Raw genomic sequence first — 57,671 nt, forward strand, 5'->3', positions numbered from 1 at the left:
GGCGCGGGCACTGACATCGGCCAGGGTGGCATTTTGCGCGCGGCGGATCGCGCGCAACCGCTTGCCGATCGCAAGTGCTTCTTCGCCCTGGTTGCCGCGCGCCATGTCAAATCCGTCTATTTGGAAAATTTCTTTCCTAAAAGCGCATGGCACGTCGCGCGGCACGCGGGAAGCCGTATTCTGCAACAGGAGGCAAGAATGCGTGGGGACTTGGACCCCGCGCACATTAGTTGTCGTGGTCTTGCCCGGCCGAAAGATATTGCGCGTCGCTCACGTGCTCCATCCAGGTGACGAAGCTGCCGTCGTGCGCTTCCTGGATGGCGATGTGGGTCATCGCGGTGGTGGCCGTCGCGCCGTGCCAATGGCGATGGCCGGGCGGGCACCAGATCACGTCACCCGCGCGGATTTCGACAATGGGTTCGCCTTCGCACTGGGTCCAGCCGGTGCCGGCGGTGACCAACAGTGTCTGGCCCAGCGGATGGCTGTGCCAGGCGGTGCGGGCGCCGGGTTCGAATGTCACGCTGGCGCAGCCGTGGCGGGACGGCGCGGGCGCGGTGTTGAGCGGATCGATGCGCACGCGGCCGGTAAACCATTCGGCCGGGCCGGGCTGCGAGGGGCGGGTACCATTGCGATAGAGGATCATGCGTTGTTCCTTTCGGGAAGCGGGGAAGCGTGGCGCGCGTCGGCCAGGCCCAGCAGCGCCGAGCCGACCAGAAGCAACGCACCGGCCAGGAATGCGGCGGCAAAGCCAAAGGCATCGAACAGCAATCCGCCACCTGCCGCGCCCAGCGTGATCGCCAGCTGGATTACCGCGACCATGAGGCCGCCGGCGGCTTCGGCGTCATCAGGCAGGGTGCGCGCCATCCACGTCCACCATGCCACGGGCGCGGGCGTGCCGGTCAGGCCCCACAGGGCCAGCAGCACGGCGGCGAGGGGCGCATGGGTGCCCACCGCGATGAGCAGGGCGGCGATCAGCGCGAGCGCAAGCGGCGGCAGGATCAGCGCCTGGGCAAGGCTGTGGGCGACCAGCCGGCCGATCAAGCCATTGCCGAGCACGCCGGCGATGCCCATGCCCAGCAGGATCAGCGAGAGCAGCGAGACCCCGACATGGACGTGCTGTTCCAGGAACGGGCGCAAATAGGTGAACACCGCGAATTGCCCGGCGAATAGCAAGGCGACGGCGGCCATGCCCCGGCGCACCTCGGCGTGGGCAAGCAGGGCCAGGGTAAGGGCCGGCTTGGCCTGGCGATCCGATGGCATCGCCGGTAGCGCCAGCCATTTCCACGCAAAGGTCAGCGCGGCAAGCGGCACGACCATGAAGAAAGTCCAGCGCCAGCCGATGAATTGGCCCAGGAAACTGCCGAGCGGGGCGGCGATCGTGGTGGCCAGGGCATTCCCGCCATTGAGCAGGGCCAGCGCGCGCGGCACGTCTGGCGGCGGGACCAGGCGCATGATCGTGGCCGTGGACATCGACCAGAAGCCGCCGATGACCACGCCGACCAGCGCCCGGCCGGCCATGAACACGCCGAAGTTCGGCGCGAAGGCAACCATGGCGCCCGAAACGAGCATCACGAGCGTCAATCCCAGCAGCAGATGGCGACGGTCGATCCCGGCGCTGGCGCGCGCGATGCCAAGGCTGGTGAGCACCGCGAACAATCCGGAAACCGCGATTGCCTGCCCGGCCGTGCCCTCGCTAAGGCGCAGATCGGCCGCGATCGGCGTCAGCAGGCTGACCGGCATGAATTCCGAGGCGATCAGCGTGGAGACGCAAAGCGTCAATGCCAGGACGGCGCCCCAGTGCGCGGTGGTTTGGTCGGTCGTTGCCATGGGCGCGAGATAGCGCCCCCGCTGATCCGGTTGGAGCTGGCGCAGCCTTGATGCAGCGATGAATGCTGTTCATCGCTGGCACGGCGCTACAGGCCCAAGGGCCGCATTTCGCGCACCAGGTCGATCAACAGGCGCAAGCCGGTGGGCAGCTGGTGCCGGCTGGGATAATAGATGTGGAAGCCTTCGCCATGCGACGACCATTCGCGTAGCACCACCTGCATTTCGCCGCGCGCCACGCTTGCCGCAACGCAGGGTTCGGGCAGGTACATCAGGGCCGCGCCCTCGCGCACCAGGGCCAGCGCGAACGCGGTCTGGTCCACGGTGATCGCACCGGGCACGTCGATGGCGATCACCGCGCCCTCGCGCTCGAATTCCCAGTGATAGATGCTGTCATCGCCCAGCCGGATGCGCAGGCACCGGTGGTTTGCGAGGTCTTGGGGATGTTGCGGCACGCCGAACCGTTCGAGATAGGCCGGCGCGCCCACCACCACCCAGCGCAGATCGGCCGAAAGGCGCCGGGCGATCATGTCTTCCGGCACGGTTCCGCCATAGCGGATGCCGGCGTCGAAGCCTTCGCCCACCACGTCCTGCATGGCATTGGCCACCGCGATATCGATCCGCACGCCGGGATAGCGCTCGGTAAAGGTTGGCAGCACTTTGGCGAGCAGCAGGGTGGCGGCGTGTTCCAGCACGTTGAGCCGGATGTGGCCGGTCGGTTCGTCGCGCAAGCGATTGAGCCGCTCGACGGCTTCGCCGATCATCGAGAACGGTTCCTGCAACGCCGCCTGCAGTTCCTCGCCCGCCGCGGTCAGCGTCACGCTGCGGCTGGTCCGGTTGAGCAGGCGCACGCCAAGGCGCGCTTCCATGCCCTTGAGCGCATGGCTGATGGCCGAGGCACTGACCCCGATCTCGAGCCCGGCGCGCCGGAAATTGCGGTGGCGCGCCAGGACCAGGAACGTGTTGAAGTCGGCAAGGTCGGTGCGATGCAAGGTCATGATCGGTGGGGTGCGCCGGGCTGCCGGTTTTGGCAAGGCTTGCCGTGGGCTACATCCCCACGCCGCCTAGGGTGTGCCGGCGAAGAACACTTCCAGTGCGGCCAGGGCGGCCGGTTCGTCCAGCATCGGGGCATGGCCGATGCCGGGGACCAGCGCGAGCGTTGCCTGCGGCTTGTCCGCAACCATTGCCTCGGCCACCTCTGGCGCGAGGAGATCGGTTGCCGTGCCGCGCACCAACAGTACCGGGCGATCTTGGGCAAAGGCGTTCCATTTGCCCCAGGGATCGGGATCTGCCACGATCCGGGTGAAGCCCTGGGCGATGGCGGGATCGTAATCGGCCACGATCCGGCCCTGTTCTTCGCGGAACAGGCGGTGGGCCATGGCCAGCCATTGCGCCGGGCCATAGTGGGGAAAGACATCGGCATTGAGGCGCGCGCAGGCCTGGGCCGCCGCCTGCCAATCGGGCAGCGGCTCGCCCTTGCCGACATAGCCGGCAATGCGCGCCAGGCCCTGGGGCGCCAGTTGCGGGCCAATGTCGTTGATCACCGCGCCGGCCACCAGCGCGGGGTGGCGCGTGGCCAGCTCCACCGTGATCAGCCCGCCCATCGACGTGCCGACGAACAGCGCCCGCGCGATGCCCAGTGCATCGAGCAGCGCCACCACGTCATCGGCATAAGTGCCAAGGTCATAGCGCGCCTGGGGATCGCGCGCCGATTGGCCGCGCCCGCGCATGTCGAGCGCGAGCACGCGGCGCTGGCGCGCAGCAAGCCAGGGGGCGAGCGCGGCAAAATCGCGCGAATTGCGCGTGAGGCCATGGAGGCACACCACCGGCAGGCGCGCCGGGCCGGGCAGGGCGGGGTAATCGCGCGCGAACAGGGCAAGGCCATCGGCCGTGGTCCAGTGGCGGGCGGCAAAGCCGCTCATGCCGCGCCGTCCCGGTCCATATCGCCCTCGCCAGGTCCGCCATCGTCGCCTGCTGCGGGCGTCAGGCCATGGGCAAGCAGCCGCCCGGTCTCCTGCACCACCGCTTCGGGTGCCTCGTTGCCCCACACGCCAAAGCGCAGGCCCAGGAACACGTTCATGCCCATGATCGCCCAGGCGCGCACTTCGCTGTCGCCCGCGCGAATTTCCCCGCGCTGCGCCGCCGCTTCGAGCCGGGCGGCGATGCGCGCGGCCGAATTGGTGTAGTGTTCGCGATAGGCGGCCGGATCGACGAATTCGGATTCGTCGATGATGCGGTAGATCTCTTTGTGTTGGCGCACGAATTTCAGGTAGGCGAGCTGGCCGGCTTGCTCGGCGGCGAGCTGGTTGGGCGCCGCGGCGATGCTGGGGCCGACAAAGTCCTTCACCTGGCCCGAAAGATCGCGCACCAGCGCCTGGAAGATCGCTTCCTTGCTATCGAAATAGACGTAGAAGCTGCCGGTGGCGACACCGGCGCGCGCGGTGATCTGGCTGATCGCCGCATCGTGGAAGCCCTTTTCGCCGAATTCCTCGGCCGCGGCATTGAGCAGCGCGCGCAAGGTGCGCCGCCCGCGCTCCGTCTTGGGCACTTTGGAGGCCCGTGCCGGGGCAGCCGCCGGCGCAGACGAGGCGGCCGTGGCGGCGGAGGCCGCGGGAGAAATCGTTGTTTCAGCCATGGACAGCTGCTTTCTCAAAGGGCGGGCGCTTTCTAATTTGAAGCATGATTCATTTTTCACTATTAAGCCGGAACCGACCGGCAGTGCAAGCTACAGCCAAGCCCCTGCCAGGCTCAATGGGAGAGAACGATGCCCGCTGCCCCAAGACTGGACGATGCCTTGGCCAACGACACCGCGGGGCGCGCGGCCTTCGTCCGCTCGCCTGCCTTTGTGCTCGCGATGCTGCTGGTGGTCTATACGTTCAATTTCATCGACCGGCAGATCCTGGGCATCCTTGCCGGGCCGATCAAGGCGGACCTGGGGCTGAGCGACACGCAACTGGGCGCGCTGGGCGGCTTTGCCTTTGCCTTGCTCTATTCCACCATGGGCTTGCCGCTGGCCTGGTTGGCCGACCGGCGCGGCCGCACGCGGGTGATCGCCGCATCGCTCGCGGTGTGGAGCGCCTTTACCGCGTTATGTGGCCTGGCGGGTGGCTTTTGGGCGATGTTTGCCTGCCGCCTGGGGGTGGGCGTGGGCGAGGCGGGCGGCGTCGCGCCGTCCTATGCGTTGATTTCCGATACTTTTCCGCCCCATCGCCGGGCACGCGCGCTGGCGATCTATTCGCTGGGCATTCCGCTCGGCTCGGCCGCGGGCATCCTGCTGGGTGGTTATGTCGCGGCAGCGGTGAACTGGCGTGCGGCGTTCCTGGCGGTGGGGCTGGCGGGGCTGGTGTTCACGCCGCTGTTCGCCTGGGGCGTGCGCGACCCACGCCGGCCCACGCCGGGCGCGGCGCCGGCGATGCGCGCGGTGCTGGCGATCCTCGCGGGCAAGCGCAGTTTCTGGCTGCTCTCGTTCGGCGCGGCGTCGTGCTCGATGATGGGCTATGGCCTGGCGTTCTGGCTGCCCTCGTTGATGCGGCGCTCGTTCGGGCTCGATCTGGTGCAAACCTCGCAGTTCTTTGGCCTGCTCCTGCTGGTCGGCGGCACGGCCGGGGTGCTGGCCGGCGGCGTATTGGCCGATTGGCTCGGTACGCGCAGCCGCGCGGCCTATGCCCGCGTGCCGGCCCTTGCGTTCCTCGCCGGGGTACCGCTGTTCGTGGCCGGGTTGCATGCGAGCGGGGCGGGCCTGGCGTTCTGGCTGTTCCTGCTGCCCCAGGCACTGGTCTATATCTGGCTGGGTCCGATCCTGACGGCGGTGCAACACCTGGTGCCGGCGCCGATGCGGGCGACGGCTTCGGCCGCGTTCCTGCTGATCAACAACCTCATCGGGGTGGGGCTGGGCTCCTTGACGATCGGCAAGCTGTCCGACCTGCTCACCCCGCATTTCGGCAACGATGCGCTGCGCCAGGCGATCCAGATCGGGTTGGGGTTCTATCTGCTGGCCGCGGTGCTGATGCTGCTGGGCGCGCGGCATCTGCAGCGCGAGTGGGTGGATTGATTTTGCCCGCCGGCCAGCGCAACAAGGCGCCATGTTGCGCACGCTCTATCCCCCGATCGAACCCTATGAAACCGGCATGCTCGATACCGGTGAGGGCCATCACATCTATTACGAGCGCTGTGGCACGCCCGGCGCTACCCCCGCCGTTTTTCTGCACGGCGGGCCCGGCGGCGGCATTTCGCCCACCCACCGCCGCCTGTTCGACCCGGCCCGCTATGACGTGCTGCTGTTCGACCAGCGTGGCTGCGGCCGATCGACCCCGCATGCGGGGCTGGAGGCCAACACCACCTGGCACCTGGTTGCCGACATTGAGCGGCTGCGCGCGCTGGTAGGCGCGGAGCAATGGCTGGTGTTCGGTGGATCGTGGGGTTCCACGCTCGCGCTGGCCTATGCCCAGGCGCACACCGCGCGCGTGAGTGCGATGGTGCTGCGCGGCATCTATCTCTGCTCCAGGGAAGAACTGGACTGGTTCTACCAGTTCGGGGTGTCGCAGATGTTTCCCGACAAGTATGCCCGCTTTGCCGCCCCGATCCCGCCCGAGGAGCGCGGCGACATGCTGGGTGCCTATCATCGCCGGTTGACCACCGGGTCGATGGAGGACCGCATCGCGGCAGCGCGGGCGTGGAGCCTGTATGAAGGCGAGACGATCACCCTGCTGCCCGATGCCGGCAACAGCGCGCAGCATGATGACGGCCATTTCGCCCTGGCCTTTGCCCGGATCGAAACGCATTTCTTCGTCCACGGCTGCTGGCTGGAGCCGGGGCAACTGCTGCGCGGGGCGCAGGCGTTGCGGCACATTCCCGCCACGATCGTGCACGGGCGATACGACATGCCCTGTCCGGCGCATTATGCCTGGGCGCTGCACGAGGCCTGGCCCGAGGCGGAGTTTCACCTGGTCGAAGGGGCCGGCCATGCTTTTTCCGAGCCGGGAATCCTGGACCAGTTGATCCGCGCGACCGATCGCTACGCCCGATAGGCGAGGGCGGCCGGCACGCGCAGTTCCACCACCGCGCCGCCGGCTGCGCCGTTGCGGATATCGATCCGCGCGTTGAGGCGGTGGGCGCGTTCGCGCATGCCGACCAGCCCGAAATGCCCCGGGGCCGCCTGCGGCGCAGACCCGGTGGCGCCGGCAAAGCCCACGCCATCGTCGGCAATGCGCACGATCAGCGCGCGCGGTCCGAAATGGAGCAGCACGGCAATGCCTTGGGCGCGGGCATGGCGGCGGGCATTGACCAGCGCTTCCTGCACCACGGCAAGGATATCCTCGGCCACGGCCGCGTCGATCGCGCGCGGCCTTCCGGTGATGCGCAGGCTGGCCGCGGGAACCAGGCCATCGGCGCAGATCGGCGCCATTGCCTGCGCCAGGTCCACCGCCGAGGCCGTCTGGCTGCGCAAGTCGATCACCCGTTCGCGCGCGGCGGTAACGACATCGTCGCCGCGTTCCAGCACGGCATCGAGTTCGGCGCGCGTCGCGCGATCGAGTGCGCCGCGTGCGGCCACGGCTTCGAACCGCAGCATCAACCCCTGGACGCCTTGCAGCAGGGTGTCGTGCAATTCGCGCGCGATGCGCTCGCGCTCGGCCATCTGGCCTTCGCGCTTGGCGCGCGCGCGGGCCAGCAAGACACGGGTGCGCTGAACGTAGAGCGCCCGTGCCAGGAGCAGGACCAGGGCGGCGAGCCCGAGGCGAAACCACACGGTCTGCCAGAACGCGGCGCGGATGGTGAAGGCCAGGCTGGCTCCTTGCGCCTGCCATTCGCCTTGCCGGTCGGTGGTCTGCACGTCGAACCGATAGGTGCCGGGCACCAGGTTGGCATAGGAGATTTCCGGCGCCGTGCCATTGGCGGTCCACGCATCGTCCAGTCCTGCGGGTCCGGACAGGCGCACGCGAAAGCGCCGCTGGCTGGCCGTGGCCAGATCGAGCACGCCATAGCGGATCGTGACCTGGCTGGTGCCCTGGGGCAAGGCGATGTCCGGCCCGGCCGGCCAATCCCGGCCGTTGGCGCCCAGTGCACGCACGAACAGGCGGAACGGCGCCTCGGGCAGCGGGCTGGACCAACTGCGGGCTTCGAGTACGCCCGAGCGGGTCAGCACGAAGACGCGGTCGGTGCCGTCGCCCACGATCTGTCGTGCCGCGCTGCGCTGGGGCAGCGCGATGCGGCGATCGTCTTCATCGAACGTCGTGTGGGCAATCGGGCGGGTGGGCGCGGCAAAGGCCCGGTCAAGTGCGGCCGTGGCAACGCGGACGAGCCCGTGATAGCCCAGCAGCCAGGTTTCGCCCGCGGGCGTGCTGATCGCGCCGCGCGTATCGAACAGCCAGGGGTGATCGCGCACGTCCAGGATATGCACGCTGCCTTCCGACAGCCGCAGCAACCCCGTGCCCCCGCCCACCAGCACATCGTCATCGCGCACGGTCAGCGAGGTCGGCCGTTCAAAGCCGATGCGCGCCCCGTCCCACACGGTCAGCGCGCCATGGTCGAGCCGGGCGATGGCCCGCCGGCCGAGGATCATCACCAGGTGGCCCTGCCGGTCGAACGCCAGGTTCTGCGGCACGCCCAGCCGGGTATCGACCGGCACGTTTTCCCAGCGGCCGCCGACATAACGGGAGAGGCCAAGCCCGTTGGCCGTGAACCACAGCACGCCGTCCGGGGCCACGGCGCAATCGAACAGTTCGGTTACATGGCCGGGCAGGCGGCGGGACTGCCCGCGATGGGGCCCGGCAATCGCCACCGCGCTTTCCGACAGCATCGCCCAGACATCGCCGCCGCTTCCCGCGCACAGGCCGGCCACGCCATCGCCAAGGCGCGTGAGCAGGCGTGGGCTTTGGCCTGCGTCTGCCACGAACACGGCCGGCCCATTGGCGAAATAGACCCGGCCATCCTGTGCCGCGGCGGAAATGCCCATGGCCGCGCGCGGGCCCAGCATCGCCAGGCTGCGCAGCGGGGTGGGGGAAAAGCGATCGAGCCCGCGTTCGGTACCGACCCAGATATTGCCGTCGCGGTCAGCCAGGATGGGCGAGGCGCGGTTCGAGGTGAGGCCCTGGCGCTCGTCGATATGTTCAAGCGCGCCGGTACGCGGCCAGATCGCCACCACGCCTGACAGGAACGTGGTGGCCCAGATCCGGCCGAATGGATCGGCCACTGCACGATAGAAATCGGCCGGAGGCAGCGCGGACGCTGCCAACAGCGGGCGCGGCGGCGCCGCCGTGCTGCCCATGTCATAGGGGGGCAGGGCACGCAGGCCGGCGTTATCGATGGCGTAGAGCGCGCCATCGGTGGTCTGCGCCAATGCCCCGCCGCCCGGCCCGGCAAACGGCGTGACATGGGGTTGCACCGGTCCTGGCCCGCCGCGCCAGTAGGACAGCGGCCCGCCCCAGGTGCCGAACCACAGCGTGCCCGTGCGCGAGAGCAGTTGCGGTTCGGTATCGTGCTGGTCGAAGCTTGCGGATTCTACCGCCTGCCAGCCGGCCGGGGTGTGGCGATAGACCGCATGATCGGCGTCTCCCGCCGCGATCCAGGGCTGCCCGTCGGCACCGATCACGATCCGCGTGATTTCGCCGGCGTTGCCCGGCCGCCCGGCATCGTGCAGCCGGCCCTGGCGATAGACGGCAACGCCGCCGCCCCCGGCATAGCCCAGCCAGATCGTGCCATCGGGCGCGGCGGCCAGGGCGCTGACGGCCGTGGCGGCGCGCGGGTGGCCCGGCGGGGGCGGGACCGGCTCGAACGTGGTGCCGTCGAACCGGAACAGCCCCTCGACGCTGCCGATCCACAGGAAACCGTCGCGGTCCTGTGCCAGCGACTGGACAAAGCGCGGGGCGTGATCGCGCGCGGTCCAGGCGTGGTGCATCCAGGCCGGCGGCGGTGTTGGCGCTGCCGGCCCGACGGGCGTGGGCGCGGCCGGCACCGCCACGCCGCACCATGCCGCGAGCGCCAGGGCACCGGCGCGCGCGGGCCATCGAATTGGGGGTTTACCTTGCATCTGCACCGTGCCCTCGCCAACCCCCATCGGCAATCGCGCGCGCTTGTGCAAGTGCCCCTTCGCGCCGGGACGGGCGCAGGCCGTCACCCGGCGCGGGCAGACCGGTCAGACGTGGGTGATGATGGTTTCGAGCGGCAAGCGCGACTTGGGCAGGCGCCCGTTGTAATCGGCGTCCTTGTCGGCATAGCCCAGGGCGACCACGAACAGGCTGTTGAAGCCTTTTTCGCGCAAGGCAAATTCCGCGTCGAGAATGCGCGTGTCCACCCCTTCCATCGGCGTGGCATCGATGCCCAGTGTCGCCGCGCCGAGCAGGAACTGCCCGAGGTTGAGGTAGACCTGCTTGTCCAGCCAGTGCTGCTGGTCGCGCAGTTCATACTTGTGCAGCCCCGAAAAGGTCAGGCGACCGGCATGGACGCGCGCCTTCATCGCTTCGGGATCGGGGGCAAAGCGGCCGTCGGCTTCTTCCTGCGCAGTGATGCGGGCGATGTGCTGCGCGCTGGCATCGATCAGGCTGGCAAAGACGACGACGTGGGAGGCATCGCGGATCGCCTTGGCATTGAAGGCAAAGCGTTCCTGCGCCGCCTTGGCCACGCGCTCCTTGCCTTGAGCGGTTCCGGCAATGATGAAATGCCAGGGTTGCAGATTGGTGCTCGACGGGCTGAAGCGCAGCAGGTTTTCCAACGTGGCGATATCGGCGTCGCTGATGCGGCGTGCCGGGTCATAGGCCTTGGCCGTGTGGCGCGTGCGGGCAGTGGCAAGAATATCGGACAAGCGGCACTCCATGGGCAACGGGTGTTGAACGTTCCCGTCTATGGGTATTGCCCCGGCCGGTATCCAGGGGGCACGATCGCCGAGATCGTCAGACGCTGGCAAAACCGCGCACGGGAATGGCCGTGGTGTGCTTCAATTCCGAAAGGGTGACGGTGGACACGATATCGATCACCCCGGGCAGCTTGAGCACCACCTTGAAGATGAATTTCTGATACCATTCCAGCGATTGCGCGATCACCTTGATCATGATGTCGCGCTCGCCGAAAATGGTGTGGCACTCCAGGATCTCGGGCGTGATTTCGATCTTGCGCAGGAAATCCTCGCGCTGCTTGTCGGAAAGCGCGGCCATCTTGAGCGTGGCAAAGACAATGATCGCATCGCCCAGCTGCTTGCGATCGAGCAGGGCGACCTGGCCCTTGATATAGCCTTCCTCGCGCAGCCGTTGCAGCCGCCGCCAGCACGGCGATTGCGACAGGCCCACTTTTTCGGCCAGTTCGGTGGTGGAAAGGCTGGCATCCTTCTGGATCTGGTCCAGGATCTTGAGATCGATCGGGCTGAGCGGTTCGGCCATGCGGAAATTCCTGTAATTTGCGCAACAGCTATCCGGGCTGCAGCACAACACAAGATAATATCGACGAAATGCATGGTTTACCTGCATGAACGACGCGGACCGTCGCTGCCCGGCATGGTTATGCGCAAACCCGCTGCGAAACGGCATGAATTGGCAGCGGTCGGCGGCTATGCAAGGCAACATGGCATACAAGCAGGGCACAGAGGCGATGGCGGGCGCGGGGCTGACGCGGCGCCAGGCGATTCAGGGGCTGGGCGCGGGCGTGGCCGCCGGCATGGCAGCGGGCCCGCAGGCTGCGCGCGCCGCGGCGGCAACCGCGCCAACCGCGACCGCGCTGCCGGCCCGCGCCGCCTTTGCGCCCACCAGCCTTGCCTACCTCGACAATGGATCGCAGCACCCGCTGAGCCTGGGCGGCCAGGCCGCGATCGAGGCCTATCTGGCCAAGCGGCGGCTGGACCCGGCGGCGCAAGGCTATGACCTGGACGAGGAAGGCCTGCTGGCCAAGTTCGCCCGGCTGATCAACGCCGATCCTGATGAAGTGACGTATGTGCAAAGCACCACGGCGGCCGAGCAGATGGTGCTGCGCGCGCTGGACCTGCCGGGCAACGGCGGCGCCCGCGTGGTGACCGACACGCTGCATTTCTTCGGCTCCATCCCGCTGTATGAAGAAATGGCGCGGCAGGGGGTGGACGTCACCTGGGTGCGGGCGGTGGATGGGCGTATCCGCATGGAAGACATGGCCAAGGCTCTGGCGGCCGGGGCGCGGTTGGTGGCGCTTTCGCACGTGTCCACGATCAACGGGTTCGAGCATGACCTCAAAGCCGTGTGCGACCTGGCCCATGCCCATGGCGCGCTGGTCTATGCCGACATGATTCATGCTGCCGGCTGCGTGCCGGTGGACGTGAAAGCCAGCGGCGTCGATTTCGCCGCCTGCGCTTCGTACAAGTGGCTGATGGGCGATTTCGGGCTGGGGTTCCTCTATGTGCGGCGCGATGTGTGGCCGCAGCTCAAGCGTTGCGCCTATGGCTATTACGGTATCGATACGTTCCAGCCGCATATCTATCCGCTCGATCCGCCGGGGGCGGCGGTCGCCGACTATGCCTTTGCCGACAATGCCACCGGCCGCTTTGCCTTGGGCACCCATAGCCATGCGGTGATCGCGCAATTGCACCATTCGCTCGACTGGATCATGGCCACGGGGGTGGCGCGCATCCAGGCCCATGCGCAAGGGCTGGTGGCGCTGCTCAAGGCCGAACTGCCCGCGCGTGGCTATACGGTGATGACCCCGCGCGAATGCCGCGCCCCGATCGTGACCGCGATCTGCGCCGATGCCCGCGCCAGGATCGGCCCGGCGATGGCTGCGGCGGGGGTGAAGCTGACGCTTTCGGCCAACCGCTTTCGCCTGACGCCTTCGGTGCAGAACGACGATGCCGATATAGACCGGTTCCTGGCGGCGCTGCCGCGCGCATGAAAGAGGCCAAGATGGCGCAAGACCTGGTGTTCATCGATGGCGAGAGCGTGCATCGCCTGCTCGATTATCCTGCCTGCATCGCGGCCATGGAGGCGGCCATGCGCGCGCTTTCGGGCGGCGCCACGCGGCAATTGCCGCGCACCATGATCCACATGGGCGAAGGGCGCACCTTTGCCCAGATGACCGCCAGCCTGGCGGACGATGGCATGTTCGGGGCCAAGCTGATCAGCGTGTTCGCCGATCCCGCCCGGCCGGGCCAGCGCCGCCATCGCGGGGTGATCACCCTGTTCGAGCCGACGGAAGGCCGCCCCGTGGCCGTGGTCGATGCCGAGGCGGTGACCCATATCCGCACTGCCGCCGCCACGGCCGTGGCCACCCGCGCCCTGGCTCGCGCCGATGCGCGCGTGTTGCTGATCATGGGCACCGGCGGGCAGGCCCACACCCACCTGGCCGCGCTGCCGCTGGTCCACCACTTCGAGCGCATCCTGATCTGGGGCCGCGATCCCGCCCGCGCGGCGGCGGTGGTGCAGGAATGGCAGGACCGCCTGCCCGTGGCCGTGGCACCCGACGCGCCAGCTGCGGTGGCGCAGGCCGACGTGATCTGCACCGTGAGCGGCGCAGCCCAGCCGATCCTGCTGGGGCAATGGGTGCAGCCCGGCACCCACGTCAACCTGGTGGGATCGAGCGCGCCGGGCCCGGTGGAAGCCGACACGCCGCTGGTCGCTGCCGCGCGCTATATCGCCGACAGCAAGGCCAACGCCCGCGAGGCCGCCGCCGAATTCCTGGTCGCCCGCGCCGCCGGCGCGGTGGACGATGCGCATATCGTGGCCGAGATCGGCGAAGTGCTGCTGGGCCACGTGCCCGGCCGCCGCAACGCGCAGGATATCACGCTTTACAAGTCGCTCGGCCACGCGGTGCAGGACCTGGCCGCCGCCCAGTTGCTGCTGGAGCGCGTGCGCGCGGGGTAGGCTTTTTCCAGCTTCATGGGAAAATTTCTTCCCCCGCCCCTCCTGCAGGCGGGCGGGCGTGCAAGCTTGGCTGGCCAAACCCCGACATATCCATTAATCTGGATATATGGATAATGATTCGGCCATAGCGGCGCTGGGTGCGCTGGCGCAGGGAACGCGGCTTGACGGGTTTCGGTTGCTGGTGCGGCACGAGCCCGAGGGGTTGCCGGCCGGCGAGATCGCGCGGCTGCTGGATGTTCCGCAGAACACCATGTCGGCGCATCTGGGCATTCTGGCGCGAGCCGGGCTGGTGCGGGCCGATCGGCAGGGGCGCACGATCGTCTATCGGGCAGACCTGGATGGGCTGCGCGCGCTGACGCTGTTTCTGGTCACCGATTGCTGCGCGGGCAATGCCGCGCTCTGCGCGCCGCTGATTGCGGCGCTTTCTCCCTGTTGCTGAAAGGAACCGCCCAATGCACGCAGACACGAGCGTGGATATCGTCATCTATCACAATCCCGAATGCGGCACCTCGCGCAATGCGCTGGCGATGATCCGCAATGCGGGGATCGAACCGCACGTGATCGAATATCTGAAAACCCCGCCATCGCGCGCGTTGCTGACGCAGTTGATCGTGCGCGCCGGGATTTCCCCGCGCGCGTTGCTGCGCGAGAAAGGCACGCCTTATGCCGAACTGGGGCTGGATGATCCCGCGCTGACGGACCATGCGCTGATCGATGCGATGATCGCCCATCCGATCCTGATCAACCGGCCGCTGGTGGTTTCCCCGCTGGGCGTGAAACTGTGCCGTCCGTCCGAAGCGGTGCTGGATCTGCTGCCTGCCGAGCAGCAGGGCGCGTTTGCCAAGGAAGACGGGCAGGCCGTGGTCGATGCCGCCGGGCAGCGGGTGATCTGAGCCATGGGCACGTTCGAACGCTATCTTTCGCTGTGGGTCGCGCTGTGCATCGTGGCCGGCATTGCCCTGGGGCAGATCGTGCCGGGGCTGTTTGCCGCCATCGCCGCGGCGCAACTGGCACAGGTCAACCTGGTGGTGGCCGTCCTGATCTGGCTGATGATCGTGCCGATGCTGCTCAAGATCGATTTTGCCGCATTGGGTACGGTGCGGCAGCATTGGAAAGGGGTGGGCGTCACCCTGTTCATCAACTGGGCGGTCAAGCCGTTTTCCATGGCCGCGCTGGGCACGCTGTTCATTGGCTGGCTGTTCGCGCCGTGGCTGCCGGTGGGGCAGGGGCCATCCTATATCGCGGGCCTGATCCTGCTGGCGGCGGCGCCCTGCACCGCGATGGTCTTCGTCTGGTCCAACTTGTGCGATGGCGAGCCGACTTTCACGCTTTCGCAGGTGGCGCTCAACGATGTGATCATGGTGTTCCTGTTCGCGCCGCTGGTCGGCCTGCTGCTGGGCGTGGCAGCGGTGCAGGTGCCGTGGGCCACGCTGCTCTTGTCGGTCATGCTCTATATCGTGGTGCCGGTGATTGTGGCGCAAGTGTTGCGCCGGGCGGTGCTGGCGCGTGGTGGGCTAAACGGGGGCGGAGAGGCCGCTTTGGCGCGGCTGCTGGCGGCGCTTGGCCCGGTTTCGCTGGTGTCGCTGCTCACCATGCTGGTCTTGCTGTTCGGGTTCCAGGGGCAGGCCATCCTGGCGCAGCCGCTGGTGATCGCGCTGCTGGCGGTGCCGATCCTGATCCAGGTCTATGGCAATGCCGCGCTGGCCTATTGGCTATCGCGGCGCATGGGGGTGGCCTGGTGCGTGGCGGCGCCTGCTGCGCTGATCGGGGCATCCAACTTCTTCGAGCTGGCCGTGGCGGCGGCGATCGGCCTGTTCGGCCTCAAGTCCGGGGCGGCGCTGGCAACAGTCGTGGGCGTGCTGGTGGAAGTGCCGGTGATGCTCTCGATCGTGGGCGCCGTAAAAGCCACGCGTGGCTGGTATGAAACGCGGGCGGCGGCCTGAAACGGCAAATCCGCTGCCTCCGTGGAATGGAGGCAGCGGACCGTTGCGACCCGAATGTTTCGGGGGATTGGCCGGTCAGAAGGAACCGGCGAACTGCACGCCGACCGTGCGGGGCGGGATGTAGCGGCCATAGGGCGCCGTGGTACCGTTGCGGTTGATCGCATAGAGCACGGCGCGTTCGTCGGTCAGGTTGCGGGCAAACACGTTGACGCTCCACCCCGCATCCAGCGCCACGCCGGCGCGCACGTCGAGCTGGCCATAGCTGGGCAGCATCTGGCGCTCGCGGCCCGCGGCGGCCAGGCTGTTGAGGAAATCGCCCGGCCGCTTGCCCGTCCAGGCATAGTTCACGCCCAGCGAGCCGCTGATGCCATCGCCCAGCGGCACCTTCTGGTCGAGCCCGATATTGGCGGTAAAGCGCGCCGAATTGGGCAGGCGATCGCCCTTGGCACCCACCAGCGCGGAACCGCCGTCGGTGGCCGCCGGCAGGGCCTGGGTCAGCACGGCATCGGTGAACGTGGCATTGCCGCTGATCGCGCCGCCCTTCCACGGCCGCACCGTTCCGGCCAGTTCCACGCCGCGGCTGCGCGCCTTGGCGCCGTTGGTGGTGAACGTCAGCTCGTTGGCAGAGGTGTTCTGCAACTGGATGCGGGTCCAGTCGATCTGGAACACCGAGAGGTCGAAATCGAGCTTGCCCTCCAGCACCGAACCCTTGGCGCCCGCTTCATAGTTGACCACGCGGTCAGACCGATAGGTGCCGGGCACGCCATCGGCCAGGGTGTTGGTGCCGCCAGGGCGATAGCCGTTGGCCACGCGCGCATAGACCATCACGTCGGGCGTGATGTGCCAGCTGGGCGAAACCAGCCAGGTGAACGGGCTTTCCGACGTGCGGTGTTCTTCGCTGCTGGAAAAGCCGAAGATATATTGCGCGACGCCGGTGGTGACGACGGTGGAGAGATTGTCCTGCTTGTTGTGGGCATAGCGGCCGCCCACTTGCAGATCGAAGCCGGGGGCGAGGTGCCCGGTCACCGTGCCGAAGGCGGCCAGTTCGCGATAAGTGGAAGGCCCGGCGCCGACATAAGGCGTGTCGATCAGGCCGCCACTGGCGTTCATCAGCAGCATGGTCTGCGAGATGTTGGCGTGTTCGACCGAATAGAACCCGCCGAGCATCCAGTCGAGCGCGGTGCTGCTGCCCGAGAGGCGCAATTCCTGCGAAAAGCGCGCGGCGCGATGCGAATTGGTCAGGAAGACCGAGGACAGCCCGTCGTAATAGCGGCCGAGCAGTCCGCCGAAGATGCTGGTGAGATCCTGGTAGGGCACGGATTCGTTGACATTCCAGCCGGTGACCGAGGTGACCTGGACTTTGCCCAGATCGAGCACGGCGCGCGCGGAATAGACATCGAACTGGCTGCGGCTGGGCTGGCCCAGCACGCGGGTGACCGAATAGGGATCGGCGTTGACGCCGTTGAAATCGGTGTCGGACTTGAAATCTACCAGCCCGCTGTTTTCGGTGCGCAGGCGCTGGCGAATGGCGCTGAGCGTGATCGTCAGGTTATCGACCGGGCGCAGCAGCAGCGCGGCGCGGCCGCCCCATTGGCGCTGGTGGTTGGCATCGGCCAGGAATTGCCCGGTGTTGCTGTCGGTATTGTCCACCCAGGCCGGATCGCGGCGATAGAAGCCGCTGACCGCCAGTGCAACGCGGTCCTTGATCAGCGGCACGTTGAACGAGCCGCGCAGCGAATTGCCCTGGCCGCCGTGGGCCACGGTTGAAACGCCCGCTTCCACCCGCCCGGTGAATTGCGTGGTGCTGGGGTCTTGGGTCACGTACTTGATGATGCCGCCCAGGCTGGCCGCGCCATAGAGCGTGCCCTGCGGGCCGCGCAGCACTTCGATGCGCGAAAGGATCGCCGGGTCGAAATCGGGAATGTCGGTATCGCCGTTGGCCGTGGCCGAACCGAAGGGCACATCGTCAACCAGCACGGCCAGCGTGGGATTGGTGGCCCCGCCGGTGGTAATGCCGCGCAGCGACAGGCTGTGCACGGCCTGGCCGGAATATTGCAGGCCGGGGATGCGGTTGAAGTAATCGCGGATGTTGGTGAGGTTCTGCTGGGTAAGCGTGCTGGCCGACAGCGCGGTGACCGGGCAGGCACGTCGATCAGGCGCTGGCTGGTCTTGAGCGCGGTGACGATGATCGTCTCGCCTGAATCATCGGCGTTGGCCTGCGGCGCATCCGGCGCGGCGGTTTGCGCGTGGGCGCCAAGGGCCAGGCCGCTGGACAGGATCGGCGCCAGGGCCAGGGCCAGGGCGGATCGACGGCGGAAGGCGCCGGTGGTGTTGGTCTGCATGGATGCCCTCATTGTTCTGGTTGGTTCGTTATCGGCAAGAACACCACAGCGAAGCGGGAATTTTTATTTGGATATGGCGCAGGCCTGCCCGCTACGGGTCATTTTTATGCGTGAAAGCGGCCCGGCGGGGTGTGAGCCGTGCCGTGGCGCCCGGCGCGATTCGCCTGTATCGTTGGCGCTTGCCGCATAATCTATGCCGGCCACGGCCATGGCGGCCGCGCGAAAGACACGGACTGCCCAGGCCGGCTGCGCTAGGCTGCGCGGCATCACCATAGCGAGCGCCGCGATGCCCCAGTTTCAATCCGTGCTTTCCGTCCGTGCCTTTCTGCCCCTGGCCGCCGCCCTGGCGATGGGTGCTGCGCCGCGCCAGGCGGACCAGCTTGCCGTCACGTTGCGCCCCGACATGGCCGATGGCGCGGTGGCGGGGGTGGCCGTGGCGATGGACTTGCCCGCGCCCGCCGATGGCACGCTCTTGCTGGCAGCGCCGGTGGTCTATCCCGGCGCGCCGGGGGTGGGCGACCGGCTGAGCGGCCTGGCCGTGAGCGATGCGCTGGGGCCGGTGCCGCTGGCCATGAGCGAGGATGCGCCGGTCAAGGGCGGGTTCCCATGGTATCGGCACTGGCGTGCCACCCGCGCGGTGCAGGGGCAAGTGGCGATCCGCTATCGCGCCGCGGTGATGCAGGCGGGAGGGCCCGGCGGGCCTGCCTTCGGCCTGCGCGCAGTGGGCGGAGGGCTGGCGGCGTCGGGCGGCGGGTTCCTGCTGCTGCCGGAAAACCGCGACGCGCTGCCCGCGCGGTTGCACTGGGATCTTTCGGCCATGGCCAAGGGCGCGAGCGCGGCGATCTCTTATGGCGCGGGCGACGTGGTGGTGCCCGGTGGCGCCCAGGCGCTGGCCGATAGCTGGTTCATAGCCGGGCCGCTGGGGCATTGGCCGGCCACCGGCACGCGCGACGGCTTTGCCGGGACCTGGCTGGGCCAGCCGGTGTTCGACGTGCCCACCGCGCTGGCACGCGCCGGGGCGGCGCACCGCTATCTGCAGGGACATTTTCCCCACATGAAAGCCCAGCGCGCCTATCGCATCTTCGTGCAGTTCCGCGATGCGGCGCCCTATGGCGGCGGTACGGCGCTGGACCAGTCTTTCATGCTTTCACGCGGGCCGCTGGCGCCGGGCGAAAAGGGCGAAATGCCCAGCTCGCTGTTCTTTCACGAGATGATCCACCAATGGACCGGCCAGATCGAAGCGCCCAGCGGCATTTCCAGCTGGTTTTCCGAAGGGCTGACGACGTATTACGAAGACGATCTGCAATGGCGCGGCGGGTTTGAAAGTGCCGATGCCTATCTCGACGCGGTCAACCGGCTGGCGCGCCGCTACTTCACCAGCAAGGCGCGCAACATGGCGGCGGCCGATGTGGTGAAGATCGGCTTTGGCGATGAAGAGGTGCGCCACATCGTCTATTACCGCGCGGCGATGTATTTCCACGATCTGGATGCCCGCATCCGCGCCCATAGCCATGGCCAGCGCAATCTGGAAAGCGTGCTGTTCCCGCTGTTCCTCTCGCGCGAACAGGGCGTGCGCTTTGATACCGAAGCCTGGCTGGCGGCGGTCTCGCGCGAATTGGGCGACGCGGGGGAACGCGACCGGTTCAAGCGCCTGATCCTGGACGGCACGGACACGCTCGATCCCCTGCCCGATAGCTTTGGCCCCTGCTTTGCCCGCGTGGCGGCGCAGTGGGACACGCCCCATGGGCATGTGGATGGCTGGCAGTGGCAACGGGCCGCACCGCCTGCCGGGGCGTGCCGGTGAACCGGGCGGCCCTGGCGCTGGCGCCGCTGCTGCTGGCGGCCGCGCCACCACCCGCTTTACCCGCGCAAGATGGCCCGATTGCCCCGGCGACCAGCCACCACGCCCTGGCCACGCCCGCCGGGCGGCTGGACTATGACGCGGTGTTCGAACAGCAGGTGCTGAGCGGCCCGGATGGGCAGCCGGCGGCGACGATTTCCACGATCGCCTATCTGCGCAGCGGCACGGCCGATGCCGCGCGGCCGGTGATCTTTGCCTTCAACGGCGGGCCAGGTGCTTCGTCCTCTCCCTTGCACGTCGAGGCCATGGGGCCGCGCCGGCGCGAAGGCTCCGGCCTGGTGGACAATGCCGAGACGCCGCTCGATCGCGCCGACCTGGTGTTCGTCGATCCGGTGGGCACGGGGTTCAGCCGCCCGCTTACACCCGGCGGCGGTGCGCCGTTCTGGAGTGTGGCGGGCGATGCGCGGGCCATGGCCCAGGCGATCACCGGCTGGCTGGCCGCGCATGGCCGCGCCCATGCGCCGGTGATCGTGGTGGGGGAAAGCTATGGCGGCACGCGCGCGGCGGCGATGCTGCCCTTGCTCAAGGACGTGAACCTGGCCGGCCTGGTCCTGCTGTCTCCCGCCCTGGCGATCGGGCCACAGGGAGACAGCGAACTGGTCGAGGCACTGCCGGCCATGGCTGTGGCCGCGGCGGCCCATGGCAAGGGCGCGCTTGCGGGCCTGCCCCCGGCGCAAGTGGAAGCGCGCGCAGCCGCCTTTGCCGCCGGCCCTTATGCCCGCGCCTTGCTGGCCGGCAGCGCGCTAGCCCCGGCAGAGCAGGCCCGCGTGGCGGCGCAGATGGCGCGGTTGATCGGCCTGCCACCGGCCACGATCCGCGCCGCCCGCTTGCGGGTGGACGTGGAAACGTTTCGCGCGGCATTGCTGGCCGGCAAGGGCGAGGTCGTCGGCCGGCTTGACAGCCGCGTGGCGGCGCCGCGCCCGGCGCCGGTGGCCGGGCGGCCATCGGCGGCCAGCGATCCCGCGTTGGGGCTGGGCGCGAGCAACGTGATCGTTTCAGCCGCGCTGGGCGATTATCTGCGCCGCGAACTGGGCGTGCAGACCGCGCGCGACTATGTTTCGCTCACGCTGGACGTCAATTTCCAGTGGCGCTGGCCGCGTGTGGAGGGCGCGGGCTATGGTGAGGACGAGGCCGATCGCCTGCCCGATCTGCTGGGCAACCTGGCCCAGGCCATGGCCGTCCATCCCGCCATGCAAGTGACGCTGGTGGGCGGCTATTACGACATGGCCGTGCCGCTGATGGCCACGCGCGATGCGCTGCGCCATGCCTGGCTGCCGGAATCGCGCGCGCGGTTGGTGGCCTTGCCGGCGGGCCATGCGGTCTTTGCCGATGCGCCCGGCCGCCAGGCGATGCGCGCGATGATCGATCAGCTCTTGCGCGCGAACGCGAACCACCAGGCCAGCCCCAAGACCAGCCAGCCACCCACCAGAAGATAGGGGCGCGGATCGGCCTCCACGCCAAAGGCGGCAATGGCCAGCGCCGCTACCACACCGGCCAGGCCGACCAGCGTGACGGTGGCAGGCGCCATGCCCAGTGCCGCGCGGGCGTGGATTTGGGGGTGGTGGCGGGCAACGACCGTGGCCGACCAGGAACAGGCGGCATATTTCAGCATGGTCGGCAGATTGACCGCCAGCAGCAGGAACACCAGGCTTTGCGGCAGGAGCATGCCGGCCATGGCGCAGGCCCAGGCCAGCAGCACGGCCAAGTGCGGCGTGGCAAAGCGCGGATGCACGCGGCCCAATGCGGTGGGCAGGGCGCCGCTGCGGCCCATGGCAAAAAGGCTGCGCGAAAAAGTCAGCGCCAGCGCGTTCATCGACTTGACGATTGAGAGCGTGGCCGCGCCCACGATCAGCACCGTGGCCGCCGGGCTGCCCATGGCCACGCGCGCGGCATCGAGCAGTGGCGCCTTGCTGGCGGCGAGCCCCGCCGGGCCGACCAGGCCCAGCGCCGTGGCCGCCACCGCGCCATAGACCAGGGCAGTGAGCCCAATTGCCAGGGCAATGCCCAAGGGCATGGTGCGCGCGGGGTTGCGCACTTCCTCGCCGATTTCCACCGCGCTTTCGATGCCCAGGAACAGGCTGATCATCAGCGGCACGGCGGCGAGCACCTGGGGCAGCGGCACCGAGAGCGGCCCGCCCATCGTGGCCACGCGCACATGCGGCAGGCCAAGCGCCACCAGCAGCGCCAGCACCACCAGCAGCAGCGCCATGAGCGCCGTCTGCGCCTTGGCCGCAAGCGCGACGCCGCGATAGTTGAGCGCAAAGACCAGCGTGATCAGCGCCGCCATGGCGGGCAGCGGCGGCAGGGGCACGACCATGCCGAGATAGCCGACCAGCACCTGGGAGAGGATCGCCATGGCGCCCACGTTGGCCACTATGCGCATCCAGGCGATGAGAAAGCCGACCGCCGGATGGATGAAGCGGCGCGGCCATTCGTAGGATGCGCCCGAAACCGGCAGGGCCGAACCGAGATAGGCATAGGCCAGGGCAAAGATCAGCATCGGCAGCGCGGCAAGGCCGATCGCGGGCAACAGGCCCGCCCCGGCAACTTGCGCCGTTGGCCCCAGGATCGTGAAGATCGAAACCCCGATTGCGGTGCCCGCGCCGAACGTGACAACCCCGACCAGGCCCACCGATTTGCCGAGCTGAACCGGCGTTTCCGGTGCGCTCATCGCAGCGTGCCGGCGATGAAGGCGCGCAAGTCTGCGGCCAGCGCCTGCCGTGCATCGCGGCCCAGATAGGCCATGTGCCCGGCGGGGTAGGTGCGGAAGGCAACGCGGTCTGCCGGCGCACCGGAATGGGCCATGGTATCGTGCGCCGTGCCCAGCGGCGTGACCAGGTCATAGAACCCGGTGCCCACCAGCACGCGCAGCGCCGGGTTGCGGTTCATCGCCGTGGCGAGATCGGTGGCATAGTTGCTGGGGGACGAACCATAGTCCCACGGCCCGTTCACATCGCGAAAGGCAATCGCCTTGTAGGGCTGGGGCAGGTCGATCTGGAGCGTGTCGCGGGCATAGGCGTCCCACGCGGCGACGAAGCCGGGCACATATTGCGCCATGGCCGGATCGTCGGCCACCGGGTCTGGCCCGGCGGCGGCCAGCGGCAGGGTGAAGCGCGCATCGTAAAGCCCGGTGCGCCGCCCTTCGCCAGCGAGCAGCAGGCGGGCAAAGGCCGCGCCCGACAGGCGCAGGTCATTGGCCAGGATCGTTTCGGCCGGAACGCCGATGAGGCGCGCCATGGCCTGCGCCACGGCGGCGCGGCGCGCGGGATCGAGGCGCGACCCGGCATGGAGCGCGCCCAGATAAGTGTCATCGACAAAGGCCTGCGCGGCATCGACCTGGCCCTGCGGCGTGCAGCCTGGCGCCACCTTGTGGAAATGGCAGGCCGTGGCCGCCAGGCTGGGCAGGATGCCGAGGTAGGCGCGATCGTCGCCCGCTTCGCCATGGGCCATGTCCATCGCCTGGCCCAGCAGGATCACGCCGTTCAGGCTGATGCCGTCCATCTGCCCGGTCTGGGTGGGGCCGCCGGCCAGCAGCCGCGCCACCACCGCCGCCCGCACTGTGCCATAGCTTTCCGAGAGGATATATTTGGGCGCGTTCATCCGGCCGTAGTGGGCCAGCCACTGTTCCATCACCTGCACCGTGGCCACCGCGTCCTGCTCCACCCCATAGAACATCGCCGGGGTGCCATCGGCCAGGATGCGGCTGTAGCCGGTGCCGGGCGGATCGATCAGCACCAGGTCCGCCACGTCGAGCGGGCTGTCGGCATTGGCCACGGTGTGGAACGGGGCGGTGGTCTGCGGATGATCGGGATCGTCGAAATCGATACGCTGCGGGCCAAGCAGGCCCATGTGCAACCAGAGCGAGGCCGAGCCTGGCCCACCGTTGAACACGAACAGGACCGGCCGGGTGGGATCGCGATCTTCGGTCTTCGTGGGCTCTTTGAAATAGCTGGTGGCAAAGACGCTCGCGGCCGCCTTGCCATCGGGGCTGCGCAGGATGAATTCCTCTTCCACCGCCACATAGGGCATGCGCTTGTTGCCAAAGGTGCCCAAGCCTCGCGTGATGAAAGTGCGCGGCGCGGCGTCCTGCGCCTGCGCGGGCAGCGAAGCGGCGAGCGGGGCGAGCGCGAGGGCAGCGGCCAGGATCAGGCGGTCAATCGGCATGGTCGGCAATCTCGTATCCAAAGGCGGAGCGGGCGGTGAGGCCGGCATCCTGGCTGGCCAGGGTTTCCTTGGCGGGATGGAGCGGCGGCGGCGTGGTGAACGGGGCAATGCCCAGCGCGGTGTAGATCTCGCTGGGGAAATAGGCGACCCCGCCGCGCAGGACCAGGCGCGGGCGGCGGATGGCGGCGATGTCTTCCACCGGATTGCCCGGCACCAGCACCAGATCAGCGAGCTTGCCCCGCGCGATCGTGCCCAGTTGCCCCTCGCGCCCCAAAAAGCGCTCGGCATCCAGCGTATCGGCGCGCAGCGCCTGCGCCGGGGTAAGGCCTGCTTTCACATAGAGTTCCAACTCGCGCTGCACGGCAAAGCCGGTCGCTTCATCGGTGCCGGGCAGCAGGACAATCCCGGCGCGGTGCAACATGCCGATGGTTTCCAGCACTTTGGCAAAGCCACTGTGATAGGCCGCATCGGCGGCGGCATCGGGCAGGCTGACGAAGGAACGCTGGCGATAGCGCTGGAAGCCGATCGGCATGTGGCCGAGGAAATCCTCCTGCCCCGGCGGCACATGCCCGGCGCGGCTGAGCATCAGCTGTTCGAGGATCGAGGCCGTGGTATCGAGCGCGACATGGTGCTGCTGCATCAGCCCCACGGTGTGCTGCACGGCGGGCGCGGACAGATCGAGGCTGCCCGCGCGTGCCATGGCCGTCAGGCGCAAGGGCGTGCGGCTGTCTTCGCCCTGCTGCAAGATCCAGCCCAGCATCAACTGGTTGATATGGGCGATGGAATCATAGCCATCGGCAATCACCCGGTCGGGCGTATCGAAGGCGGGGACATGGCCGGTCACTTTCAGGCCGAGGCGATGCGCCTCTGCCGCGATGGGCGCCACCCAATCGGGGTTCATCGAATTGTAGATCTTGATTTCGGCATAGCCGCGCGTGGCGTACCAGCGCACGTCCTTAAGCGCTTCGTCCACGCTGGCGGGAATGAAGCCGAAGCGCGCCGAATAGGGGCTGCGCCCCTCGATGAAGCCATTGGGCACGATGCGCGGCCAGGCCACTTGCCCGGCATCGACGCGGGTGATCAGGTCCTGCAGGAACGCGTTGTCGTTGCCCATGTCGCGCGTGGCGGTGACCCCGGCGGCCAGATAGAGCAGGCCCGAAGGCAGCGTGGCATGCGAATGCATGTCGTGCAGCCCCGGATAGACCGTGCCGCCCTGGCCATCGATCACCGTCTCGTCGGCCGGATCGGGCGCGGCGGGGTCTTCTGCCAAGACCTGGGTGATCGTGTCGCGCATCACCACCACGGCCGAAAGGGCAGAGCGGGTGCCGCTGACCGGATCGAACACGTGCACGTTGCGGATGCGCAGCGGCGTGGCAAAGCGGTGCGCCAGTTGCTGTTGCAGCGCCAGGGCGCGCGCCGTTTCCAGCTCGGTCGCCAGCTTGCCCAGCATGGGCACTTGCGCCTCATGGCCGGCGCGGATCGTGGTGCCATCGGCGCCGGGGCCGAACACGCCCGCTAGCCGCCCCGCGCCATCGAGCAGGACATAGCCGGGGTTGAGCTGCACCCCGGTGATGCGCCAGGCGGTGACCGGCAGGGCCGCCTTGCCGCTGCCCAGCGCGAACCTGCGCACCGCTTGTGCGCAAACCCGGCCCGATGGCAGCACGGCCAGGCAATGGTCCGGCCGTCCCATCGCCGCGCGGGCATAGAGCGCCAGGGCATAGGGGCTGTCATCGTTGGCGATATAGAGCGGCGGGCGGGCAGAAGCCTGGCTGCCGGCGTCAGCCTGGCTTTTCCACCGCGCCACTTGCCCGGCATAGGCATAGCTTTCATCCACCGCGCCACCCATCAGCGAGGTGCCCTGGATCGTCCAACGGGTCGGTACGCCCGAGGGATCGAGGACCAGATCCTCGTGATGCTTGGGGCCACGGCCATTGTCGTCCACGCGGTAATCCACCGCCACGCGGTTGCCCTGGGTGTGGATCTTGAGCGAACCGACGGTCTCGCCGTTGGAGACGATGACGAGGTTATCGTCCGCCACCTGTGCCGCCGCGGGCGTTCCGGCGAGAGCGAGGACGAGCGGGAGCAGGGCGCGGCTCATCGCGGCGCCTGCCCGGTCTGAACAGGAACAGTCTTGGTGATCAGCATGCGAATGTCGTTCCCCAGGGCCTGGGCCGTGGCGGCCACCGAATAGCCGGTGTGGCCCCCGTCGTAATAGCGCAAGGTCACGCGCTGCGGGTCCCAGCCCGATTGCGTGGCGAGCAGTTCGGCCGCGCCCATCGTGGTCTGCGTGTCGTAATAGCCGTTGGCGACCAGGACCTGAAAGCGCGGGTTGGCCGCCATCATCGCGGTGATCCCCTGGTAATAGGGCCAATCGGCAAAGGGGCTGGTGCCCGATCCCCAGCCCCACTGGTCGAAGCCTTCTACGGGTGCGGAAAGGACATAGGGCTGCGTTTCTGCCACCTTGAGTTCGTCGCGGCGATAGCGTTCGAACAGGCGGGCCAGGGTATCGGTGATCGCTTCGGACGCATCGGGCGCGCCGCCCTGCGTGGGCGCGGGCATGGTATAGCGCGCGTCCATACGGCCGAGCACCAGGCCCTTGTCCCTGAGCAGTTCGACGCGATAGCGTTCCTTGGATATGCGCAAGTCGTGCGCCAGGTACCACGCCGCCGGAATGCCGGTGAACGCCGCCAGGCGCGCGGCAACGCGGGCGCGATCGGCGAGCGGCGCTCCGCTGCCCTGATAGAGCACGGTCAGGTAATCGCCCTTGGCAAAGGCGCGCGCGGCGGCCAGGAATGCGGGCAAGTCCATGCCCTGGAAGGCCGGGTCCTGCCGATCCGCCTTGCCATGATACCAGGCGATCGCCGCCAGCGTGGGCAACGAGGCGACATAGCTGGTGACATTGGCGGGGCGCTGGGCATATTCGACGATGTTGGCCGCCTGGCCATAGAGCACCACGCCGGCCAGCGGCAGCGGATCGGGGCCCTGCGCCAATTGCCGCGCGATTTCGCAGGCGCGGTTGGTGCCATAGCTTTCGCCCAGCACATAGACCGGCGCCCCCGTTCGCCCATGGGCGACAAGCCAGGCGCGGATGAACGCGGCGACTTGCGCGGCATCGGCGCGCACCGACCAGAACGCGTGCGGATCGGTGCCCGGCGCGGCGGTGCTGAACCCGGTGGAAGCGGGATCGACGAAGACCAGGTCTGCGGCATCGAGCGGCGAGGCGGGATTGTCTGCCAGGGTGACTTTGGCCGGATCGGCGGCGATATCGTCGGGGAATGCCGCCCGGCGCGGGCCAAGGCCGCCGACGTGGACATAGGCCGAGGCCACGATCGGGCCGCCGTTGAACGCGAACAGCACTGGCCGCGTGGCGGGGTTGTCGCCATCGCGCAGATAGGCAAAGCTGACGAGGCGCGCCGCGCCATCGGCGGTCCTGACCTCGGTCGCCTCGACCCGCGCGGTATAGGCGAGGGCCTGCCCGCCGAACGTGCCCTTGTGGTGGGTAATGACCGGCGTTGCCAATACGGTTGCCGGCTGGGGTGTTGCCGTCTGGGCATGAAGCGGGGCGGCGGCGCAGAGCAGGACGGGAAGCAGCAGGGCGCGCATCGGGACAACCTTTCTCAAAGAGCGCAAGCCGTGCCGGGCGAAACCGGCACGCGCTGCCACTGCCAGGCATCGACGGTTTCGCCGCGTGGCAGGTAAGTGACGGTAAAGACATGGCCATCGCGGCGCAGGCGCAGCGTCAGTTGCTGCGTCTGCTCGCCCTGGATGCCATCCTGCGGCACGGGATCGACGATCTCGTCGCCATCGCGCACACCCGCCAGCGCGGCGGCAGAGCCGGGCACCAGGCCGCGCACGACGCGCTTGGGCTCGGCCAGCACATCGGTGGCAAAGCCCAGGTCATAGCGGCGCAGGCGGGCACTGGTGCGGGCAAAGCACGGGCCAAAGGCGTCGGACGCCGGCAGTGGCACCGCGCCATCCAGGAACGCGTGGAAATCGGCCACGGTCTGCGGCCCCAGGTGCCGGGCCAGCTGGTCTTCCCAATCTGCGTTGGTGAGGGCCGCGCCGGCCTTTTGCCGGGCCAGCAGCGCGAGGACGAGCGTGTCGAGGCTTTCAAGCCCGCCGCTCTTCTTGCGCAGCGCGTGGTCGACCGTGGCGAAATAGAGCATGCCGCGATCATAGGGCAGGGTGCGGATGCGGGTGTCGGCCCAGAACCGCGCCGGCACTTGCGCGTTGGGCACGCTGGCCATGGCGCTGGTGTAATAGCGCGCGGCCGTCCAGTTCAGATCGTGCAGGAACGCATCGGCATCGATCATGCCAAAGCGGAATGGCAGGCGCGCCTGGTAGAACGTGGCCAGCCCTTCGCCGAACCACGAGGATTCGAGGCCCTCGGGCCGGGTGATATAGGGCTGGAACGTGTGGAACATTTCGTGCGCCAGCGTGATGCGGATGCTGGCCAGGTCCGCGCCGCGCCCCGTGCCGAACGTGGTGACGAAAGCATGGTGGAGGCCCACCCCGCCGCCCGCGTTGATCGGGTTGTAGCGCAGGAACACGCCATAGGGCGCGGGCCGGGTCTGCCCGAACATCTGCCGGTAATGGCCATGGAGCGCGCCGGTCCACGCCAGCAGCGCGCCAGCATCGAAGGCCGGGCGGCCCTGCCAGGCGCCGAAGAAGCCTTGTTGTGTGGGCCTTGCGGGCCAGGTGCCGATCGGGCCCGCCATGAAGAAGCTTTGCCGCAGGGCGCTGGCGTCAAGCGGTTCTGCCGCCGTGACGGTGCCGGCGCCCAGCGAGCTGACGCCGCGGCTGCCCTGGGGCGCGCGCGACAGATCAAAGCCGAACGTGGCGCGCCAGTGCGTGGTGCCGGGGGGCAGCAGCAGGAAAACCTGCCCGGCGGCCGAAACCGCGCCGCCATCGGCGCTGAAGGCAAAGGGCGGGGCGGGGCCGCGCGGCGGCAGGCTGGCCTGGGCGGGCACGCGGTAGGAGACGACGAGCGTGCCCCGGATCGCGCGCGGCGCCAGCCATTGCCGCCCTGGTCCGCCGCTGACGCTATCGCCGTCGGCGCTGTCGGCCAGCACGGCGTCGCGCGGGCGCAAGAGCAGCGGCCCGGCCGCATCGCGCGCGTGCAGCGGGCCCAGCAGGCTCGCCACGGTATCCACGTTGCTGGCCAGCAACGGCAATTGCAGCACCGGCGTGCCGGCCTTGGCGGCCAGGCCGGACAGGCGCAGCGTTACCTCCACCGTGCCCACGCGAGCCGGGTCGGCCGCATCGGCGCGCGGGGCAAAGGTAACCGTGAGCGCGGGTGGCGCGGCTTGGGCAGGTGCGGGCAGCAGCGCGGCTGCGGCCACCAGGGCAGGCAGGAAGCGGGGCAAGTGCGGCATTGGCAGAAATCCCCCGTTTCGCGTTCAGATTGCCGTGCGGCCGCTTGCCGCCTGGCGCAGTGCCGCTTCCAGCGCGGCAAGGCCGGCGTCAAGCTCGGCATCGGGCAGGCAGAAGCCGATGCGGATGTGCCCGGCCTGGCCAAAGAATTCGCCTGGCGCCACGATCACCCCGCTTTGCGCGATCAGCGCTTCGGAAAAGGCACGGGTATCGGCAATGCCGGGCAGCGCGGGAAAGCAGATGCAGCCCGCATCGGGCAATTCGCCCGCCATCAGCCCGGCATCCACCATGCGCGCAAACCACGCGGCAAAGCGGGGCCGTGCGCGCGCCACGTGGCCGCGCCAATGATCGGCAAAGGCATCGGCGCGCATCATCACTTCGGCCGCCACGGCGTGCGACAGGGTCGAAACACCGAATTCGGCGCGCGCGGCATAGTCGCGCAAGGTGGCCATCACGCCGGGTGCGCCCACGATCCAGCCACAGCGCAACACGCCCAGGCCGAAAATCTTGGTCAGGCTCGACAGGCTGATCACCGCCGGTGAGAGCGCGCAGGCCGGGCCGGGGCGGTTGGCCTTGTCGGCATAGTCGCCATAGACTTCGTCCACCACCAGCAGCACGCCGCGCGCCTGGGCAAGCTGCGCCAGCTCGGCCAGGGTTTCGCGCGCGATGCCCATGCCCGAAGGGTTGTGCAGGTCAGACACCACGATCAGCCGCGTCTCGGGGCGTAGCGCGGCGTCCACCTGGGCCACGTCGATGCCGAAATGCGGGGCAGGGCGGGTAAAGGTATCGACCGCCACGCCCTGAACCTGCGCCGCCCCGGCAAACAGGTCGAAGCCCGGCACTTCCACCAGCACGCGGTCACCGGGCTGCAATAGGGCGCGATAGAGCAGCGCGAGGCCGCCCGTGGCGCCGGTGGTGCACAGCACCTGGTCGATATCCACGCCATGGCTTTGCGCCAGCATGGCGCGCACGAACGGATTGCCATCGCCAAAGGCGCTGACATAGCGCGGCGAAAAATCGGGTTCGACCGTGGCTAGGACTGCCTGGCGCAGCAAGGCACGCGGTTCGGGCACCGAGCTTTCGAACAGGCTTACGATCGGGCGCGGCGCCTTGCGTGCCAGCGCCACCGCGGCGGCCACCCATTGGGCATAAGCCATCGGCGCGGGGGCGATGGGCGGGGCGGCCAGATCGGGCGTGGCGGCAGGCAGGACAGTGCAGGTCATTGCGCCGATCCTATCGGGCAGGCGTTGCGCTTGTTATGCGATCTGTGCCCGCCGCGCGGGCGCCAGCGCATAATCCTTGTTGCCGGGGCGGCAAAGGCGGTCAATGCACCCCAGGGCAAAGGCCATGCTTTGCCAAGTCGGTAATAGCGTGTAGGCGCGCCCCCCTGGCAGTTGAAAGAAAGAGTGACAAACGATGATCGGCACCCTGATCGGCCCCATTGCCGGTAATGGGCGCAAGCGCGCCTGGATGGGCGCGGCCACCGCGCTGGCCCTTGCCACGACGGGCACGGCCCGCGCGGCCGATAGTGCCAACGCCGATGCCGATGGCCAGGATGGCCCGCGCCAGATCCGCGTGATCGGCCATCCCGATCCCGAAGGTCTGCTGCCTGATCAACAAGTGCCCAAGGCGGTCAGCACGATCGGCGCGGCTTTCATCGAAAAGCAGGCGGCCACGTTCAACGCGTTCCAGCTGGTCAACATCCTGCCCGGCGCCAACGTGGCGGGCACCGATCCATTCGGCCTGTCCACCTCGTCCAGCCTCAGCCTGCGCGGGCTGGGCCAGGATGCCATCGGCGTGACCATGGAAGGCGCGCCGCAAAACGACATCGGCTATTACTATGCCTATCCGGCGCAGTTTGCCGATGCGGAAAACGTGGCGCGCGTGGAATTGAGCCAGGGTTCGGCCGATATTGCCGCGCCGGTGGTCAACGCCGTGGGCGGCCTGCTGGCCTTGAGCCTGGATGCGCCGCACCGCGATTTCGGCGTGCTGGCCGATGCTTCGGTGGGATCGTTCAACGAACGGCGCGGCTTCGTGCGGGTGGACACCGGCACCATTGGCAACACCGGGCTGCGCGCGTTCGTGTCCTATTCCAACAACCAGGCCGATAACTGGCGGGGGCCGGGCGTGGACAAGCGCCAGCACATCGATGCCAAGATCGCCGGGGAATGGGGCAACGGCAATACCGCCAGCCTCTCCGTCTCGTACAACGATGCCAGCAATTCCACCTATCTCAGCCCGACGCTGGCCGATTGGCAGGCGCAAGGGCGCGGCTACAACCTGTCTGCCAGCTATGGCAGTGGAGACCTCAATTACTGGCGGCTCTATCGCCAGCCGTTCCGCAATCTCTATTTCGCCGCGCCGCTGCACCTGGCGCTGGGCACGGGGTTGACGCTCGACACCACCAGCTATCTCCAGTTCGGCTATGGCAACTCGCCCTATGGCGCCTCGATCGGCCCGGATGGCTATTACCCCGGTACCTATCTTGGCACGCAGGCGCTTGATGCACCGCTCAAGCTGGCGGGCACCGAAAACGGCGGCACGGTCAATGTGCTGGGCAACTGGCTGGGCGAGCAGATGCGCGCCGGCCAGATTGCCAGGCTGACGCTCAAGCGCGGCGCCCACACGCTGACGGCCGGGCTGTGGATCGATTATGGCAGTGACCGGGTGGTGGAAAGCTTCACCCCCTTGAACGCCAATGGCGATCCGGTGGATGGCTGGGGCCATGACGAACCCGCCGTGCACACCGCCGACGGGCGGCTCTATTCGCTTGCGGATACCAAGACGATCACCGTGGCCAAGGCATTCTTCCTGGCCGACAGCATCGCGCTGTCGCCAAAGGTCACGCTCGATCTGGGCTTCAAGGGCGTGGACCTGCTCCACGCCGGGCGCAACAATCTGCCCGGCAACCAGGGGCGGATTCATTTCGACAGCTTCGCCGCCCTGCCGCGCGCGGCGATCCATGTGCAGGTGAGCGATCGGCAGCAGATCTTTGCCAACGTGACGACCAATTTCCGCGCGCCCGATGAATACACGCTCTACGATACCTATGACGGCTATGGCGGCATCGCCTCTTACGGCACCACGGCGCTGAAGAACGAATATTCGCTGGCGCAGGAGCTGGGCTGGCGCTGGCAGGGGCGCAATCTTTCGGCTTCGGCCACCGGGTTCCACTATGCGTTCCGCAACCGCCTGGTGGCGACGATGGCCAACGTGAACGGTGCGCTGGTCAACACCACGCTGAATGGCGGGCGGCAGGAATCCTGGGGCGTGGACGCGGAAGTGGACTGGCGCCCGCTGGCCGGGATGAGCCTCTATGCCTCGGGCGAATGGCTGCGCGCGCGGATCAAGGACAACCTGCCGGCCGATGGCGACTACCTGCCCACGGCGGGCAAAGTGGCGGTATCGGGCCCCAACTGGCAATTCGCGCTGGGCGGCACGTATGACGACACCCGCCTGTTCGGCAGCTTTGCGCTGAAATACCTGGGCCCGCAGTTCGCCACGTTCATGAATGACGAGCGCATTGCCGGCTATGCCACGCTGGACCTGTCGGTGGGCGTGCACCTGGCCGGCTGGCTGGATGGCAAGCGCACCGATCTGCGGCTCAATGCCATCAATGTCACCGATCCTCATGTGCTTTCGGGCGTGCAGGCGGTGACGCCCGCCGCGCGCGATACCGTGGGCACGGGCGGCACGCTGATCGCTGGCCAGGCGCCGACGTATTACATCGGCAGCGGGCGTGCCTTCATGGTCACTCTGGCGCGGCAGTTCTAGGCGCGGGCAACCCTGCAGACGGCGCCGCGACGGCGCGCGGTAATCGTTGCAACATGGGATAAGTCACGGAACGGCATGGTGTGCGCATCGTTATCGGCGCACCATGCCATCCCCCCTGCAGGCGCCCGCGCCACAATCACGCCCTGAACCTTTCCCCGAACCCGCGCCAGAGCCCGTCCTATCGCCTGACCGGCTTTTGCGGCCGGCTCGATCGCCTGCGCTTTCGCCCGTTCTCGCGCCGGCGCTTTCGATCGCCATCGTGGGCGCGGGGCCCACGGCGGTCTATGCCCTCGATGCGCTCCAGCGCCAGGGCTTGCCTTACCGCGTCACGCTGCTTGAAGCGGGCGGACAACCGGGACAAGGCATTCCGTTCAATGCGCAGCACAATGGCGCGCACCTTCTGGCCAACATCGCCGGGTTCGAATTGCCGTCTGTGGGCGAAACGCTCAACGCCTGGGCCATGCGGCAAACGCCGCAGCGCCAGGCCACATTGGGCCTGGCCGGCATGGCGCATGATGAACGCGCGTTCTTTCCGCGCATGGCGCTGGGCGCCTATTATGCGGATCAGCTGGCACAGGCGATGGCGCCCGATGCCGGGCCCTGCATCGTGAGCCTGCATTGCCATGCCGAAGTGCACGACATCGTGGCACGTCCCGATGGCGTGCGCGTGCTGTGGACGCAATCCGATGCACCGGGGGCCGAGCGCCATGCTGCCGATTTCGACGCGGTGATCGTTGCCAGCGGCTATGGCAAGCCCGACGTGGGCGAGCGCCTGGCCGGCGCGACCGCGCGCGACAGCAAGGGGCGGCAGGTGGCCGTGCTGGGCAGTTCGCTCAGCGCCATCGATGCTGCGGTGGAACTGGCGGTGCGCCATGGCCAATTCCACGAAGCGGCCGACGGTACGCTGCAATACGCGATGGAGCGGCCCTTTTCCGTCACGTTCCTGTCGCGGCACGGCCTGTTGCCCGAGGCCGATTTCTGGGTGCCCGAACAGGCCCCGCCGCTGCGCCATTGCACGCCCCTGGCGCTGGCCAGCGCGGTGCGTGGCGAGGAAGGCGATCTCGACCGCGCCTTTGCGCTGTTCGCGCGCGAACTGGCGCAGGCCGATCCGGCCTATGCCGCCGCGATGGCGCTCGACACCGCCGATGCCGACAGCTTTGCCGATCGTCACTTCGCGCGCCGCATGGCGGCCGATCCCTTTGCGCATGCGCGGGCCAACCTGGCGCAAGCGCGCGCCAGCCATGCGCAAGCCCGGCCCAGCCCCTGGCGCCATGCGATCCTGCGCATGCACGAAGCATTCGCCACGATCGTGCCTGCCCTGGCGCCGGGGGACCTCGCGCGTTTCGTGCGCGGGCTCAGGCGCGTGTTCGTGGACAACTATGCGGCGGTGCCGCATCTTTCGGTGGAGCGCCTGCTGGCACTGCACGATGCCGGTGTGCTGACCGTCCAGCGCATCGCCAGTGGTCAAAGCGTGACCCGCGCCCCGGACGCGGGTGGCAAAGCCGGCTGCTGGGCGATTGCCGGCGCTGGTTCGACCGGCCACTTCGATGACGTGATCGACGCGCGCGGCCAGGCGCCGCTGGGCCTCGAAGACTTTCCCTTTCCCACGCTGCGCCTGCACTTGTGCGCGCAGGCGCTGGCGCAGGATCGCGATTGGCATGAAGGCCTGGCCCCCGCACAAGGCCACGTGCTTGATCCCGAAGATCCTGCCCTGGCGCGCATCCACGTGCTGTCATTGCCGTTCCTGCTGCACCGCCACCCGTTCATCCAGGGCCTGACCGAAAGCGCCGCCATGGCGCGCGCTTGCGTGGCGGCGCTGGGCCGCCGCGCGCGCGCCGCCAGCCCATCCTCGGGCTCGGCGCGCGAAGACATCCATGCCGCGCTCGATTGGCTCGACCGCACCGAGCCGATCTACCTGGGCCGTGACGTGCTGATGGTGGCGCGCGGCGAGCGCGATGAGCAGGCGCCGCCAACGACCTGATCTGCGGACGGAATTTTTTCGCCAGCGGGGTGACGGAAACGCGCGCGCAGTGCATCGATGCGCTGATGCCTGCAATGTCTTCTTCTCTCATCGGCTGGGTGAGCCGCCACGTGCTGCCGCACGAGCGCGCGCTGCGCACCTGGTTGCGCACCGCCTTTCCGGGGCGCGATGTCGATGACGTGGTCCAGGAATCCTATTGCCGGCTGGCTTCGCTATCCAGCGTCGCGCACATCGACGATCCCCGCCGCTATTTTTTCCGCATTGCGCGCAATATCGTGCTGGAGCAGGTACGCCGTGAGCGGGTGGTGCGGATCGAAGCGGCCAGCGGGCTGGCCGTGCTGGAAGGGGCAGCGCTTGAGCAGCAAGGCCAGGGCGAGGAAAGCAGCCCCGAACGGATTGTCGCCGGGCGCATGGCGCTGGAGCGGGTGGAGGCGTTGATCGACGCGCTGCCCGAGCGCAGCCGCGCGATCGTGCGCATGCGCAAGATCGACGGCCTGCCCCAGCGCGAGATCGCCGCGCGCCTTGGGCTTAGCGAGAACGTGGTGGAAAACGAAGTGGCGCGGGGCCTGCGCCGCGTGCTGGACCAGTTGACGGAAGGCGAGCGCGCGGAAATGCCCACGCGTGCCCGCCGCGCGCCGCCGGTGCGCGCGCCCCGGCAGGGAGAGCGGCCATGACGCCAGGCAATCCGATCGATGGCAATCCTATCGATGCCAATCCCGTCGATGTTCGGGCCTGCCAATGGGCCGCCGCGCTCGATCGCGGGCTCGATGCCCAGGAAGAAGCCGCGCTCGATGCCTGGCTTGGCGAGGACACGCGCCATCGCGGCGCCTTGCTGCGCGCCCAGGCCGGCATGGCGCTGCTCGATCGCTGCCGCGCGCTGGGCAGTGGTGGCGAGGCGGCCGATGACGCCGGCGATGCTGGGCCGGGCGAAGATGGGCCGGGCGAAGATGGGGCCGACGATCTGGCAAAGAGCGCAGGCTGGCGCACCACCCGTCGCCAGGCGCTTGCCCTGGCGGGCGTGGGCGTGGCCGGCGGGTTGATCGGCGCGGGCGCGCTGGCGCTGTGGCCACAAGGGCAGGGCATCCGCACGCGCATCGGCGAGATGCGCCGCGTGCCGCTGGCCGACGGGTCGATGGCGGTGGTCAATAGCGGCAGCGAATTGAACCTGTCGTTCACCCCGCGCCGCCGCGATGTGAACCTGGCGCAGGGCGAGGCGTGGTTTCAGGTGGCCAAGGCGCCCGACCGGCCCTTTACCGTGCGCGCCGGCCGCGTGCGGGTGCAGGCGGTGGGCACCGCATTCAACGTGCGCCGTGCCGGCGTTGGGGTTGACGTGGTGGTGACCGAAGGCACGGTGAAAGTGTGGAGCGAAGGGGGCGAGCCGCTCCTGGTGAAGGCTGGTCAGCGCGCCGTGCTCGACGATGGCGTGGGCCTGGCGGTCAGCGCCATCGCGCCCGATGCGGCACAGCAGGAACTGGCCTGGCGCGAAGGGCAGATCGTGCTGGACGACGTGACGCTGGCCCAGGCTGCGCAACGCTTCAACGCCTATCACGAAGACCGCCTGGAAGTGGACCCGGCGCTGGCCGACAAGCGCGTGGTCGGCTCTTTCCAGACCAACGACATGGATGGTTTTGCCCAGGCCTGTGCGGCCATGGTGGGCGGCCGGGTTGAGCGCGGCAACGGCGTCATCCGTATTTTGCGATAGCGTGCGATGACAAAAAGCGGGAACCGGTTTTTGTCATTAAATCACACGATAACAAAGGTCTGGAGCACAATTCCGCTTTTGTGAAACGGCATTGTGCTCCAGATTTCGCATATTTTTTGAACCGGACTGACGGAAAAGCGTTGGCCGGTCATCTGTGGGTCCGAACGCTGCAAAAGCGCGCCAACCTTCAGGGGAGGATTACCCATGCGATCGATCCATCGCTTCTGCATCTCTTCATCTATTCTGGCCGGTGCGGCCATGGTGGCCAGTGCGCCTGCGCTGGCCGATGAACAGGTGCGCCAGTTCGACGTTCCCGGCCAGGCCGCCAAGGATGGCATCGTGATCTTTGCCCGCCAGGCCGGCATCCAGATCCTGGCGCCCGGCTCTGCCACGCAAGGGCGCCGCACCGCGCCGCTCAAGGGCCGCTTTACGGTGAGCGATGGCCTGCGCCGCCTGGCCGCTTCGGGCCATCTGCGCCTGGTATCGTTCGACGGCCGCACGGCCGTTCTGGCCGACGCGCAATCGCCCGACCGGCCGATCGATCCGCCGCCTGCGCGCCTGCGCGCCGCGCCCCGGCCGCTGGCAACCCCGGTTGCGGCGCAAACGGTTGCCCCGGCGCCTGCCGCATCGCCCAGCCCGGTCGAGGCCCAGGATGCGCCAACCCCCGGCATCGTGGGCACCGAAGCCATCGTGGTGACCGGCAGCACTTCGGGCCGCCGCACGCAGTTCAATTCCTCCAGCAACGTGACGCTGGCCAACGCAGCCGAATTGCAGCGCAAGGCGCCGCGCTCGGTGGCCGAAACGCTCGAACTCGTCCCCGGCATCTTCGTGGAGGCCACCGCCGGCCCGGCTTCCAACAACTATTCGGTGCGCGGCCTGCGCGGCGGTGGGCAGACGTTCATCACGCTGGAGCAGGATGGCCTGCCCATCCTCTATGGCGGTGGCGGCGCCGACTTCTATTTCCAGCAGGACCTGTCGGTCGATCGCATGGAAGCGGTGGAAGGCGGCACCTCGGGCGTGCTGGCCCCCAATGGCGCGGGCGCGACGATCAACTTCATCTCGCGCAAGCTCAATTTCGACAAGCTGGGCGGCGCGGTGCGCGTCAGTGGTACGACCTATTCGGATTTTCGGGCCGATGCCTATCTTTCCGGCCCGGTGTCCGATGGCCTGGCCTATAGCCTGAGCGGCTATTTCTGGAGCCAGCGCGGCCAGCGCAAATCGCCGTTCCGCTACAACAGCTATCAGGTGAAGGGCCAGATCGAGAAGCGGTTCGACGACGATGGCTTTGTGCGCCTGACGCTGCAGCGCCGCGACGAGCGCGATCCCTATTATGCCGACATGCCCTTTGCCGTGGATTCGTCGGGCAAGATCGGCAGCGTGCCGGGCACCGACCTGAAATACGACAACATCCTGGGTGAGGCGTTCCGTTCGATCGCGGTGCCCGATGCCTCGGCCACGGGCAATCGCCTGCGCACCTTCAGCGGCAAGGATGGCATCCACACCACCTCGTGGACCTATCGCATCGACATGGAAAAGCCGCTGGCCGATGGCGTGAAGCTGTTTGCCCGTGCGCGCTATCTTGATGGCAATTACGATTTCAACGGCATCTTCCCGGGCAGCGGCTCGGGCACGGCGGGCCTCGCTTCGGCAGTGGATTACCTGACGCCGGGCACTTCGCCGATCGCCAGCACACTGACGGCGGGCGCGGCGGCCTTTCCCGGCACGGCGCAGTTCGGCATTCGCGATACGCTGACCGGCAAGGTCATCGCCGCGTCGGACACGGCCACGCTCAACGCGCTCAACGGCAATGGCCTGCTGCAGCAGACCGTGCTCAACCACCAGACGCTCTCGACCAAGGATTTCGGCAGCAACTTTGGCGTGACCTGGGACGCGCGCAGCGATGCGATCCAGAACTCGCTGACCGTGGGCGGCATGTATTACGATGTGAAGCACCGCAACGACCAGTCGGCCGTGGCCACGCTGATCAACGACGTGCGCAACAATTCGCACATCTATGACGTGGTGGCGCTGAGCGCGGGTGGCGAAGTGCTGGGCCAGCTCACCAACAATGGCATGCTCAGCTATGGCAACTGGGGCCAGGGGATCTACAACGATCACGTCGAAAGCCTGTCGGGCTATTTCAACGACGAACTGACCATCAATGACAAGCTGCACATCGACTTTGGCGCGCGGTACGAACACCAGCACGTGGCGGTGAACATCGGCAACACCGCCACCGTGAACGAAGCGGTGCCGGCCGGCACGCCGGGCCTGGCGCAGGACGTGGGCAGCACGTTTGACGGCACCTATACCCGCTATGCCGCGAGCTATCACGACTGGGCCTATACCGCCGGGATCAACTACGAACTGACGCCCAACGTCTCGCTCTATCTGCGCGGGGCCAAGGGTTTCCAGACCAACGGCGGTGACACCGGCGGCACGCACGCGCCCACCGATCTCACGCTTTATGAAGGCGGGGTGCGGCTGCGCACTTCGTTCCTCTCGGCCTCGATCGTCGGCTTCCGCACCTTGTTCAAGAACCAGTCGTACCAGTTCATCAATCCGTCGGACCCGGCCAATGCCGTCAACGCTTTGGCCAACAACACCACCAACGGGGTGCAACTTGATGCCGAAGTGCGGCCGACGCGGTACTTCACCATCACGGCCACGGGCGTCTACCAGGTGCCGCGCCTCAACAACCTGCGCTTCGATGGCGCCGCCCAGACGCAGTACGAAGGCAATACGCCGGAGCGCACGCCGAAAAAGCTGCTCACCGTCACGCCCACCTTCACGCTGCCCCATGGGCTTGGCGAGATTTATGGCCGGTGGAAATACGTGGGCAAGATCTTTGCCGACGCAGGCAATGGCGTGGCCCTGCCCAGCTATAGCGTGTTCACCATCGGCACCAATCTCAACCTGAGCGACCAGTTGAACCTGGCGGTGAGCGTGGACAACCTGACCAACGCCAAGGGCTTTACCGAAGGCAACCCGCGCCAGGGCCAGACCCAGACGATCGTCAACGGCTATTTCTATGGCCGCGCGATCGCCGGGCGCAACGCCATGGCGTCGCTCACCTATCGGTTCTGACGTTCCCCCCGCGCCGGGGGCTGCCCTCCCATGGCCCCCGGCGCACCCCCTTCTCTTTCGTGTTGTTGATCTTTTCGTCACCCCGGACTTGATCCGGGGTCCCGCTTCTTGGAGCTTGGCGTAACGCTGCAGGAAAAAGCGGGACCCCGGGTCAAGCCCGGGGCGGCGGATGGAGATTTAGAGGCCAACGTCTTTTCCTTACAGGAGTCCCCATGATCCCCTCTCGCGTGCTGGCCCCGTTGGCCTTGCTGTTTCTGGCCGGGGCCGCACCGGCACCGGTGTTGCAGGAGGGGCTCAATCTCAACACCTTCGTGCAAGAGGGCGATGTGGCAGCGCATGTGCTGCTGCGCTCGGGGACTGATCCGCGCGTGATCGTGGCGTTTCCCGCGGGCAACAGCGGGGTGGGCCTGTGGTTCGGCAGGATTGCCAAGCCGGCGCAATGGGCGATCACCACGGCGCCGGTGCCGATCCATGAAGCCGATGCCCAGGGCCGCCCGTTGCGCGGCGTGCGCCTTTCCGCCCGGATCGCTGCGCCGCGGCTGGATCTCAAGCAGGCCGTGCTGTCCAGCGTGCGCGTGCTGCGCGACTACCAGGCGCTCGGCACGGCGCCCGGGCAAGTGCTGGTGGCGCCGACGATCGCCGGGCAAAGCGTGGTATGGCAGCGCGACCGGCTGGACGGCAAGGCAGGCTATCGCCTGGCCCTGACCGTCACCCACGGGCGCCTGGTCGATGGTGCGATCGTGGCCGGCGCCGATGGGCGCATCGGGGTGGCGATCACCGCCTTGAGCGGCGATCCCGCGCTGACGCCCTACACGTCGCAAACCCTGCTCACGCCCCAGGCGGCGGCCGATCCGGCGGCGCGGCGCGCGTTGCAATTCCTGAGCTATCATGAGAAGTTCCTTGCCGGTTCCTGGCGGTTCAACACCTATTTCGGACGGGACACGCTCATGTCGGTGCGCCTGCTGATGCCGGTGTTGACGCCGCCGGCGGTGGAAACGGGCTTGCGCTCGGTGCTCACCCGCCTGTCGGCAGATGGCAATGTCGCGCACGAGGAAGACATCGGCGAATTTGCCGTGCTCGACCATCTGAAAGCGGGTGAAGGCGCGGTGGACGCGCCGACCTACAACTATGCGATGATCGACAGCGCCTTTCTGCTGGCCCCGGTGGCGCGGGCCTGGCTGGTGGACGATCCGCGTGGGGCAGCCCGCGCGGGCACCTTCCTGGCCGAGCGCGACGGGGACAAGGCGCTGGGCGCCGCGCTGATGGCCAACCTGCGCCATGTGGCGCAGGCGGCAGATGCCTTTGCCCGCGATCCGCGTTGGCAGCACCTCATCGCGCTCAAGCCCGGCATGGATGCGGGCGAATGGCGCGACAGCAACGATGGCCTGGGCGGCGGACGCTATCCTTACGATGTCAACGCCGTGCTGGTGCCCGCCGCGCTCGATGCCGCCGCCGCGATGGCGCGGGCCGGGTTGCTCGATGCCTATGCCACGCCGCAGGACCGGGCGATGCTCGCGCGCCTGCCGCAGATGGCCAAGGTCTGGCACGAAGCGGCGCCGCGCCTGTTCCTGCAAAGCGTGCCTGCGGTCAAGGCGCGGGCGCAAGTGGACGCCTATGCCAAGGCCGAAGGCGTGCCGGCCACGCCCGCGCTGGCCGCGCTGAGCAACCAGCCGCTGCGTTATCACGCCATCGCGCTTGATGGCGCGGGGCAGCCGGTGCCGATACTCCATTCCGACGAAGGCTTTGCCCTGCTGATGGGCAGCCCCGATGCCGATCAGGTCATGCTGGCCGCCGATACCATGGCGCGGCCCTTTCCCGCCGGGTTGATGACCGGGGCGGGCATGGTGGTGGCCGATCCTGCGCTGGCCCCGCCGGCCTTGCAGGCACGCTTTGGCCGCAATGCCTATCACGGCACGGTGGTGTGGTCGTGGCATCAGGCCCTGGCGGCGGCGGGCCTGGCGCGGCAGGCGGCGCGGGCCGATCTGCCCGCACCGGTCTGTGCGCGGGTGCGCACAGCGCAGGCGGCGCTGTGGCGCGGGATCGACGCCAGCCGCGCGGTGCAAAGCTCCGAGCTGTGGTCGTGGAGCTATGCCGGCGGGCGCTACAAGGTGGAAGCGTTCGGCGCGCGTGGCGGCGATGCCGATGAATCCAACGCGGCGCAATTGTGGAGCACGGTCTATCTCGCGCTCAAGCGCCCGGCGCCGGGCGTCAACGGCTGCGGCCAGCGATGAGCGCGGCGCCCATCCGCAGCGTGGCCATCCTGGGCGGAGGCACCGCCGGATGGATGACGGCGGCCGCCTTGTCCAAGGCGCTTTCCGCACAAGGCGTGGCGATTGCGCTGATCGAATCCGACGCGATCGGCACGATCGGCGTGGGCGAGGCGACGATCCCCACGATCCACTGGTTCAACCAGCTGATCGGCCTGGACGAAGCCGCGTTCATGGCCGAGACCGGCGCGACCTGGAAACTGGGCATCGAATTTCGCGGCTGGCAGGGGGAGGGCAGCGCCTATTTCCACCCGTTCGGCACCTATGGCCTGCCCGGTGACGCGCAGATGCTGCCGCACCGGCTGATCCGCGCGTGGAACGGCGGGCATGCCCTGGATATCGAGCAGTTCTCGCTTACCACGCAAATGGCACGCGCCGGGGTCTTTGCACGGAGCAACGGCGATCCGCGCTCGCTGCTCTCGACGCTGGGCCATGCCTATCACTTCGACGCCGGGCTCTATGCCGCGTTCCTGCGCCGCATGGCCGAGGAACGCGGGGTGCGGCGCCACGAAGGGCGGGTGACCCGGATCGAGCAGGACGGGCAGACCGGGTTCATCCAGGCGTTGACGACCGAGCGGGGCGAGCGCGTGGCGGCGGACTTGTTCATCGATTGCTCGGGCCTGGGCGGCCTTTTGATCGAAGGGCAGATGCACGCCGGGTTCGAGGATTGGTCGCACTGGCTGCCCTGCGACAGCGCCTGGGCCGCGCCGACAGCGGCCGATGCCGCGCCGCCGCTTTATACCACGGCCACGGCGGCGCAGGCCGGCTGGCGCTGGCGCATCCCGCTGCAGCATCGCGTGGGCAATGGCTATGTCTTTTCCAGCAAGTTCCAGGATGCAGAGGCGGCGCGAAGCGACCTCCTGGCGGCGATCGGCACGCCCACGGCCGATCCGCGCCTGATCCGCTTCACCCCCGGCCGGCGCCGCCAGGCGTGGATCGGCAACGTGGTGGCGATCGGCCTGTCCAGTGGTTTCCTCGAACCGCTGGAATCGACCAGCATCCATTTGATCCAGACCGGGATCGGAAAGCTGCTTTCGCTGTTTCCCAGACAGGACTGTGCCGCATTGCTGGCAGAGCAATACAACCGCGTGTTCGCGCAGGAGATGGAAGACGTGCGCGATTTCCTGGTGCTGCACTATCATTTCACCAAGGGCCGCAACGAGCCGATGTGGCAGGCCTGCCAGGCGGCCGACCTGCCCGCAACGCTGGCCTACAAGGTGGACCATTTCGTGGGCAGCGGGCGGCTGATGCTGCGCCAGGAAGACCTGTTCCGCGATGCGAGCTGGTTTGCGGTGATGACCGGCCAAGGCCTGCGCGCGCAAGGCCACAACCCGATGCTGGACAGCATGAGCGCGGCGGACAACCTGCGGCACCTCGATGCCGTGCGCGCGGCGATCGCCAAGAGCGCGGCGCAATTGCAGGGCGCACGATGAAAACGCGCGCGCTGGTGCTCGGCCTGGTGGCACTGGCCACCATGGCGCAGACAGCCCCGCCGCCCGCCCCGCCGCCAGCGCCGCCGCAAGTGCTGTTCGGCCCGCTGTTTGAAGCGGTGCAGGCGGCCAAGGTGTTCCCCGACAGCAAGACCTTTGCCGACGCCACCCCGCGCGAGGCGCCAGAGGCGATCCTTGCCGCCTGGCGGGCGGAGCAGCCGCAGGGCGCCGATGCCCTGCGCGCCTTCGTCGACAAGCATTTTGTCGTGCCGGCCGAGCCGGGCGCCAAGCCGTCGTTGCGCGCCCACATCGCCGCACTCTGGCCGCAACTGACGCGCCCTGCATTCACCCCGCCGCCCGGTTCGTCCGCGCTCGCCATGCCGCGGCCCTATGTCGTGCCGGGCGGCCGCTTTCGCGAAATCTATTACTGGGACAGCTATTTCACCATGCTGGGCCTGAAAGCCGATGGGCAGGACCAGCTGATCGCGGGGATGCTCGACGATTTCGATAGCCTGGTGTCCCGCTATGGCTTCGTGCCCAATGGCACGCGCACCTATTACCTCGGCCGCTCGCAGCCGCCGTTCCTGGCGCTGCTGGCCGATCTCGATCCGCGCCAGGATGCCGCCACGGCGGCGCGGCATCTGGCCGCGCTGCGGGCCGAACATGCCTTCTGGATGAAGGGCGCGCCGGCCGCGCGCAAAAGCGGCGCTGCGGCGCGCGTGGTGCGCATGCCCGATGGCAGCCTGCTCAACCGCTATTGGGACGATGCGCCCGGCCCGCGCGATGAATCCTGGCGCGAGGACGTGGCCACGGCGCGCGCCTCGGGCCGGCCGGTGGCCGATGTCTATACAGACCTGCGCGCCGGGGCGGAAAGCGGGTGGGACTATTCCTCTCGCTGGCTGGCCGATCCCGCCCGCCTCAAAACGATCCGCACAACGCAGATCGTGCCGGTCGATCTCAACAGCCTGCTCTGGGCGCAAGAGACCGCCATTGCCCGACGCTGTGCGCAGGCCGGAGACAAGGCCTGTGCCACGGATTTCGCGGCCCAGGCCGCCGCGCGCGGCCGCGCGATCCAGCGCTGGTTGTGGGTGCAACGCGAGGGCCGCTTTGCCGATTGGGATCGTGAAAGCGCCAGGCCCACGCCGCGCGTTTCGGCGGCGACGCTCTATCCCCTGTTCGTGGGGCTGGCGCGGCCCGACCAGGCGCAAGCGGTGGCCAGGCTGGTGCGGGCGCAGCTGCTGGCGCCGGGGGGCCTGCGCACCACGCCCTTGCGCACCGGGCAGCAGTGGGACGATCCCAACGGCTGGGCGCCGCTGCAATGGATCGCCCACGAAGGCCTGGCCCGCTATGGCGAGACCGATCTGGCCGCGACGATCGCGCGTTCGTGGCTGGCAACGGTGCAGGCCGCCTATGACGATACGGGCAAGATGCTGGAAAAATATGACGTGGAGACCCACGCGCCCGGCGGCGGCGGGGAATATCCGCTACAGGATGGGTTTGGCTGGACCAACGGCGTGACGCGGGCATTTCTGGAGCGGTATGGGGGGTAGTGCAGGACGTTCGCAACCCCGCCTTGTAAAAACCCGAAAGCCGCGTATATTGCCCCATTATAGCGGCATTTGGTGAGGCAGGCGTGGCAACGGCGTTTCTGGTTGATGTGGTGGGGCAAGGCGGGGCGGTTTCGCCCGATGTCGTCTCGGGCCGGTTGCGCATCACCAAGACCGAACTGGCGCAGGCGCTGGGCCTCTCGCGCGACAGTGTGTCCAAGGCCAGCCGCGTGGCTTCGCCCGCCACGCAGAAGCGGCTGCGTGACATGGTGGAAATCGTCAACCGCGTGATCCCGTGGGCGGGATCGGAACTGGCGGCTTTTGCCTGGTATCGCTCGCAGCCCTTGCCCTCGTTCGGGGACCAGACCGCCGAGGACCTGGTCCATGCCGGGCGGGGCGAGGCGGTGAAGCGCTATCTCAGCCGTATTGCCGAGGGCGGATTTGCTTGACCCTGCCCAGGAGCAAGCTGGTGGGCGCGGTCTATCGCGCGCACCATCCGCGCTGGGCGTTTGATCCGGTTTCGGGCGAAGGCGCGGCGCACCATGGCGGGCGGTTCAATCCCGTGGGCACGCCCGCGCTCTATACTGCACTGCGGCCCGAGACGGCCTGGGCAGAAGCGCAGCAGGGCTTTGCCTTCAAGGCGCAGCCGCTGACGCTGTGTTCCTATGACGTGGACTGCGCCGATCTGATCGATCTGACCGATGCGGCCAGCCTGGATGCCTTGGGCGTGGCGCCGGTGGACCTGGCCTGTGCCTGGGAAGACCTGGCCGATCGCGGGCAAGTGCCGCCAACCTGGCACCTGGCCACGCGCCTCATCGCGCAAGGGGCAGCAGGGGCCATCGTGCCCAGCTTTGCCCATCGCGCCGGGCCGCAGGACCGCAACCTGGTGTTCTGGCGCTGGGCCGCCGATCCGCCGCACCAGGTGCGCGTGGTGGACGACCACGGCCGCCTGCCGCGCGACGACAGTTCCTGGCGCTAAGCGGCGTGGACAAATCAGCGGTTTGAGAAAGACCGGAAGTGGTGGGAAGCTGACCTTTAATGAGCCTTAGTCAGGCAAATGGCAGTTCTGGCATTTCCGATCAAAAGGCCAGAATGGCATAAACAACGAAAAGTACTGCCTGCTGCATTGGCTGCAACTCCAAAAGCAGGTGACTAACAAAAATCCTGCCTGCCCCACCATAACCAGCATTGCGCTTGCTATGATGAGAGTTGCACCGATCACGGCGTAGGCTGGTGCAAAAGTTAAGAGTATTCCTGTTAGACCTAACCCAACAAGCGGCAATACAGCGCCTGCAAAGGTTAAGAGGAACCGTGCACGTTCATGTGTCATCTTAGCAAAGCACCTTGTATGGCGCGTTCTTTCGCAGCCACTGGGTGATCATGATGCAAACGGCAGATATCCGCAATGCGTCGTGTCCGGAACGGCACGTTTTGTGTGCCGGTGTCGGAAGCCGCCCATCACAACGCTCACCACATGACCGCAACTGGTGGGAAGCGGTCGTCAGCCGCAGAGCGATATCCCGGCCATGAGCAAAGCGGTGGCGCTCGCGATAACCGTTAGAATGCGGAGTATGCCTGCCGACCGCTTCAGATATTGCCTTGTTGCATTGCGGTTGATTGAAATGGTCACCCACAACGAAGGCCGCAGTGTCAGCGCTGCCGACAACAGAGCGCAGCAACCGAAGAACACGGCTCCAACGATATCCGGGTGTCGATCCATCTCGTACTGTTACGTTAAAACGCGAAGGTCGGCTATTGGGGCGAACCCGAACATTAGAATTTGCCACGCCTCCTAAGGCTTCGCGGTCCAAGCGCAAAGGCCCAGGCTTGCGCCCTTGGCCAGCGCCGCCTTGGCCGCGCCATCGGGCAGGGCCGTGCTGTGGCCGCCCTGGCAGACCACGGTCTTGCCGGAAATGCCCGCCAGTTCGATCAGGACCTGGTCCCAGTGGCGATATTGCACGTCGTGTGCTTCGCCGGGATAGACGCGGAAGGCCACAACGTTGGGGAAATGGCTGTGCCAATATTCCGCCTGGTCCAGCGTGACCAGCGGATCGGCTCCGCCCTGGAAGATGTGCACCGGCGCCTTGACCGCCGATACATCGGGCGCCGGCCCGCAATAGCGCTGCATTTCCGCCGCTTCGGGCAAGGGATCGCCCATCTGCCCGCGAATGAAGAAGGTGCGCGCCCCTTCCTCGAACGCGCGATCGGCAAAGCCGGGGATGCGATGGGTGGGGCTAGTGGCGGGAAAGCCCCACCAGGCCTGCGGGTTCTGCACCTGGTTCGTCAGCGATTGCGCGAGGGCGGCCAGCGGCACGCCGCATTGCTTGCCATGTGGGTTGGTGGCGGCCGTGGCCAGCATGTGCAGGCTGATCACCCGATCGGGCAGCGCGCCGGCCACCGCGGCCATGTAGGGCCCACCGCCCGAAATCGCGACGCCGGCAAAGCGGCGCACACCCAGGTGATCGAGCACGGCGCGCACTTCGCCGGCATAGTCGGCATAAGTCCACCCCGGCTGATAGGCGGTGTCGCCAAAGCCGTTGCGCTCCACGGTGATGAACCGCAGTTTCAGCGCCACGCGCAGGCTCTTGAGGAAATCGGTCATCCCGCTGGCGCGCGCGCTGGTGCCGGTGCCGCCGATGAACAGCACGCTGCGCCCGCCCAGATCGCCGGTGTCGCTGAAATGGACCACGCGGCCCGAAGGCAGAGTTAGCGCCTGCACCGCCGGGCCGAAATCATCGAAGCGATCGGGCAGCGCGGGGACGGCCGGCGATGCTGGCGCCTTCGCGGTTGCCGGCTGGGCGACCGTGGCCGCCAGAAGAAAGGCTATCATCAGGCGGCGCATGGCGTTTGTCTCCTCTTAACCCAGGGTGATGCGGCGCCCGGCGCCGTCGGGCACCGGCAGTTCGGCCTGCGCGCTGGCCAGCGCGGCCATGCGCCCGGCCGGCACCCCCGTGGCCGGGCCGGCGCGGCCCGTTGCCTTGGCCACATGCAGAAGCATCTGTTCGGCCGTGGCCACCAGTTGCCCGTCCCGGCTGCGAAACAGGCTGTGGAACACATGCGCGCGCTTGGCATCGGCGCCGAGCACCTGGGTGCTGGCGATCAACCGGTCTCCGGCATGGGTTTCGCCCAAGTGGCGGATGTGGGTTTCCACGGTGAACCAGCTGCCTTCGCTGGCCAGATAGGCCGCGTCCATGCCGATATGGCGCAGCAGCGCGTCGGTCGTGTCGCCGAACACCTGGAGATAGCGGTGCTCGGTCATGTGGCCGTTGTAGTCGATCCAGTCGGGCGGCACGTCGGTGCTGTGCAGCGCCAGCGGGCGATGCTCGTCCGGCGCACTGCCCAGCGGGGCCGGCGCATGTTCCATCAGGCGACGGGCATAGGCGGCCAGCGTCTGCCCGGCGCCGTAATCCTGTCCGCGCAGGCCCGAAAGCACCGCGATCAGGCAATCGTCGCGTTGGCGTTCCAGGTCGCGGATGGACACGCCAGCGGCCTGGTCGTCGGACTGGGCGGCAACCGTGTCGATCAGGTCCTGCGTCAGCTCGGGCGCTTCCAGCTTGGTCCACGGCAGTTTCAGCGCGGGGCCGAACTGGGCGAGGAAGTGGCGCATGCCCGCTTCGCCCCCGGCCATGCGATAGATCAGGAACGTACCCATGAACGACCAGCGCAGCCCCGCGCCAAAGCGCACCGCGTCGTCGATCTCTTCGGTCGTGGCCACGCCGTCGTTGACCAGCCACAGCGCCTCGCGCCACAAGGCTTCCAGCAGTCGGTCGGCGATGAAACCGTCGATTTCCTTGCGCACATGCAACGGGTGCATGCCGATCGCGGTATAGAAGGCGGCGGCGCGTTCCCGGGTTTGGGCTGAGGTCTGGGCGCCGCCGCAGATTTCAACCAACGGCAGGAGGTATACCGGGTTGAAGGGATGACCCACGACCAGCCGTTCAGGATGGGCCATGCCCGATTGCAGGCGAGTGGGCAAAAGGCCCGAGGTGGACGAACCGATGATCACATCGGGCCGGGTGGCCGCATCGATGCGCGCCAGAATCTCGATCTTCAGGTCTTCGCGTTCGGGCAGGCTTTCCTGCACGAAATCGGCATCGGCCACCGCGTCTTCCACGCTTGCCGCCAGGCGCAGGTGGCCTTGCGGCGGCAGGGCGCCGGGCACCAGCTTGTCCCAGGCGCGGCGCGCGGCGGCCAGCACGGTCGTCACCTTGCGCTCGATCTCGGGATCGGGATCGAAGATCGCCACGTCGATGCCGTTGAGCAGCATGCGCGCCGCCCAGCCTGCACCGATTACCCCGCCGCCGACCAGCCCGGCGCGGGCAATATCCTGCACTGCCATTAGCGCACCTTCTTCAGCTTGAGCTTCTCGCGCACCTGCGCCGGACCCATCACCCGCACGTTCATCGCCTCGATGATGGTGCGGGCGCGGGAGACGAGATCGGCGTTCGATGCCTTGACCCCGCGCGAGAGATAGAGGTTGTCTTCCAGGCCCACGCGCACGTTGCCGCCGGCCAGCACCGCCATGGCCACGAACGGCAATTGCCGCGCCCCGATCGAAAAGGCGGAGAACGTGGCGCCGGCAGGCAACTGGTTGACCATGGCCATGGTCGTGCCCGGATCGTCGGGTGCGCCATAGGGAATGCCCAGGCACAGCTGGATCATCACCGGATCATCGAGCAGGCCTTCCTTGATCAGGTCCTTCACGAAGACCAGGTGCCCGAAATCGAACACTTCGAGTTCGGGCCGCACGCCCAGTTCCTGGACCTTGGCGGCCATCGCGCGCAAGTGGCTGGGCGTGTTGGTCATGACATAGTCGCCCAGCGAGAAATTCATCGTCCCGCAATCGAGCGTGCAGATTTCCGGCAGCAGTTCGACCACGTGGGCAAGCCGCTCCATCGGGCCGACCATGTCGGTGCCTTGCGGGTTGAGCGGCAGGGGATGCTCGCCCGAACCGAACACCACGTCGCCGCCCATGCCGGCGGTGAGGTTGATGATCACGTCGGTGTCCGAAGCGCGAATGCGTTCGACCACTTCGCGGTAGAGCGCCACGTCGCGGCTGGCCCGGCCAGTCTGCGGATCGCGCACGTGGATGTGGGCGATTGCCGCGCCGGCCCGGGCCGCCTCGATCGAGGCATTGGCGATCTGTTCGGGCGTGATCGGCAAGCCGGGATGGCGGCTGGCGGTGTCGCCGGAACCGGTGACGGCGCAGGTGATGAACACTTCGCTTTGCATCGAAACCCCCAATGGAGATGCGGCAGTGATGATGCACGCAGTGTGATGCAGCCCGGCGAAATATTTCATGCGAAAAACGACACTGATCGTGCAATTTCCGACGCCACGTGTTTTCCTGGTTGGCGATGACCATGGCGCCTGAACGAATCGATTTTCTGCTGGTGGAGGGCTTCTCTGCGCTGGCTTTCTTTTCCACGGTGGAGCCGCTGCGCGTGGCCAATCGCCTGGCCGCGCAGCCGCTGTTTGCCTGGCGCTTGCATTCCGCCGACGGGCAGCCGGTGGCGGCCTCGAGCGGGATGCGCGTGGTGGTCGATGCGCCGCTTGAGGCGCTCGTTCCGCCCGGCACGCTGATCGTGTGCGCCGGGTTCCACCCCGAACGCGGCCTTGGGCGGGCCGGGCTTGCGGCGCTGCGCCGCTATGGCCGGGGCGGCGGTCGGTTTGGCGCGATCGACACGGGCATCGTGCTCTTGGCCCAGGCGGGCGTGGCCGGGCCCGGCCCGGTGGCGATCCACTGGGAAGCGGAAAGCCATTTCCGCGAGACCTGGCCGCAGATCGCCGTGGCCGACGCGCTCTACACGCTGAGCGAGCGGCTGTTCACCTGCGCCGGGGGCACCGCCGCGCTCGACATGATGCTCGAGCGCATCGCGCGGGCCCACGGCGTGGCCTTTGCCAATGCCGTGGCCGAACAGTTCATCCACGAGCGCATCCGCCCGGCCGGCGAGGGCCAGCGCATGGCGGCCGGCCAGCGCCTGGCCATCCGCGATCCCCACGTGCTGCGCGCCGTGGCGACGATGGAGGCGCATCTCGACGGTCCGCTGCCTTCGGCGCAGCTCGCCCGCCGCGCCGGGGTAGGCGTGCGCCAGTTGGAGCGGCTGTTCGTGGCACACCTGGGTTTGACGCCGCAGCGCCACTACCGCCGGCTGCGGCTGGAGCGGGCGCGCGGCTTACTGGAAACCACCGACATGCGCGTGCTCGATGTGGCGCTGGCCACGGGGTTCGATTCCGCTTCGGCGCTGACGCGCGAACTGCGCCGCGCGTTTGGCCTGACAGCCACGGCGGCGCGGCGCGGCACCCGTTTTGCCACGGCGGCGGCGGTCGATTGACGGGGTCACATTTCCCCCTTGCAGGCCCCCGTCCAGCCCCCCAGCATCGCGTGTACACACGGGCGTGCACAGGCACGACCCGCCAGATGGGGGGAAATGGGCCATGTCCAGCCAACCGGTTTCGCGCTCCAAAATCGAAGCGCACTCGATTGATTTCGTGCCCTTGAGCGAGCGGCACGGCAAAGTCTGGCATCTGTGGCCGGTGTGGTTTGCCGGCGACGCGCACCTGGCCACGCTGGCCACCGGCGCGCTGGGGATTGCCATGGGGCTCAACCTGTTCTGGTCGCTGGCCGCGATCGTTGGGGGCTGTGCGCTCGGCACGTTCTTCATGGCGTTCCACGCGGCGCAGGGGCCGCAACTGGGCCTGCCGCAGATGATCCAGTCGCGCCCGCAATTCGGCTATCGCGGGGCGTTGCTGGTCTGGGTCGTCGCGCTGATCACTTACGTGGGCTACAATGCCTTCAATCAGGTGCTGGCGGCACAGACCGTGCACGAGCTGGCCGGCTTGCCACCGCGCCCGACCATGGCGGTTTTCACCGTTCTGGCGATGGGCGTGGCGCTGATCGGCTATGACCTGATCCACCGCGCGCAACGCACGCTGGCTTTCGCCCTGATCGCCATCCTGGCGGTGTTCACGGCCGGCGCCGCGCTGCTCGTGCCGCTGCCCGCCGGGCAATTCGATCCGCACCGCTTCGTCATGATCCCGTTCCTGCTGCAATTCTTTGCAGCGGCCGCCTATCAGCTCAGCTGGTCGATCTATGTATCGGATTATTCGCGCTATCTTCCCCCGGAAGTGGGCGTGCGCGCGGCATTCTGGTGGACGTTTGGCGGGGCGATGCTCGGCGGCGTGTGGATGATGGCGGTGGGGTCCATTGCCGCAGCCGCCCTGCCGCAGGAAGGGGTGATCGCCGCAGCGCGCCTGGTGGGCGACCAGATCGTGCCCGGCTTCGGCATGGTCCTGCTGGTCGTTGCCTTTGCCGGGTTGATCACCGCCACCTCGCTCAATTTCTACGGTGCGTCGCTCACGCTGCTGTCGATCGCGGATTCGTTCATGACCTTGCGCAGCACGATCCGCGAACGCGTCGTGTCGCTGGTGATCGTCACGGTACTGGCTTCGGCGCTGTCCTTTTCGGCGTCGAAAGACTTCATGCACGATTACGAATTGTTGCTGTCCGTCCTGCTCTACATCTTCACGCCGTGGACGGCGATCAACCTGGTCGATTTCTACGTGGTGCGCAAAGGGCACTATTCGATCGCGGCGATATTCGATCCCGATGGCATCTATGGCCGCTGGAATGCGCGGGGCTTGCTGGCCTATCTGGCCGGGTTCCTGGCGATGGTGCCGTTTTTTAGCACGCACGTGTTCACGGGCCCGGTAGCGCGCGCTTTGGGCGGGGCAGACGTCTCGATGCTGGTCGGGCTGCCGGTCTCGGCAATCGCCTATTTGTGGCTGTGTCGTGACATTGCGGCGGGTCAGGATGATGCAACATCCTACCATAAGCAAAGCGTTTGTTGACCATAAGTTGCGCTTTGCTTAGCTTTTTTGACAGGAGGACCTGGCTGAACTGATCCGGCGAGTCCGCAAAAGCGAAAAACGCCGCGTTTCCCGTGATCATGTTTGGTATAACACATGGGGGAATTCATATGCGGTATAAGCATTTATCCGGCGTCGCCAGCCTTGCTCTGGTATGCGGCGCAACGCCGGTCATGGCCCAAACGGCGCCTGCGGTCGATGCCGCCGAAGGCGTGACGGAAGACAATCCCATTGTGGTTTTCGGCCGGGGCGAAACGCGCCAGGTGCAGACCGTTACCGCGATCGACATCAAGGCCGCGACGCCGGGCACCAGCCCATTGAAGGTTCTGGAAAAACTGCCCAGCGTTTCGGTGCAGTCGGCCAATGCGCTGGGCACCAACGAATGGTCCACGCGCTTTTCGGTACGCAGCTTCAGCCAGAACCAGCTTGGTTTCACGCTGGATGGCGTGCCGCTGGGTGACATGAGCTATGGCAATTTCAACGGGCTGCACATCAGCCGCGCCATCGCTTCGGAAAACATCGGCAGCTCCACGCTGGCGCAAGGCTCGGGTGCGCTCGATACGCCGTCCAGTTCCAACCTGGGCGGCACGGTGCAGTTCTTCAGCCAGACGCCCACTGACGACTTCGGCGTCGATACCCAGGCCAGCTATGGCAGCGAAAACGCCTATCGCCTGTTCGGCCGCGTCAACACCGGTGACCTGGGCGGCGGGGTGAAGGCCTATGTCAGCGGATCGTGGCTCGATGCGCCCAAGTGGAAGGGCGAGGGCAAGCAGCAGGCCTGGTCGGTCAACAGCAAGATCGTGGTGCCGCTGGGCACCAGCGCCAAGCTGACCGCCTTTGCCAACTATTCCGATTTCAAGGACGACGACTACATGGATATGTCGCCGGCCCTGGTGAAGAAATACGGCTGGAACTGGGATTACATTCGCAACGACTACAAGACGGCCCTGGCCATTGCCAAGAACCTGCAATCGGACCTGGTCAACTATTCCAAGTATTGTGAAAACTATGCCGGGTATGACCAGACGATCTGCGCGGACGATACCTATTACAATGGTTATGGCCTGCGTAAGGACTTCCTGGCGGGCGCCAGCCTGACGACGGACCTCGCGCCCGGTCTGTCGCTGCGCGTTTCGCCCTATTACCACCACAACAAGGGCATCGGCACCTGGTGGACGCCCTATACGCCCACGCCGGGCGGCGCGGCCCTGTCGATCCGCGCCACGTCTTACAAGATCGCGCGCGGCGGGCTGACCGGCGCCCTGACCTACAAGATCGCCAAGAACGAGATCGAACTGGGCGGCTGGTACGAATCCAACAAGTATACCACGGCACGCAATTTCTTCGGCCTGGCGGACAGTACCACGTCGAGCATCGACAACCGCGAATGGCCCGAAGGGTCATTCTATCTGCAATACAAGTACAACTTCAAGATCACCACGGGACAGTTCTTCATCCAGGACACGTTCCAGGCCACCGACAATCTCAAGATCAACGCCGGGTTCAAGGGCCTGAGCGTTATTGTCGACAACAAGTACGATCCGGCCAGCCAGTCCACGGCCGCCGCGCGCGATACTTCGGGTCGGCTCAAGGCGCGGGACCTGTTCCTGCCCCAGGCCGGCGTGAACTACACCTTCAATTCGGCGGTCGAAGCGTTCGTCAGCTATGCCGAGAACATGCGCGCCTTCACCACCGAACCGTTCATGACCAACCAGGCCGGTTTCCAGGCGATCAAGAATACCATCAAGCCCGAGACGTCGAAGACCATCGAAGGCGGTTTCCGCTTCCACCTCGATCATTTCGAGGGTTCGATCGCGGGCTATCACGTCAAGTTCGAGAACCGCCTGCTCTCGGTCCAGCCCTGCGCGATCATCGTGGGCTGCGCCACGATCCTGTCCAACGTGGGTTCGGTCACCACCAACGGTGTCGAACTGGCCGGCACTTATCACCTGACCCGCGCTCTCTCGCTCTATGGTTCGTATTCCTACACCGATGCGCGCTATGACGACGATGTGTTGAGCGGCACGCTCTATCACACCAAGGACAAGCAGGTCGCCACGGTTCCGGCGCATCTGGCCAATGCCGAAGTATCTTATGACGATGGCGTGATCAGTGCGCGGGTGGGCGCCAACTATCAGTCCAAGCGCTATTATACCTATACCAACGATGCCAGCGTGGCTGGCCGCGTGCTGGTGGACCTGTCGCTGGGTTACAAGTTCGACGCCGCCGATGGGCCGCTCAAGAACCTGGAAATCCAGGGCAATGTCACCAATCTGTTCGACAAGAAGTATATCGCCACGCTGGGTGAGAACGGCCTTGCGTCCACCGATCCTTCCGGCACGCTGCAATCGATGCTGGTAGGGGCGCCGCGCCAGGCCTCGATCACGCTGCGCAAGCGGTTCTAAGCCATGATGGGTGCCGGCAGGCGCAGCGCCGGCACCCATGCTTTCCCTGGGGAAACCGAATGACGCATCGGCCCGCGCGCCGCACTTTCCTCAAAGCGGTGGCAGCGGCTGCGGCATCGGGCGCCTTGCCGGCATCGATCGCCACGGCGCTGGCGCTGCCGGCCAATCGTCGCACCGGCACCCTGGCGGATGTGGAACACGTGGTCATCCTGATGCAGGAAAACCGCGCGTTCGATCACTATTACGGCACTTTGCGCGGGGTGCGCGGGTTCGGCGATCCGCGCCCGCTGATGCTGCGCAACGGGCGCAGCGTGTTTCACCAGCCCGCCCCCGATGGCCATGGGCCCGATGGCACCGGCGCGGTGCTGCCATTTCATCTCGATGGACAGATCAGCAACGCCCAGGGGTTGAAAAGCCTGGACCACAGCTGGAAAGGCGCTTTTGCCGATTGGGCGGAATACGACGTGTGGATCAAGCACAAGACGGCCCAGGCGATGGGCCATTTCGTGCGCGCCGACATTCCCTATTACCATGCCCTAGCCGACGCGTTCACCATTGCCGACCAGTATTTCTGCTCCCTCCACGGGCCGACCAATCCCAATCGCATGTTCCTGTTCACCGGCACCAGTGGCCTGAGCGTGGGCGATGATCGCGCGCAGGCGGTGGACAATGTCGACGACGGCAACTGGACCGCCGACATGGCGCGCGACAAGGCCGATTTCCCCGCCGTTTCGCGCTGGACGACGTATGCCGAACGGCTGCAGGCGGCGGGCATCAGCTGGCAGGTCTATCAGGAATACGAGAACTACGGCGACAACTCGCTTGCCTATTTCGCGCAGTTTCGCGGGCTGGAGCGTACCTCGCCGCTCTATCGCCGCGGCCGTGCCTTCATTGAGGGCACCAGCCTGCAAACCGCCGCCACGTCGCAGGCGCAATACCTGGTTTCCGCCTTCGCCAAGGATGTGGCCGCCGATAACCTGCCGCAGGTTTCGTGGATCGTCGCGCCCTACAAGTATTGCGAGCATCCCGAGGCGACCCCGGCCTATGGCGAAAGCCTGACGGCGCGACTGGTGGAAGCCTTGGTGGCCAATCCCAAGGTCTGGGCCAAGACCGCGCTGATCATCAACTATGACGAGAACGACGGCTTTTTCGACCATGTGCCCGGCCCGGTGCCGGCAGTATCGCGCCAGCAGGGCCTGACCAGCGTGGAGCCGCGGGGCGAAGTCTACAAGGGCGAGCCGGTGGGCCTGGGGATCCGCGTGCCGCTGCTGGTGGTGTCACCCTGGACGCGCGGCGGCTTCGTGCATTCGGGCGTGGCCGATCATACTTCGGTGATCCGCTTTCTGGAGCGGCGCTTTGGCGTGATGGAGCCCAATATTTCGCCCTGGCGCCGCGCCGTGACCGGGGATCTGACAGATATGTTCGATTTTGCCGATCCCGATGCCGCCGCGCTGCATGCCATGCCCGCCATCGGCGATTATCGCGCCCGCGTGGCGGCCCAGGCCAGCATGCCCCAGCCCCGGCCGCCCCAGGCGCAAGCCCTGCCACAGCAGGAACCGGGGCAACGTCCGGCGCGCGCGCTGCCTTATCGCCTGGCCGTGCGGGAAGCGGGCGAGGGGGCCGATTGGCAGCTGGTCTTTGCCAACACCGGCCGCCAGGGTGCAGTGTTCCAGGTCTATGATCGCGCAGGCAGTGCCGGCCCGTGGACTTACTCGGTGGCCGCTGGCGCCACGCTGCGCGACCGTCCGCCTGGGCTGGGCGAGGGACCGTGCCGGTTGACCGTGCGCGGGCCGAACGGCTTTGTGCGCGAACTGGCCGGGCCATTGCCACCTCCCGCGCGGGTCGGGCTGGAAGAGGCCGGCGATCAGGTGGTGCTCACCCTGGCTAACCCCGGTACGGACCCGCTCGCGCTTACCGTGCGGCGCCTGGCCTATGGCCCGCGCGAACTGGCGCGGCTGACGCTGGCGGCAGGGCAGACCCGCACTTTGCGCGTGCCCGTGGCGGCCAGCCACCACTGGTATGACCTGGTCGTGGATGGCCCCGCTGGCTTTCGCCGCCGCTATGCCGGCCATGTGGAGACGGGCAAGCGGAGCTGGTCGGATCCCGCGATCGGCACGCTGGTGGAGGCATAGGCAACGCCTGGATATTTGTGGTCGCCCGAATTCCTGACAGAAACCGGTCCCACATTTTTTGTGATCTCGTTCTAGAGCGGTTCTTTCAGCCAGGCCACGCCCCGGCGCAGCAACTCGTGGAACACCGGCAAGTCCCAGGCGCAGCGGTCCACGCTGGGCCACC

44 protein-coding genes (2 of these 44 only partly in view) are annotated in these 57,671 nt (G+C 67.5%); 23 read left to right on the forward strand and 21 right to left on the reverse strand.

Annotation, left to right across the window (positions count from 1 at the left end; all coding sequences use genetic code 11):
* From R9J51_RS20835 to R9J51_RS20860, 6 genes are all read right to left on the reverse strand, one after another.
* On the reverse strand, positions 1–105 hold the start of the coding sequence (locus R9J51_RS20835) for a helix-turn-helix domain-containing protein (protein ID WP_168557448.1). 540 nt of this gene lie to the left of the window's left edge; 105 of the gene's 645 nt are visible here — the first part of the coding sequence; its start codon is at positions 103–105; its stop codon lies off the left edge, out of view.
* Between the two features lie 121 nt (positions 106–226).
* Positions 227–643: a (R)-mandelonitrile lyase gene (locus tag R9J51_RS20840; RefSeq protein ID WP_179562649.1), complete on the reverse strand. Its 417-nt coding sequence runs from the start codon at positions 641–643 to the stop codon at positions 227–229.
* On the reverse strand, positions 640–1,827 hold the full coding sequence (locus R9J51_RS20845; RefSeq protein ID WP_179562647.1) for an MFS transporter: 1,188 nt from the start codon (positions 1,825–1,827) through the stop codon (positions 640–642). The genes R9J51_RS20840 and R9J51_RS20845 overlap by 4 nt, the downstream gene beginning before the upstream one ends.
* A gap of 86 nt (positions 1,828–1,913) precedes the next feature.
* Positions 1,914–2,822: a LysR family transcriptional regulator gene (locus tag R9J51_RS20850; protein WP_179562645.1), complete on the reverse strand. Its 909-nt coding sequence runs from the start codon at positions 2,820–2,822 to the stop codon at positions 1,914–1,916.
* 66 nt (positions 2,823–2,888) lie between these two features.
* Complete coding sequence (locus R9J51_RS20855) at positions 2,889–3,746, reverse strand: alpha/beta fold hydrolase (protein ID WP_179562643.1); 858 nt, start codon at positions 3,744–3,746, stop codon at positions 2,889–2,891.
* The gene (locus tag R9J51_RS20860) at positions 3,743–4,459 is read right to left on the reverse strand and encodes a TetR/AcrR family transcriptional regulator (protein WP_179562641.1); all 717 of its coding nucleotides are present in this window, start codon (positions 4,457–4,459) and stop codon (positions 3,743–3,745) included. The genes R9J51_RS20855 and R9J51_RS20860 overlap by 4 nt, the downstream gene beginning before the upstream one ends.
* Positions 4,460–4,678: 219 nt before the next feature.
* Between R9J51_RS20860 and R9J51_RS20865 the strand changes: the two genes are divergently transcribed.
* Together R9J51_RS20865 and pip are read left to right on the forward strand one after the other, a co-directional pair.
* Positions 4,679–5,875: a spinster family MFS transporter gene (locus tag R9J51_RS20865; protein ID WP_432788080.1), complete on the forward strand. Its 1,197-nt coding sequence runs from the start codon at positions 4,679–4,681 to the stop codon at positions 5,873–5,875.
* Between the two features lie 31 nt (positions 5,876–5,906).
* Positions 5,907–6,851 (forward strand): prolyl aminopeptidase, encoded by a 945-nt coding sequence (gene pip, locus R9J51_RS20870; protein WP_179562637.1) that lies wholly within the window; start codon positions 5,907–5,909, stop codon positions 6,849–6,851.
* On the opposite strand, the gene R9J51_RS20875 is transcribed toward pip, so the two are convergent.
* The 3 genes from R9J51_RS20875 to R9J51_RS20885 all read right to left on the reverse strand — a co-directional run bounded on the left by R9J51_RS20875 (position 6,839) and on the right by R9J51_RS20885 (position 11,192).
* Entirely contained in the window at positions 6,839–9,850 is a 3,012-nt protein-coding gene (locus tag R9J51_RS20875) for a sensor histidine kinase (protein WP_179562635.1), read from the reverse strand. The genes pip and R9J51_RS20875 overlap by 13 nt on opposite strands.
* Before the next feature lie 105 nt (positions 9,851–9,955).
* A complete protein-coding gene (nfsB, locus tag R9J51_RS20880; protein ID WP_210425759.1) occupies positions 9,956–10,621 on the reverse strand; it encodes an oxygen-insensitive NAD(P)H nitroreductase in 666 nt (221 codons plus the stop codon).
* A gap of 88 nt (positions 10,622–10,709) precedes the next feature.
* Complete coding sequence (locus R9J51_RS20885; protein WP_168557438.1) at positions 10,710–11,192, reverse strand: Lrp/AsnC family transcriptional regulator; 483 nt, start codon at positions 11,190–11,192, stop codon at positions 10,710–10,712.
* A gap of 181 nt (positions 11,193–11,373) precedes the next feature.
* On the opposite strand from R9J51_RS20885, the gene R9J51_RS20890 reads away from it, so the two are divergent.
* From R9J51_RS20890 to arsB, 5 genes are all read left to right on the forward strand, one after another.
* Positions 11,374–12,663, forward strand: coding sequence for an aminotransferase class V-fold PLP-dependent enzyme (locus R9J51_RS20890; RefSeq protein ID WP_432788066.1), 1,290 nt, complete (start codon positions 11,374–11,376; stop codon positions 12,661–12,663).
* Positions 12,660–13,631 carry an ornithine cyclodeaminase family protein gene (locus tag R9J51_RS20895; RefSeq protein ID WP_179562633.1) on the forward strand — a complete coding sequence of 324 codons (972 nt, stop codon included), beginning with the start codon at positions 12,660–12,662 and terminating at the stop codon, positions 13,629–13,631. The genes R9J51_RS20890 and R9J51_RS20895 overlap by 4 nt, the downstream gene beginning before the upstream one ends.
* Before the next feature lie 106 nt (positions 13,632–13,737).
* Positions 13,738–14,070, forward strand: a complete 333-nt coding sequence (locus tag R9J51_RS20900) for an ArsR/SmtB family transcription factor (protein ID WP_168557436.1) — start codon at positions 13,738–13,740, stop codon at positions 14,068–14,070.
* A 13-nt stretch (positions 14,071–14,083) separates the two neighbouring features.
* Positions 14,084–14,524 (forward strand): arsenate reductase (glutaredoxin), encoded by a 441-nt coding sequence (arsC, locus tag R9J51_RS20905; protein WP_169475249.1) that lies wholly within the window; start codon positions 14,084–14,086, stop codon positions 14,522–14,524.
* A 3-nt stretch (positions 14,525–14,527) separates the two neighbouring features.
* Positions 14,528–15,574, forward strand: a complete 1,047-nt coding sequence (gene arsB, locus R9J51_RS20910) for an ACR3 family arsenite efflux transporter (RefSeq protein ID WP_179562631.1) — start codon at positions 14,528–14,530, stop codon at positions 15,572–15,574.
* A gap of 75 nt (positions 15,575–15,649) precedes the next feature.
* On the opposite strand, the gene R9J51_RS20915 is transcribed toward arsB, so the two are convergent.
* Positions 15,650–17,701: a TonB-dependent receptor gene (locus R9J51_RS20915; RefSeq protein ID WP_432788081.1), complete on the reverse strand. Its 2,052-nt coding sequence runs from the start codon at positions 17,699–17,701 to the stop codon at positions 15,650–15,652.
* Between the two features lie 501 nt (positions 17,702–18,202).
* Here R9J51_RS20915 and R9J51_RS20920 point away from each other — a divergent pair.
* Together R9J51_RS20920 and R9J51_RS20925 are read left to right on the forward strand one after the other, a co-directional pair.
* Positions 18,203–19,720, forward strand: coding sequence for a hypothetical protein (locus R9J51_RS20920; RefSeq protein WP_179562628.1), 1,518 nt, complete (start codon positions 18,203–18,205; stop codon positions 19,718–19,720).
* The gene (locus R9J51_RS20925; protein ID WP_218847454.1) at positions 19,681–21,213 is read left to right on the forward strand and encodes a S10 family serine carboxypeptidase-like protein; all 1,533 of its coding nucleotides are present in this window, start codon (positions 19,681–19,683) and stop codon (positions 21,211–21,213) included. The genes R9J51_RS20920 and R9J51_RS20925 overlap by 40 nt, the downstream gene beginning before the upstream one ends.
* Here R9J51_RS20925 and R9J51_RS20930 read toward each other — a convergent pair.
* Genes R9J51_RS20930 through R9J51_RS20955 form a run of 6 tightly spaced genes read right to left on the reverse strand, consistent with a single transcriptional unit; the run spans position 21,144 to position 30,537 of the window.
* Positions 21,144–22,448 carry an amino acid permease gene (locus tag R9J51_RS20930; protein ID WP_179562624.1) on the reverse strand — a complete coding sequence of 435 codons (1,305 nt, stop codon included), beginning with the start codon at positions 22,446–22,448 and terminating at the stop codon, positions 21,144–21,146. The two genes, R9J51_RS20925 and R9J51_RS20930, sit on opposite strands and share 70 nt — an antisense overlap.
* Positions 22,445–23,941 (reverse strand): S10 family serine carboxypeptidase-like protein, encoded by a 1,497-nt coding sequence (locus R9J51_RS20935; protein ID WP_179562622.1) that lies wholly within the window; start codon positions 23,939–23,941, stop codon positions 22,445–22,447. Before R9J51_RS20935 ends, R9J51_RS20930 begins: the two co-directional genes overlap by 4 nt.
* Positions 23,931–26,039: an amidohydrolase family protein gene (locus R9J51_RS20940; protein ID WP_179562620.1), complete on the reverse strand. Its 2,109-nt coding sequence runs from the start codon at positions 26,037–26,039 to the stop codon at positions 23,931–23,933. The genes R9J51_RS20935 and R9J51_RS20940 overlap by 11 nt, the downstream gene beginning before the upstream one ends.
* A complete protein-coding gene (locus R9J51_RS20945) occupies positions 26,036–27,544 on the reverse strand; it encodes a S10 family serine carboxypeptidase-like protein (RefSeq protein WP_179562618.1) in 1,509 nt (502 codons plus the stop codon). Before R9J51_RS20945 ends, R9J51_RS20940 begins: the two co-directional genes overlap by 4 nt.
* A gap of 14 nt (positions 27,545–27,558) precedes the next feature.
* Positions 27,559–29,316 carry a peptidase M61 gene (locus R9J51_RS20950; RefSeq protein WP_179562617.1) on the reverse strand — a complete coding sequence of 586 codons (1,758 nt, stop codon included), beginning with the start codon at positions 29,314–29,316 and terminating at the stop codon, positions 27,559–27,561.
* Between the two features lie 24 nt (positions 29,317–29,340).
* Positions 29,341–30,537 carry a pyridoxal phosphate-dependent aminotransferase gene (locus R9J51_RS20955; protein WP_432788067.1) on the reverse strand — a complete coding sequence of 399 codons (1,197 nt, stop codon included), beginning with the start codon at positions 30,535–30,537 and terminating at the stop codon, positions 29,341–29,343.
* A 193-nt stretch (positions 30,538–30,730) separates the two neighbouring features.
* On the opposite strand from R9J51_RS20955, the gene R9J51_RS20960 reads away from it, so the two are divergent.
* The 4 genes from R9J51_RS20960 (at position 30,731) to R9J51_RS20975 (ending at position 36,771) form a co-directional block, all read left to right on the forward strand.
* Positions 30,731–33,088 (forward strand): TonB-dependent receptor, encoded by a 2,358-nt coding sequence (locus R9J51_RS20960; RefSeq protein ID WP_432788068.1) that lies wholly within the window; start codon positions 30,731–30,733, stop codon positions 33,086–33,088.
* Positions 33,089–33,347: 259 nt separating this feature from the next.
* Positions 33,348–35,069, forward strand: coding sequence for an FAD/NAD(P)-binding protein (locus tag R9J51_RS20965; protein WP_179562615.1), 1,722 nt, complete (start codon positions 33,348–33,350; stop codon positions 35,067–35,069).
* A gap of 74 nt (positions 35,070–35,143) precedes the next feature.
* Complete coding sequence (locus tag R9J51_RS20970) at positions 35,144–35,743, forward strand: RNA polymerase sigma factor (RefSeq protein WP_246866270.1); 600 nt, start codon at positions 35,144–35,146, stop codon at positions 35,741–35,743.
* Positions 35,740–36,771, forward strand: coding sequence for a FecR domain-containing protein (locus R9J51_RS20975; protein WP_179562613.1), 1,032 nt, complete (start codon positions 35,740–35,742; stop codon positions 36,769–36,771). Before R9J51_RS20970 ends, R9J51_RS20975 begins: the two co-directional genes overlap by 4 nt.
* Before the next feature lie 41 nt (positions 36,772–36,812).
* Here R9J51_RS20975 and R9J51_RS20980 read toward each other — a convergent pair whose 3' ends face one another.
* Positions 36,813–36,977 carry a hypothetical protein gene (locus R9J51_RS20980; protein WP_218847453.1) on the reverse strand — a complete coding sequence of 55 codons (165 nt, stop codon included), beginning with the start codon at positions 36,975–36,977 and terminating at the stop codon, positions 36,813–36,815.
* Between R9J51_RS20980 and R9J51_RS20985 the strand changes: the two genes are divergently transcribed.
* The 6 genes from R9J51_RS20985 (at position 36,976) to R9J51_RS21010 (ending at position 46,081) form a co-directional block, all read left to right on the forward strand.
* Entirely contained in the window at positions 36,976–39,858 is a 2,883-nt protein-coding gene (locus tag R9J51_RS20985) for a TonB-dependent receptor (RefSeq protein WP_179562611.1), read from the forward strand. The genes R9J51_RS20980 and R9J51_RS20985 overlap by 2 nt on opposite strands.
* A 212-nt stretch (positions 39,859–40,070) precedes the next feature.
* Positions 40,071–42,089 carry a hypothetical protein gene (locus R9J51_RS20990; protein ID WP_179562609.1) on the forward strand — a complete coding sequence of 673 codons (2,019 nt, stop codon included), beginning with the start codon at positions 40,071–40,073 and terminating at the stop codon, positions 42,087–42,089.
* Positions 42,086–43,558 (forward strand): tryptophan halogenase family protein, encoded by a 1,473-nt coding sequence (locus R9J51_RS20995; RefSeq protein ID WP_179562607.1) that lies wholly within the window; start codon positions 42,086–42,088, stop codon positions 43,556–43,558. The genes R9J51_RS20990 and R9J51_RS20995 overlap by 4 nt, the downstream gene beginning before the upstream one ends.
* Positions 43,555–45,105, forward strand: a complete 1,551-nt coding sequence (gene treF / locus R9J51_RS21000; protein WP_179562605.1) for an alpha,alpha-trehalase TreF — start codon at positions 43,555–43,557, stop codon at positions 45,103–45,105. Before R9J51_RS20995 ends, treF begins: the two co-directional genes overlap by 4 nt.
* A gap of 83 nt (positions 45,106–45,188) precedes the next feature.
* Positions 45,189–45,551, forward strand: coding sequence for an antitoxin Xre/MbcA/ParS toxin-binding domain-containing protein (locus R9J51_RS21005; protein WP_168557419.1), 363 nt, complete (start codon positions 45,189–45,191; stop codon positions 45,549–45,551).
* Positions 45,548–46,081, forward strand: coding sequence for an RES domain-containing protein (locus R9J51_RS21010; protein ID WP_179562603.1), 534 nt, complete (start codon positions 45,548–45,550; stop codon positions 46,079–46,081). Before R9J51_RS21005 ends, R9J51_RS21010 begins: the two co-directional genes overlap by 4 nt.
* An 813-nt stretch (positions 46,082–46,894) precedes the next feature.
* Here the strand turns inward: R9J51_RS21010 and R9J51_RS21015 are convergent.
* Genes R9J51_RS21015 through R9J51_RS21025 form a run of 3 tightly spaced genes read right to left on the reverse strand, consistent with a single transcriptional unit; the run spans position 46,895 to position 50,334 of the window.
* Positions 46,895–47,932, reverse strand: coding sequence for an alpha/beta fold hydrolase (locus tag R9J51_RS21015; RefSeq protein ID WP_218847452.1), 1,038 nt, complete (start codon positions 47,930–47,932; stop codon positions 46,895–46,897).
* 27 nt (positions 47,933–47,959) lie between these two features.
* The gene (locus R9J51_RS21020; RefSeq protein ID WP_179563065.1) at positions 47,960–49,435 is read right to left on the reverse strand and encodes a carnitine 3-dehydrogenase; all 1,476 of its coding nucleotides are present in this window, start codon (positions 49,433–49,435) and stop codon (positions 47,960–47,962) included.
* Between the two features lie 5 nt (positions 49,436–49,440).
* The gene (locus R9J51_RS21025) at positions 49,441–50,334 is read right to left on the reverse strand and encodes a 3-keto-5-aminohexanoate cleavage protein (protein WP_218847450.1); all 894 of its coding nucleotides are present in this window, start codon (positions 50,332–50,334) and stop codon (positions 49,441–49,443) included.
* 131 nt (positions 50,335–50,465) lie between these two features.
* Here R9J51_RS21025 and R9J51_RS21030 point away from each other — a divergent pair, with 131 nt between their 5' ends.
* The 4 genes from R9J51_RS21030 (at position 50,466) to R9J51_RS21045 (ending at position 57,508) form a co-directional block, all read left to right on the forward strand.
* Positions 50,466–51,437: a GlxA family transcriptional regulator gene (locus R9J51_RS21030; RefSeq protein WP_179562599.1), complete on the forward strand. Its 972-nt coding sequence runs from the start codon at positions 50,466–50,468 to the stop codon at positions 51,435–51,437.
* 103 nt (positions 51,438–51,540) lie between these two features.
* Complete coding sequence (locus R9J51_RS21035; RefSeq protein ID WP_168557413.1) at positions 51,541–52,953, forward strand: purine-cytosine permease family protein; 1,413 nt, start codon at positions 51,541–51,543, stop codon at positions 52,951–52,953.
* Positions 52,954–53,081: 128 nt separating this feature from the next.
* Positions 53,082–55,376, forward strand: a complete 2,295-nt coding sequence (locus tag R9J51_RS21040; protein WP_218847449.1) for a TonB-dependent receptor domain-containing protein — start codon at positions 53,082–53,084, stop codon at positions 55,374–55,376.
* A 59-nt stretch (positions 55,377–55,435) separates the two neighbouring features.
* Positions 55,436–57,508 (forward strand): phosphocholine-specific phospholipase C, encoded by a 2,073-nt coding sequence (locus R9J51_RS21045; RefSeq protein ID WP_179562595.1) that lies wholly within the window; start codon positions 55,436–55,438, stop codon positions 57,506–57,508.
* A 71-nt stretch (positions 57,509–57,579) separates the two neighbouring features.
* Here R9J51_RS21045 and R9J51_RS21050 read toward each other — a convergent pair whose 3' ends face one another.
* Positions 57,580–57,671 carry the 3' portion of a ThuA domain-containing protein gene (locus R9J51_RS21050; RefSeq protein ID WP_179562593.1) on the reverse strand. 682 nt of this gene lie beyond the right edge of the window, so 92 of the gene's 774 nt are visible here — the last part of the coding sequence; its start codon lies beyond the right edge, outside the window; its stop codon occupies positions 57,580–57,582.

The organism is Novosphingobium rhizosphaerae, from assembly GCF_050920675.1.
In the GTDB taxonomy this organism is placed as follows: domain Bacteria; phylum Pseudomonadota; class Alphaproteobacteria; order Sphingomonadales; family Sphingomonadaceae; genus Novosphingobium; species Novosphingobium rhizosphaerae.

What these genes read in the sequence shown, in the direction of transcription:
- R9J51_RS20840 (WP_179562649.1), bottom strand. Translation starts at nt 643, where the DNA reads ATGATCCTCTATCGCAATGGTACCCGCCCCTCGCAGCCCGGCCCGGCC.
- R9J51_RS20845 (WP_179562647.1), bottom strand. Translation starts at nt 1,827, where the DNA reads ATGGCAACGACCGACCAAACCACCGCGCACTGGGGCGCCGTCCTGGCA.
- R9J51_RS20850 (WP_179562645.1), bottom strand. Translation starts at nt 2,822, where the DNA reads ATGACCTTGCATCGCACCGACCTTGCCGACTTCAACACGTTCCTGGTC.
- R9J51_RS20855 (WP_179562643.1), bottom strand. Translation starts at nt 3,746, where the DNA reads ATGAGCGGCTTTGCCGCCCGCCACTGGACCACGGCCGATGGCCTTGCC.
- R9J51_RS20860 (WP_179562641.1), bottom strand. Translation starts at nt 4,459, where the DNA reads ATGGCTGAAACAACGATTTCTCCCGCGGCCTCCGCCGCCACGGCCGCC.
- R9J51_RS20865 (WP_432788080.1), top strand. Translation starts at nt 4,679, where the DNA reads ATGCTGCTGGTGGTCTATACGTTCAATTTCATCGACCGGCAGATCCTG.
- pip (WP_179562637.1), top strand. Translation starts at nt 5,907, where the DNA reads ATGTTGCGCACGCTCTATCCCCCGATCGAACCCTATGAAACCGGCATG.
- R9J51_RS20875 (WP_179562635.1), bottom strand. Translation starts at nt 9,850, where the DNA reads ATGCAAGGTAAACCCCCAATTCGATGGCCCGCGCGCGCCGGTGCCCTG.
- R9J51_RS20885 (WP_168557438.1), bottom strand. Translation starts at nt 11,192, where the DNA reads ATGGCCGAACCGCTCAGCCCGATCGATCTCAAGATCCTGGACCAGATC.
- R9J51_RS20890 (WP_432788066.1), top strand. Translation starts at nt 11,374, where the DNA reads ATGGCATACAAGCAGGGCACAGAGGCGATGGCGGGCGCGGGGCTGACG.
- R9J51_RS20895 (WP_179562633.1), top strand. Translation starts at nt 12,660, where the DNA reads ATGAAAGAGGCCAAGATGGCGCAAGACCTGGTGTTCATCGATGGCGAG.
- R9J51_RS20900 (WP_168557436.1), top strand. Translation starts at nt 13,738, where the DNA reads ATGGATAATGATTCGGCCATAGCGGCGCTGGGTGCGCTGGCGCAGGGA.
- arsC (WP_169475249.1), top strand. Translation starts at nt 14,084, where the DNA reads ATGCACGCAGACACGAGCGTGGATATCGTCATCTATCACAATCCCGAA.
- arsB (WP_179562631.1), top strand. Translation starts at nt 14,528, where the DNA reads ATGGGCACGTTCGAACGCTATCTTTCGCTGTGGGTCGCGCTGTGCATC.
- R9J51_RS20920 (WP_179562628.1), top strand. Translation starts at nt 18,203, where the DNA reads ATGCCCCAGTTTCAATCCGTGCTTTCCGTCCGTGCCTTTCTGCCCCTG.
- R9J51_RS20930 (WP_179562624.1), bottom strand. Translation starts at nt 22,448, where the DNA reads ATGAGCGCACCGGAAACGCCGGTTCAGCTCGGCAAATCGGTGGGCCTG.
- R9J51_RS20935 (WP_179562622.1), bottom strand. Translation starts at nt 23,941, where the DNA reads ATGCCGATTGACCGCCTGATCCTGGCCGCTGCCCTCGCGCTCGCCCCG.
- R9J51_RS20940 (WP_179562620.1), bottom strand. Translation starts at nt 26,039, where the DNA reads ATGAGCCGCGCCCTGCTCCCGCTCGTCCTCGCTCTCGCCGGAACGCCC.
- R9J51_RS20945 (WP_179562618.1), bottom strand. Translation starts at nt 27,544, where the DNA reads ATGCGCGCCCTGCTGCTTCCCGTCCTGCTCTGCGCCGCCGCCCCGCTT.
- R9J51_RS20950 (WP_179562617.1), bottom strand. Translation starts at nt 29,316, where the DNA reads ATGCCGCACTTGCCCCGCTTCCTGCCTGCCCTGGTGGCCGCAGCCGCG.
- R9J51_RS20955 (WP_432788067.1), bottom strand. Translation starts at nt 30,537, where the DNA reads ATGACCTGCACTGTCCTGCCTGCCGCCACGCCCGATCTGGCCGCCCCG.
- R9J51_RS20960 (WP_432788068.1), top strand. Translation starts at nt 30,731, where the DNA reads ATGATCGGCACCCTGATCGGCCCCATTGCCGGTAATGGGCGCAAGCGC.
- R9J51_RS20970 (WP_246866270.1), top strand. Translation starts at nt 35,144, where the DNA reads ATGTCTTCTTCTCTCATCGGCTGGGTGAGCCGCCACGTGCTGCCGCAC.
- R9J51_RS20975 (WP_179562613.1), top strand. Translation starts at nt 35,740, where the DNA reads ATGACGCCAGGCAATCCGATCGATGGCAATCCTATCGATGCCAATCCC.
- R9J51_RS20985 (WP_179562611.1), top strand. Translation starts at nt 36,976, where the DNA reads ATGCGATCGATCCATCGCTTCTGCATCTCTTCATCTATTCTGGCCGGT.
- R9J51_RS20980 (WP_218847453.1), bottom strand. Translation starts at nt 36,977, where the DNA reads ATGGGTAATCCTCCCCTGAAGGTTGGCGCGCTTTTGCAGCGTTCGGAC.
- R9J51_RS20990 (WP_179562609.1), top strand. Translation starts at nt 40,071, where the DNA reads ATGATCCCCTCTCGCGTGCTGGCCCCGTTGGCCTTGCTGTTTCTGGCC.
- R9J51_RS20995 (WP_179562607.1), top strand. Translation starts at nt 42,086, where the DNA reads ATGAGCGCGGCGCCCATCCGCAGCGTGGCCATCCTGGGCGGAGGCACC.
- treF (WP_179562605.1), top strand. Translation starts at nt 43,555, where the DNA reads ATGAAAACGCGCGCGCTGGTGCTCGGCCTGGTGGCACTGGCCACCATG.
- R9J51_RS21015 (WP_218847452.1), bottom strand. Translation starts at nt 47,932, where the DNA reads ATGATAGCCTTTCTTCTGGCGGCCACGGTCGCCCAGCCGGCAACCGCG.
- R9J51_RS21025 (WP_218847450.1), bottom strand. Translation starts at nt 50,334, where the DNA reads ATGCAAAGCGAAGTGTTCATCACCTGCGCCGTCACCGGTTCCGGCGAC.
- R9J51_RS21030 (WP_179562599.1), top strand. Translation starts at nt 50,466, where the DNA reads ATGGCGCCTGAACGAATCGATTTTCTGCTGGTGGAGGGCTTCTCTGCG.
- R9J51_RS21035 (WP_168557413.1), top strand. Translation starts at nt 51,541, where the DNA reads ATGTCCAGCCAACCGGTTTCGCGCTCCAAAATCGAAGCGCACTCGATT.
- R9J51_RS21040 (WP_218847449.1), top strand. Translation starts at nt 53,082, where the DNA reads ATGCGGTATAAGCATTTATCCGGCGTCGCCAGCCTTGCTCTGGTATGC.
- R9J51_RS21045 (WP_179562595.1), top strand. Translation starts at nt 55,436, where the DNA reads ATGACGCATCGGCCCGCGCGCCGCACTTTCCTCAAAGCGGTGGCAGCG.